The organism is Paraplanobispora takensis, from assembly GCF_016863195.1.
Taxonomy (GTDB): domain Bacteria; phylum Actinomycetota; class Actinomycetes; order Streptosporangiales; family Streptosporangiaceae; genus Planobispora; species Planobispora takensis.
Map to the genome: position 1 here is coordinate 55624 of NZ_BOOK01000008.1, position 56717 is coordinate 112340.

The window sequence follows — 56717 nt, forward strand, 5'->3', positions numbered from 1 at the left end:
CCGCCCTCTGCCGTGTGCCCGTCCCGCGAAGCCGTACGCATGGGGACGCGAGGGGTAGCACGTGACACAGACCCGGTTCGAAACAGCCGAGAGCGCGGCCGGTACGGCGGATGTGACAGCCGGTACGGCGGCCGGGGCGGCCGGCCGCAGGCTGGCGATCGAGGAGGCCGCCGCCCGGGTGATCGCCGACCCGGAGAACTCCCGGCTCGCCGCCCGGCTGCTGGCCGGGCTGATCGCCGACGAGGCGGCCGGGCACGGCGTGCGCACCTTCTCGGAGTCGGTGGCCGCCACCCACGCGGCCGGGCTGGTCGCCGACCGGCTCGCCGCGTTCGTCGCCGCCCACGCCGCGGAGCTGGACGCGCTGATCACCGAGGAGACCGCGTTCGAGTACTTCGGCCTGCGCACCGTCTACGACCGCTACCTGCTGCGCCACCCCGAGACCCGCAAGGTCCTGGAGCGCCCGCAGCACTTCTTCCTCCGGGTGGCCTGCGGCCTGTCGGAGACCGTCGCCGAGGCGGCCGAGCTGTACGGCCTCATGGCGAGCCTGTCCTATCTGCCCAGCTCGCCGACCCTGTTCAACTCCGGCGCCCGCCGCCCGCAGCTGTCGTCGTGCTTCCTGCTCGACTCGCCGCGCGACGAGCTGGAGGCGATCTACGAGCGCTATGGTCAGGTCGCGCGGCTGTCGAAGTACGCCGGGGGGATCGGCGTCTCCTGGACCCGGGTGCGCTCCCGGGGTTCGCTGATCCGGGGCACCAACGGCCACTCCAACGGCATCGTGCCGTGGCTGCGCACCCTGGACTCCAGCGTCGCCGCGGTCAACCAGGGCGGCCGCCGCAAGGGCGCGGCCTGCGTCTACCTGGAGACCTGGCACGCCGACATCGAGGAGTTCCTGGAACTGCGCGACAACACCGGCGAGGACGCCCGCCGCACCCACAACCTCAACCTGGCCAACTGGGTGCCGGACGAGTTCATGCGCCGGGTCGAGGCCGACGCGATGTGGTCGCTGTTCGACCCCAAGCAGGTCCCCTACCTCACCGACCTGTACGGCCCCGCCTTCGACGAGGCCTACCGGGCCGCCGAGGCCGACGGCGCGGCCGTCCGGCGGATCCCGGCCCGGACCCTCTACGGCCGGATGATGCGCACCCTGGCCCAGACCGGCAACGGCTGGATGACCTTCAAGGACGCGGCCAACCGGACCTCCAACCAGACGGCCCGCCCGGAGAACGTCATCCACCTGTCCAACCTCTGCACCGAGATCCTGGAGGTCACCGGCGACGCCGAGACCGCGGTGTGCAACCTCGGCTCGGTCAACCTCGCCGCCCACCTGGACGGCGGGGACGGCCTGGACTGGGAGCGGCTGCGCCGTACCGTCCGAACCGCCGTGCGCTTCCTGGACCGCACCATCGACCTGGGCTTCTATCCCACCCCCGAGGCCGAGACCGCCAACCGGCGGTGGCGGCCGATCGGGCTGGGCGTGATGGGCCTGGCGGACGTGTTCTTCGCGCTGCGGCTGCCGTTCGACTCATCCGGGGCGCTGGCGCTGTCCACCCGGATCGCCGAGGAGATCGCGCTGGCCGCCTACGACACCTCGGCCGATCTGGCCGTGGAGCGGGGCCGTCACCCCTCCTACGACGACACCCGGGCCGCCGGCGGCGTGCTCCACCCCGACCACTACGGCGCCGCGACCTCCCCGGAGTGGGCCGCGCTCCGGGCGAAGATCGCCGAGACGGGGCTGCGCAACTCGCTGATGATCGCCATCGCGCCGACCGCCACGATCGCCTCCATCGCGGGCTGCTACGAGTGCATCGAGCCCCAGGTCTCCAACATCTTCAAGCGCGAGACCCTGTCGGGGGAGTTCCTGCAGGTCAACCGCTATCTCGTCCGCGATCTCCAGGAACGCGGACTGTGGACCCCGGCGGTCCGCGACGCGATCAAGCGGGCGGACGGCTCGGTCCAGGACATCCCCGAGATCCCGGACGACCTGAAGGTCCTGTACCGGACCGCGTGGGAGCTGCCGCAGAAGGCGCTGATCGACCTGGCCGCCGCGCGCACGCCGTACATCGACCAGTCGCAGTCGCTGAACCTCTTCATGGCCACGCCGACCATCGGCAAGCTCTCCTCGATGTACGCCTACGCCTGGAAGTCCGGCCTGAAGACCACCTACTACCTGCGCTCGCGGCCCGCCACCCGGATCGCCCAGACCACCGTGGCCCAGCCCGTCACCGCCGTGCCCGCGGCCGACCCGGACGCCGTCGCGTGCTCGCTGGAGAACCCGGAGTACTGCGACGCCTGCCAGTAGGCGCCTGACGACAAGACCCGCCCGCACGACTCCCCGAGAGGCACTCCCTGATGTTGCTGGACCCCGGCATGGACCTGACCCTGCGGCCCATGCGCTATCCGGACTTCTACGAGCGCTACCGCGCCGCCATCCGCAACACCTGGACGGTGGAGGAGGTCGACCTCCACTCCGACCTGGCGGACCTGGCGCGGATGACCCCCCAGGAGCGGCACCTGATCAACCGCCTCGTGGCGTTCTTCGCGACCGGCGACTCGATCGTGGCCAACAACCTGGTGCTCAACCTCTACCAGCACGTCAACGCACCCGAGGCGCGGCTGTACCTCAGCCGGCAGCTGTTCGAGGAGGCCGTGCACGTGCAGTTCTACCTGACCCTGCTGGACACCTACCTGCCCGACCACGACGAGCGCGTCAAGGCCTTCGCCGCGGTCGAGCACATCCCCTCCATCCGGGACAAGGCCGAGTTCTGCTTCCGCTGGATCGACTCGCTCGGCGGGCTGGAGCGGCTGGAGACGAAGGAGGACCGGCGGGCCTTCCTGCTCAACCTGATCTGCTTCGCCGCCTGCATCGAGGGATTGTTCTTCTACGGCGCCTTCGCCTACGTCTACTGGTTCCGCTCGCGCGGCCTGCTCGGCGGCCTGGCCACCGGGACGAACTGGGTCTTCCGCGACGAGTCCATGCACATGGAGTTCGCCTTCAGCGTGGTGGACACCGTCCGGGCCGAGGAGCCCGAGTTGTTCGACGACAAGCTCGGCGAGCAGGTGACGCGGATGCTGGAGGAGGCCGTCGCGGCCGAGCTCGCCTTCGCCGCCGACCTGTGCGGCGAGGGGATGCCCGGGATGGGCGCGGAGCAGATGCGGCGGTACCTGGAGTACGTGGCCGACCAGCGGCTGGCCCGGCTGGGCCTGCCCGTACGGTACGGCACCGCCAACCCCTTCGCGTTCATGGAGTTCCAGGACGTGCAGGAGCTGGCCAACTTCTTCGAGCGGAGGGTTTCGGCCTATCAGGTGGCCGTTGAGGGAAATGTCACTTTCGACGAGAGTTTCTGAATAGCCGGTTTCGTACCGGGCAACCCCCTCTGGTCGACGACGAGGAGAGGAGGCCCTGCCCGGTGTCGGAATGGATCATTCTGCTGCTGTCCGTGCTCGCGGCCGTCGCGGCCGTGGAACTGGTGCGAAGGCTGCTGTGCTCGCGGCTGGTGGGAGAGCGGTCGGTCCTGGCCGGCCCGCTGGTGCAGCGCTGCACCTGGCCCAGCTTCGCCACCGCCATCGTGGCGGCCGTCTACACGGTCTACGAGCCCGGGATGACCGACGGCTCGGCCAACCAGGCGATCCAGCGGGCCATCAGCATCGCGATGATCGCCTCCGTCACATGGCTGGTGATCCAGGCCGCCTACGCGGTCACCGACGTCGTGCTCGACCGGCTGGTCACCGTCGAGGGCGAGCGCAACCGGCGGGCCCGGCGCATCCGCACCCAGATCGCGCTGGTCCGCCGGGTCGCCGCGGCGGTGATCATCGTGGTGGCGCTGGGCGCGATGCTCTTCAGCTTCCCCCAGGTGCGCGCGCTCGGCGCGGGCCTGCTGGCCTCGGCGGGCATCGCCGGCGTGGTGGCCGGCATCGCGGCGCAGTCCACCCTGGGCAACATGCTGGCCGGGCTGCAGCTGGCCTTCAGCGACGCGATCCGGCTGGACGACGTGGTCGTGGTGCAGGACGAGTGGGGCCGGATAGAGGAGCTGACCCTCACCTACGTGGTCCTGCGGCTGTGGGACGAGCGGCGGCTGGTCCTGCCCGTCTCCTACTTCACCACCAACGCCTTCGAGAACTGGACCCGGCACGGCAGCCGCGTGATCGGCACGGTGATGCTGCGGGTGGACTGGTCGGTCCCGGTGGAGGAACTGCGCACCGAGCTCTATCACGCCCTGCGCGAGAACCCGCTCTGGGACCAGAAGGACTGGGTCCTGCAGGTCACCGACACCCTCCCCAACGGCCTGCTGGAGGTCCGCGCGCTGATGAGCGCCGCCGACTCCGCCAGCGCCTTCGACCTGCGGTGCGACATGCGCGAGCACCTGGTCGGTTTCATCAGGGAGAAGTACCCGGAGTCGCTGCCCAGGCTCCGGGTGGACGTCCCCCTCTGACGGCCGCCGGCCGGGGACGTCCGGGGGTTCAGGGGGCGCTCGTGGGACGGAGCACCCGGGCGGCCCCGGCGATCAGCGCGGTGGCCAGGATCCAGCCGGAGACGACCAGCGTCCAGGCCAGCCACTGCGTCCACCCGACCGGCTCCCAGGCGCCGCGCTGCTCGAAGACGCTCACCGGGACCAGCAGGTCCAGCGTGTAGACGAAGGCGCTGAAGTGCCGGACCTCGTCGGGGTCGATCTGCGCCGGAGGGACGGCGGAGAAGACGGCCGTGCCCGCGACCAGCAGCACCGCCGCCCAGAGACCGGCCATCCAGGGGCGGTAGCCGTACCCGACGGCGGCGTCCAGCAGGCGCCCCCACAGCCGGCCGGTCGGCCGGAGCGTGGCGCGGTGCTCGCGCTGCTTGGCCAGCAGCACCCGGCGGGCGTCCGGCTCGTGACCGATCCGCCGGTACCAGGCGGCCAGCTGCTCGTACGGCTGCGGCCGGTAGCCGCCCGGGTCCCGGCAGAGCCACGAGAGCCGCCCGGCCACGGTCCAGGACCCGCGCAGCGCCTCGTAGGTCAGCCCGTTCAGGTGCACGTGGTCGGGGTAGGCCGCCAGCCCGTCCATCAGCACGCCGATCCGCGAGTAGCTGAGGTTGATCTCGCCCTCGATCGCCGCCGGTTTGAGGATCAGCTCGTCCACCTGCATGTGGCTCAGGTGCAGGGACCGGTCGGGCGCCTTCAGCACCGCCCGGTCGAAGGAGAGCACGCCGTTGATCCGCGCCCCGCGCAGCCGTACGGTGCCCGCCGCGGTGAACCCGTCGCTGAACTCGGCGGCCGAGGACTCCAGGAAGTCGGCGTAGACGGCGTACACCTTGGCGGCGGCCGGGTCGGCGGTGGACTCGACGGCCGGGTCGGCAGCAGATCCGGCGGTGGACTCGACGGCCGGGTCGGCAGTGGATCCGGTGGCCGGTTCGGCAGTGGATCCGGTGGCCGGTTCGGTGGCGGATCCCGTGACCCGTTCGACGGCGGGGAGGCCGGCGGGGCCGGTGGCGGTGATCGACGCCTCCTGCAGGTAGAGGCCGCCGTGGAACTTCGCGCCCACCATGCGCAGCCCGCCGGTGGCGCGCAGGCGCCGCAGGAACGCCCCGCCGTCCACCGTCAGCCCGCCCGCCCACAGCGCCCACTGGTACCGGTCGTGGCCCCGGCGCCGGACCTCCTCCTCGGTGAACGGATGCGTGATGTCCTGCGGAGGGCCGGCCTCCGGCGCCCGGTTCCCCCCTGCGGGAGGGGCCAGGTGCGTCCCGGCCAGCCGGAACTGGCCGGTGATGTGCGCGTTGTCCAGCCGGAGGCCGCCGACGGCGGAGCCGTCGAACTCCAGCAGCCCGTCGACGGTGCTGCGCGCCCCGCGGACCCGGCCCATCGCGCAGCCGCGGAAGCGCATGCCGCGGGTGGTCGCGTCGGTGAAGTCGACGGTGTCGGGGATGACGCAGTTCAGGAGGTGGAGCTTGACCGTGACGGTGGCGTCGGACAGGTCCAGCGGGCCGGTGACCCGCGCGCCCGCCAGCCGTACGCCCGGGGTCGTGCCCGGCTCGGCCTCCCGCGCGCCGAGCAGCAGCGCGGTCAGGACCTCCGCCCGGACCGTGCGCTCCGGGCCCCAGGCCGCCCCGTTCGCCGGGTCGTCGACCGCGGGGTCGCCGGTCCGCAGGTCCACCCACGCACCCGTCGGGTAGGCCTCCCACAGCAGCCGCTCGGCCGGGTTGAGCCGCCGGGGCCGCCGGTCGGGCCTCGTCCCGCGCGAGGCGGGGGACAGGGGGGAGGGGAAGGGGGGCACGGGGATCTCCTGACCTTTCCGGCCCTGCGCCGCGCGGGCCGGGCCGCACCGGCTCCCGGCGGGGCCCGGATCATGATCGCAGAAGCGGGCCGGGAGAATCTATGCCGTGCAGATCTCCGACGGTTTCGCGCTGTCCATCGACGACCACGTCGCCACCTTGCGGATCGACCGCCAGGAAAAGCGCAACGCGATGAGCGCGGGCATGTGGCGGGCACTGCCGGGCATCCTGGCGCCGCTGGCGCAGGACCCGGCCGTGCGGGTGCTCGTGCTCGCCGGGGCGGGCGGCACCTTCTGCGCCGGGGCCGACATCTCGGAGATCGCCGGCCTCGCCGAGAACGGCGACGGCACCGGGGCCACGGTCACCGCAGAACGGGCGCTGACCGAGTTCCCCAAGCCGGTGATCGCGATGATCGAGGGCTTCTGCGTGGGCGGCGGCTGCCAGCTCGCCCTGGCCTGCGACCTGCGCATCGCCGCGCAGGACGCCCGGTTCGCCATCACCCCGGCCAAGCTCGGCATCGTCTACCCGCTGTCGTCCACCCGCCGCCTGGTCGAACACGTCGGCCCGTCGGCCGCCAAGCTCCTGCTCTACTCCGCCGACCAGATCGACGCCGGTCACGCCCTGCGCATCGGCCTGGTGGACGAGGTCCTGCCGCCCGAGGCCCTGGCGGAGCGGGTGTACGGCCTGGCCCGCACCATGGCCTCGCGATCCCAGCTCACCCTGGCCGCCAGCAAGGAGGTCGTGGACGGCCGGGCCGATGAGGCCCGCTTCCGGGAGTGGCAGAAGGAGTCGGCCACCGAACTGGCCGAGGGCGTCGCCGCCTTCCTCGAACGCCGCCCCCCGCATTTCCGATGGACCCGATAATTCATTCAAATTCGACCGGATCGGATATCCGGTATCAATATCGGGCGGTAGCTCTAAGATCTTTCCTCTTCGCGGAAGAAACGCCATCCACGAGGAATGGAATCCTCGCCCGCTTTCCGCCCGGACGCATGTTCTGTTCAGTGTTTCCCCAGATGGTGGCCGGTCTTCCGCCAAGATTCCCCGTGCGAGGATCAACCCCCTGCCCCTCCTCGCCGGCGGGCTTCGGCTACGCTGTCGACACGTTCGGAGGAAAGCCCATGCTCACGCTCGAAGAGCGGGTAACGCACCTGGAAGAGGGATTCATGGAACTGAGCTCCCGATGCGCCCGGCGGGCAGCGGACCGCGCCGCCGAGGCGGTGGGTCCCGCCTACGAGAAGATCGGGGAGATCCACGACCGCCTCGTCCGCGTCGAGGAGACGGTCCTCGATATCAAGATCGATATCGGTGCGCTGAAGGCCCAGATGGCGGCCTTCGGAGGCCGGATGGACCAGATGGACACCCGGATGGATCAGATGGACACCCGGATGGACCAGATGAACACCCGGATGGATCAGATGGACACCCGGATGGACCAGATGAACACCCGGATGGACCAGATGAACACCCGGATGGACCGGATGGACACCCGGATGGGCCGGATGGAGAGCCAGATCGACGGGCTGAGCGGCCGGGTGGACGCGCTGGCCAAGTCCAACGCGGCGATGTTCCAGGCGATCCTGGAGCGGCTGCCCGAGAAGACGCCGGCGCCGTAGGACAACCCGCAGCGTGCGGAGACGCGCCTCCGAAGGGTGCGTGAGCCGTATCTTCCGACGGTCCTAACGCTGCCGAGGCCCGGCTCTTGGGAACATCAGGGACCGGGCCTCAGCCTTTTCGCGGGCGAGTCGCTCTCGCCGGTTTTCCGGACCCCGACGCGGGCGGTGCGTGTGAGGTGGTCGGCCGGGTATCGCCTCCCCGCCGTTCTCCCCGTTCTCCCCGTTCTCCCCGTTCCCGCTGTACGGCGAGGCGCCGTACCTGCTCCATGTGGCCTACGCGGCCCCGCGCTTCCTCGCCCCCGCCCGGGGTGACTGACTCGGTCACCGGCGGTCGTCGCCGCACAACCGATGTCGGACTGCTGTGTGTCAGGCAGATCTTTACCTTCGCCCGGTAAAAACACCCCAAATCGGCATATATCTTCTCTTGGTCTGTTCTAGTCGGGAGCTCAGAGGCTCCTGCTCACCCTCACCGTATTCGCCCGTCCGGCGCCGCATCCGGTCCCGATGCTGACCGCTACGAGGAGTGTCACCGTGCGCGCGCACCTGACCACCATCATGCTCGCCGTCGCCCTGGCGGCGGGCATGCTCATGACAGCGCCACCGGCGGTGGCGGCCACCGGCCCGGTCATCGAATCAGGGCCCGGCGTATCGACCGCGCCCGAGCCCGTACCCGGCCCCACCACCGAATCACCGGGCGTGAACGAGCCTTCCGCGGAAGCACCGCCCGCGACCTCTCCGGCGGGCACACCGGCACCGGCCGATCCCGCGTCGACTCCGCCTGCTGCGGCGCCATCCGCGGAGCCGTCCACCACCGCACCGGCTTCGACGCCTGAGACGCCGGCCGTCGTCGAGCCGACCGCGGTGCCGTCGGCCTCGCCCACACCGCAGACGTTGTCCCTGGGTACTCCTTATGCCTCCCCCAAGCAGGTGGTCTCCGGACAGAAGATCCAGATCAACGCCCAGGTGACCACCAGCGACCTCGATCAGGTTCGCGGAGTGGACGTCACCTTCGACGGCGCCACCACGGCGATGCAGGCGACGAGGATCTTCCGCGGGGATGGCCATCACAGCGCCCTGTACGTCGCGGAGGTGACGGCACCGCAGGTGCCCGCACCCGCACGGCTGAAGGCCGTCGTCAGAGCGACTCCCTCGGTCGGAGCGGTGCACTCGAGCCTCACATGGCTGCAGGTGAACCCGGCCGATGAGGCCGCGGTCCCGGAGATCAAAGTGCTGTGGGTGGAAACCCGCATCGACGGCGGCCGTTCCACCCCCGTCGTCGTGCAGGCCCTCAGCCGCAGCCGGGCGGGCATCGACCGGGTCACGTTCACCGCCGGAGACGACAGTGCCCCGGTGGTGCTGACCCGGACCGAAGGCGACGCCCACCTCGGCACCTACCGTGCCATGTCTCCGATCGCGGAGACCTCCTCCACCACGACCATTCGGGGCGACGTCACAGTGCACGACACCAACGGTCACAGCACGACGGACAGCCGCTCGATCACGGTGCTGCCGCTCGTTGCTCCAACGATCACAGCGATTTCCCATCCGCCGGTCGTCGTGCCCGGGCAGACGGTCACGATGACCGTACGCGGCTTCAGCCGCAGCGCCTGGGGGTACGGAAATCTCACCGTCTCCTTCCCGGGCCTTCCCCCGGTGGTGTCCGGGACGGAAAAACTATCCGACAGTCCACTGGGGCGTCCCTTCGGCTCCACCGTCGAGGTGACGATTCCGCCGCAGACCGCCGTCGGCGGCAAGACGGTCACCTTCACCGTCACCGACTCCAACGGTTTGACCGCCACCGTCACGAGGCGGCTCACCGTCGCCCACGCCGAGGTGGTCGCCGTGAACAAGCCCGCTGCGGTGGTCGTCTCCACAGCAGCGGTGAAGGTTCCGCTGCAGTTGGTCGTGCGCGGCCAGGTGCGCCTCGTTCTCGTGCACTGCGCACGGTCCGGGTTCGGCGTTCTGTCCTCCCTTTTCGCCCAGTCGACCGAGCATGCCTGGAAAACCACCCTGGTCGTCCCCCGATCGGCTCCGGTCGGCGTGCTGCCGTGCACCCTGTATCTGGATGGAGACGACTGGACCCAGATCGCGGCCGTGGCGTTGACGGTGAAGCGGGCCACCCGGATCACCGGCTTCAACGCCGGTCCCGAACCCGTCGGCAAGGGGCGAAGCCTCACCCTGCGGGGCGCCCTGCAAGAGCTCGCCACGGGGACGGGGCCGGCCGGGCATCGGGTGACGATCTCCTTCAGGAAGGCCGGCACCAAGGTCTATCTCCCCGTGGCTTCGGCGATCACCACGAGCAAGGGCGCCTTCGCCCGCACCGTCACCGCCGCCGCCGCCGACGGCTACTGGCAGGTGCGTTACGCCGGGAGCGCCACTCACACTGCCAGCCCCGCGTACGCCGACTACGTTGACGTACACCAGGGCCGCTGATCTGGAGCCGAGGACGTGTCCGTGACGGGCGACGATCAGCAGGCCAGGGCGCTGGATGATCAGGCCGGGGTCGTGGTCGAAGACGGCCATCAGCACGTGGCGCTCATCAAGTGTGGGCGTGGCCAGCGCCCAGGTGATGGACAGCCCGGCCGGGGTGCCCACCAGATGAAGGCGCAGCCCCCAAAACCAGCGCGAATGCGAGCGGCAGTAGCCATAACCGGCCCAGCCGGGCGGGGCGGCCCGGGGCGCGCAGCCAGTCGTCGATCGTGACGTACAGTGCGATCGCAAAGGGTGTTGAGGTCAGTTGTACAAACCGATCCTCGAGACCCTTCGTCACGTGCGCCCTGACCACGCGGACAGGCTCACCTACCGTCAGGCGCAGCCCGGGTGGGCAACACCCGGCCCACCACGGACGCGCGCCACGGGTGGGCCTATCCGGCTGGTACGCATCGCCGTACCCGCTGTCTCAGGGCCTCTAGCGGTCGATGACCTCGTTCTTGCCGATGACCACGATGCCGCCCTTGGTCACGGCGAAGCGGCTGCGGTCGTGTTCGAGGTCGAAGCCGATCCGGGCGCCGTCCGGGATGACCACGTTCTTGTCGATGATGGCCTTGCGCACGATCGCGCCGCGGCCGACCTTCACCGAGTCCATCAGCACCGAGTCCTCGACCGTGGAGTGGGAGTGCAGCACCACGCCGGGGGAGAGGATGGACCGCTCGGCGAGGCCGCCGGAGACGATCACGCCGGGGGAGACCAGTGAGTCGATCGCGCGGCCGACCCGGTCGCCGGTGTTGTGCACGAACTTGGCCGGGGGGAGCGGGGGGTGGCCGGTGTAGATCGGCCAGCGGTCGTTGTAGAGGTTGAAGACCGGGTGCGCCGAGATGAGGTCCATGTGGGCCTCGTAGTAGGCGTCCAGGGTCCCCACGTCGCGCCAGTAGCCCCGGTCGCGCTCGGTGGAGCCGGGCACGACGTTGTCGGCGAAGTCGTAGACCTCCGCGCTGCCCGCCTTGACCATCATCGGGATGATGTTCCCGCCGAGGTCGTGCTTGCTGGTGGGGTCGAGCGCGTCCTCGCGGAGCGCGTCGATCATCGCCTGGGTCTTGAAGACGTAGTTGCCCATCGAGGCGTAGACCTGGTCGGGCGCGTCCGGCAGGCCCACGGCGTCCTTGGGCTTCTCCCTGAAGGCCACGATCCGCCGGCCGGCCGGGTCGGTCTCGATCACGCCGAACTGGTCGGCCAGCGACAGCGGCTGCCGGATGGCCGCCACCGTCACCTCCGCGCCGGAGTCGATGTGCTGCTCCACCATCTGCCGGGGGTCCATCCGGTAGATGTGGTCGGCGCCGAACACGATGACGTGCTCGGGCATCTCGTCGTAGACCAGGTTCAGGTTCTGGAAAAGCGCGTCGGCCGATCCGGAGAACCAGTGCGGCCCCAGCCGCTGCTGCGCGGGCACGGGCGTGACGTAGTTGCCCAGCATCGCCGACAGCCGCCAGGTGCTGGAGATGTGCCGGTCGAGGCTGTGGTTCTTGTACTGCGTCAGCACGACGATCTTCAGGTAGTGACCGTTGGCGAGATTCGACAGCACGAAGTCGATCAGCCGGTAGATCCCCCCGAACGGTACTGCGGGTTTGGCCCGGTCCGCCGTCAGCGGCATCAGCCGCTTACCTTCACCACCGGCGAGCACGATCGCGAGGACTCTCATGCCAGGACCTTAACCCGCCGGAGAGCCCTGAAACACGCCCGAGACCCCTTAAACACTAAGCTGCGCACATGCGCGTCGATCTGCTGAGCCGTGAATATCCGCCCGAGGTCTACGGTGGAGCGGGGGTGCATGTCGAATACCTCGCCGCGGAGCTGAGACGGCTGGCCGACGCCCGCGTCCGCTGCTTCGGGGCGCCGCGATCGGAGTCCGGAGTCGAGGCCTACCGGGTGCCGGGCGGGCTGGAGACGGCCAACGCCGCGCTCCAGGTGCTCGGCGTGGATCTGGAGATGGCCGCCGGGTGCGAGGGCGCCGACCTGGTGCACAGCCACACCTGGTACGCCAATTTCGCCGGGCACGTGGCCAAGATGCTGTACGGCACGCCGCACGTGGTCACCACGCACAGCCTGGAACCGCTGCGGCCGTGGAAGGCCGAGCAGCTGGGCGGCGGATACACGCTCTCGTCGTGGGCCGAGCGGACCGCCCTGGCGAGCGCGGACGCGATCATCGCGGTGTCCGAGGGGATGCGGCGCGACGTGCTCGCCTGTTATCCGGAGATCCCCGCCGAGCGGGTCTCGGTGATCCACAACGGCATCGACACGCAGGAGTACGCCCCCGACCGGGGCACCGACGTGCTGAAGAAGCACGGCATCGACGAGCGCAGGCCGTACGTCGTCTTCGTGGGCCGGATCACCCGCCAGAAGGGGTTGGTCCACCTCCTGCACGCCGCGCGGGACTTCCTGCCCGAGGCCCAGCTCGTGCTCTGCGCCGGCGCGCCCGACACGCCCGAGATCGCCGAGGAGGTGACCTCGCTGGTACGGGGCCTGGACCGGGACGGCGTCATCTGGATCTCGGAGATGCTCCCGCGCCCCGAGGTGATCCAGATCCTCACCCACGCCACCGTGTTCGTCTGCCCCTCGGTCTACGAGCCGATGGGCATCGTGAACCTGGAGGCCATGGCCTGCGAGACCGCCGTGGTGGCCACCGCCACCGGCGGCATCCCCGAGGTTGTGGCCGACGGCGAGACCGGCCTGCTGGTCCCCATCGCCCAGAGCGCCTCCGACGGCACCCCGGACGACCCGGACCGCTTCGCCGCCGACATCGCCGAGCGGGTCAACCGGCTGCTGGCCGACCCGGAGCTGGCCGCGGGGATGGGCAGGGCCGGTCGGGTCCGGGCCGTGGAGCACTTCTCCTGGGCGCGGATCGCCGAGCGCACGATGGAGCTCTACCGGACCGTCGGGGCGGCCCGGTAGAGGGGCGGGGCCGCGCTCACTCCCCGGCTGCCCGCAGGAGGATCTGCGCCAGTTCGCGCGGCCGGGAGAACATCGGCCAGTGGCCGGTGTCCATCTCGGCCAGCCGCCAGTGCCCGCCGGTCAGCAGCTCGGCCACGTCGTGGCCGAGCTCGTCTCCGGTGAGCAGGCATCGGACGTACGTCGCCGGGAGCTCGTCGAGCGGCCGTGCCAGCACGGCGGGCTCGGTCAGCGTGGCGCCGGGGTGCGGCGTCGAGCCGGCCAGGATCCGTGCGATCTGCTCGTCGGTGAGGCCGTGGCCGTCGTAGTGGGCCGCGGACGCGAGCGGCCAGAACCCTCCGTTCTCGGCGATCGACGCCTTCACCGCCGTCCCGCCGTCCGGCCAGGCGGCGACGAACGCCTCACCGTCGGCCGGAACGCTGGAATCGACGAAGACCACGTGGGCCAGCCGGTCGCCGATCCGCTCCGCGGCCTGACCGACCGGGATGCCCGAGTAGCTGTGACCCACCAGGACGACGTCGCGCAGATCCCGCCCTTCGACCTCGTCGACGATGTCCCGGACGTGGGTCTGCTGCCCGGCCGGCACGCCCCGCTTGTCGGCGAGACCGGACAGCGTCAACGGGTGGGCGCCGTGGCCGGCCGCGCGTAGATCCGGCACCACCTCGTCCCACGCCCACGCCCCGAGCCGTGCGCCTGCGACCAGTACGAAATTCGCCATGGCCGCACCGTAACGGAGCAGCCCGACAACCGAAGAGCCGGGCAGGTGCCCGCCCGGCCGCGGGTAGGCGTCTTTCAGTCCTCGGCCAGCACGCTTCCGTAGGCGCGGGCCGCCAGGTCGGCGATGAGCCCGTGGGCGCCGAGCGGGTCGGCGAATTCGGCGCCGATCTCCGCGGCCACCGAGGCCGCCAGCGCCGGGTCGGCCTCGGGGCCGATCAGGCAGGGGGACAGGGCGATCCGCTGGGCGCCGATGCCGCGCAGCCGCTGGGCCGCGTCGGCGACGGTGGGCGTGCCGTCCAGGGAGGCGACCAGGACGGGCAGGGTCAGGCGCGAGGCCAGCAGCACGGCGGTCGGCTGGGCCTCGACCACGGCGTTCTCGCCGCCGGTCGTGGCCAGGATGACCGCGTCCACCGGGCTGGAGATGTTGAGCAGCCGCATCCGGTCGGCCCGGGCCAGGCCCCTGTCCGCCAGCCGGATGTGCAGGGCCTCCGCCAGCAGCGGGTGCGGGCCGAGCGAGGCGGTGACCGTCACGTTCACCCCGCTCTCCGCGACCGCCTTGGCGATGAGCCGGTCGGCGACGGGATGCGGGCCGGTCAGCAGCGGTACCACGATGGCGGCCACGCCGTCCGCCGGCCTGGTGCGGGCGGCGGCTTCCAGCGCGGAGGTCAGCTCCTTGGCGTCCTCACCGAGGCCGGCCAGGCAGACCTCGATCTGCGGGTTGTCCACGCGCACCATGGCGGCGAGCTCGGCGGCGACGCCCGCGGCGTCGCCGGGTACGGCCAGTACCAGGGCGGGCGCCTCGGGCGGGAGCTGGGAGGGCACGGGCCTGCGGTGCCGGCCGGAGGGCCGGACGGCGCGCCCGCGCACGGGGAGGCTGGAACTCTCACTCACACGCGCGAACTCTAGGGCCATTTCGCCCGCTTCGTTGTCAGAAATGGCAGCAATTCCGTCACAACCCGCTGACACACCGACGAACACGGTCCTCATCGATCACTTCCGCGCGGGTTCAGACGTCCCGGTCGCCCTCCCACTCGTCCTCCAGGGCGGAGTGGACGACGGAGTCGCGCCAGGAGCCGCGGGCGCGCACGTGATGGCGGATCCTGCCCTCCTCGACCATGCCGGCGACGAGCATCGCCAGCTGGGCGGCGGTGTTGGCGGGGGAGCGGGCGCCCCAGATGCGGTGCAGGCGCAGGTGCTTGAAGCCGAACACCAGCAGCAGCCGGATCAGGTCGGTGCCGATGCCCCGCCCCCAGTGGTCGGGACGCAGCCCGAGGCCGATCTCCGCGCTGTGCGGGTGGTCGGCCTCGATGTGCAGCCGGGCGACGCCGATCACCTCGCCGCTCTCCCGGTCGGTCACCGCCAGGACGTAGAGCCGCCGGGGGTCCGCTCCGGCGGCCGCGATCGCCTCGGCGACGATGTCCACGACCTCCTCGCGGGTGCGCGGGTCGAACGGCAGGTGCTCGGTGGCCGCCGGGTCTCCGTAGACGGCGTGCAACGCGTCGGCGTCGGCGATCGTCACTTCCCTCAGTCCGAGTCTCTTGCCGGAGAAAACAACATCGCGCATGCGGAGACGCTAACGCCTCGGGAGTCACAGTGCCAGGCGTCTTTCCGGTCTGTAGCTATCGGGGGATAAGGATCGGGCCGCGGGTGACGGGGAACGGCCGTCCCCGCTGCCCGCGGCCCCTTTTCCCGTGACGGGACTCAGGTCTCGCGGGGGACGGCCCCGGTCGGCGTCTCCCGTCCGCCGGTGAACTCCGCCTCCCGGATGCGGGGGGCCAGCGCCAGCCCGACCGCGGTGACCGCCAGCGCCGCCACCACGTACAGGGAGACGGCCAGGGCGGTGCCGAACGTCTCGAACAGCTGCAGGGCGATGATCGGGGCGAGCGCCCCGCCGAAGATCCCGGCCACCTGGTAGCCCATCGAGGCGCCGCTGTAGCGCAGCCGGGTGCTGAACAGCTCGGCGATGAACGCCGCCTGCGGGCCGTACATCGCGGCGTGGCAGGCCAGCGCCACGATCATGGCCAGCGCGATCACCGGGAAGGAGCCCGTCTCCAGCAGCGGGAAGAAGGCGAACACCCAGACCGCCGCGGCGATCACCCCGCCCAGGTAGACCGGTCTGCGCCCCACCCGGTCCGACAGCGCGCCGAACATCGGGATGAGGAAGAGCTGCACCGCCGAGCCGATCAGCACCGCGTTCAGGGCCACGCTCCGGTCCAGTCCGAGGGTGTCGCTGACATAGGAGAGGCTGTAGGTGACGAAGGTGTAGAAGGCGACGTCCACGCCGATGCGCGCCAGGAAGGCCGAGCCCAGCTCGCGCGGGTGGGTGCGCAGCACCTCCACCAGCGGCATCTTCGCCTTCCTGCCGCTCTGCTCGACCTCGGCGAACAGCGGGGACTCCACGATCCGCAGCCGGATCCACAGGCCGACGACCACCAGTACGCCCGACAGCAGGAAGGGCACCCGCCAGCCCCAGCTCAGGAACGCCTCCTCCGGCAGCGCCGCGGACATCACCCCGAGCACCCCGGCCGCCAGCAGGTTGCCCGCGGGCACGCCGACCTGCGGCCAGCTGGCGTTGAACCCGCGCCGCCGGGGGCTGCCGTGCTCGATGGACATCAGGACGGCCCCGCCCCACTCGCCGCCCAGGCCCAGGCCCTGCACGAAGCGCAGGAGGACCAGCAGCAGCGGCGCGGCGACGCCGATCGTGGCGTAGCCGGGCACCAGGCCGATGAGGAAGGTCGACATCCCCATCAGCAGCAGGGTCGCCACCAGCACGTTCTTACGGCCGACGCGGTCGCCGAAGTGACCGGCCACGATGCCGCCCAGCGGTCTGGCGACGAACCCGACGGCGTAGGTCAGGAACGCCAGCAGCGTCCCGGTCAGCGGTTCGAAGGTGGGGAAGAAGAGCTTGCCGAAGACCAGGGCGGCGGCCGAGCCGTACAGGAAGAAGTCGTACCACTCCAGTGAGGTGCCGATCAGGCCGGCCACGATGACCCGCCTGGTCTGGGAGCCTGCCATCGCACTCGCTCCTTACATGGGGGACTGTCCTTCAACATAAGGATCGTTGAACAATTCGACAATAGGCATGTTCGATGATTCTGTGATGCCGTGGACAACGCCGTCGCCGAACTCGAGCACGACCGTGACCGCCTCGGCCGCAGCAGCACCGCCGAGCGGGTCGCCGACATCCTGCGCGACCGGATCGCCGAGGGGCTCTTCACCCCGGGGCAGCGCCTGTCGGAGGAGGCGATCGGCGCGGCTCTCGGCGTCTCCCGCAACACTCTGCGCGAGGCCTTCCGGCTGCTCGGCCACGAGCGCCTGCTGGAGCACCGGCTCAACCGCGGGGTGTTCGTGCGCGTGCTGTCGGCCGAGGACGTGGCCGACCTCTACCGGGTGCGCCGGGTGATCGAGGGCGCCGCCGTACGGCACAGCCGCGACGCCTCACCCGCCGCGTTCGCCGCGATCCGGGACGCCGTCGCCGAGGCGGACCGGGCCGCGCGGGAGGACCGCTGGCAGGACGTGGGCACCGCCAACATCCGCTTCCACCAGAACCTGGCCGCGCTCAACGGCAGCCCCCGCCTGAACGAGACCATGCGCCAGCTCCTGGCCGAGCTGCGCCTGGTGTTCCACGTGATGGACAACCCCCGGGCCTTCCACGAGCCGTTCGTGCCGCGCAACCGCGAGCTGCTGGAGCTGCTGGAGTCCGGCCGCGCCGAGGAGGCCGGGCGGGCCCTGGAGGCCTATCTCGGCGACGCCGAGAAGCTGCTCGTGCAGGCTTACACGCCCCGCGCGTGAGGGGGCGGCCGGGCGTGCGGGGATAGGGACGGCAGGGAGCGCGCGAGGCGCACGTGTCTTATTCGTGACCACGGCGGGGTGAGTGACAATGGGCGGATGACCCCGTCCGTCCCTTCCATCCGCGTCATCGCCGGTCCCGGGCTGGTGGCCGACCTCCGGCTGCTCACCGAGGTCGCCGACCGGGAGTTCACCGCCCTGGGCGTGCACGGGACGGTCTCGTCCGTCTCAGGGGTCTCCGCGCTGCGCGAGGCGCTGGCCTCGTCCGAGACTCTGGTCGTCCTTCCCGGTCCCAGTCCCGAGGCCCGGGCCCTCATCCCCGCCCATCCCCGGGCCGTCTGGCTCGACCTCGGCAGGCTCGGCCCCGCCGCGGGACCGTATGAGCCCGGAGAGGGCGCCACGGCCCCGCGCCCCGCCCACCTGCACGGCCGGGGGGTGTGGGGACTGGCCTGGGCGATCCGCCACGCCGTGCACCGGCTGCGCCGGCCCGCCCGCAGGGTCGCCTACGGCCCGCACCCCGACCAGTGGGCCGAGGTACGGCTCCCGCCGGAGCCCGGGCGGGCGGAGGCGGAGAAGGACCCGGCGCAGACGCCGCGGGCGGACGGGGACGCGGTTCCCGGGGCGGTCCCGACGGCGGTCGTGCTGCACGGCGGCTACTGGCGGTCGGTCTGGGCCGCGGACCTGATGGACGCCCTCTGCGCCGACCTGGCCGAGCGCGGCTTCGCGTCCTGGAACCTGGAGTACCGCCGGCCCGATCTGCACGGGTGGGCCGCGACGACCGGGGACGTGGCGGCGGGGGTCGCCCTGGCCGCCGACGGCGCGCGGGGTCCCGTCATCGTGATCGGCCACTCGGCCGGCGGTCAGCTCGCCCTGCGCGCCGCGGCCGACGACCAGCGGGTCTGCCTGGCCGTCTCCCTGGCCGGGGTGCTCGACCTGGTCGAGGGCGAGCGCAGGCACCTGGGCGCGGGCGCGGTCGCGGCCGCCCTGGGGGGATCGGCCGCCGAGGTGCCGGCCCTCTACGCCCGCTCCAGCCCGATGGAGCGCCTCCCGCTGAAGGTGCGCCAGCTCATCGTCCAGGGCGGCGGGGACGACCTCGACCTGGTCGACCTGGGCCGCCGGTACGCGCGCGCCGCCCAGGCGGCCGGTGACGAGGTGACATACCTGGAGATGTCAGGCAGCCATTTCGACGTCATCGATCCCGCCTCGCCGATCTGGCGCGCGACGGCCGGGGCCATCGCCGAGTACAGACTGTGACGGCCGCCGTGCTAGTGGCCGTGACGGTCGCCGCGGGGGCCGTGCTCGGCGGCGGTGAGCGGACGCCACGGCACGGGACTGGACAGCACCATCATGCTCGACGGATGCCCGTACGGCGCCAGCCTGTCGATCAGCTCCTCGAACGCGGTCATCGACGCCGCCGCCACCCGTAGCAGGCAGCAGGTCTCCCCGGTCACCCGGTGCACCTCCAGAATCTCCGGCCAGGCCAGCGCCTGCTCGTCGCGGAGCACGCAGCGCGGGCCGTAGCACGACATCCTGATCAGCGCCGCCACGCCGCGCCCGGCCAGCGCCGGGTCCACCCGCGCGTGGTATCCGACGATCACCCCGGCCTCCTCCAGCCGCCGCACCCGCTCGGCCACCGCCGGGGCCGACAGATGCACCCGCCGGGAGAGCTCGCTGTAGGACAGGCGCGCGTCGGCCTGCAGCTCGGCGAGCAGTGCCCAGTCCATCGCGTCCATCGTCACACTCCGTCATTCCGTAACCGTCGGGGCCTGCGGGCTTAACGAACCCAAGGTCATCAGCAAAATCACCTTTGTTGCATTATTTCCGCATGGGTCAATCAGGGCCAGTATGGAAGGGGACAAAGGAGAGGCAAGTGAGCAATATCCGGCAGCGCACCGAACGGGAGCGGGCCGAACGGGAGCGGGCCGAACGGGCCAGGGCCAACCAAGGCCTGCCCACCCTCGGGTTCGACTCCGCCACGCCGTACGACGACTACGTGGGCACGGCCACCCTGCACCGGCTCCAGCACACCGTCACCGACAGCCCGGAAGAGCTCGCGTTCCTGGTCACCACCCAGGTGATGGAGCTCTACTTCGGCCTGCTGAAGTCGGAGTGGCAACTGGCCCAGCGGCAGCTCGACGATGACGACGCCACCGCCGCGATCACGACGATCAAGCGCACGGTCCGGCACTTCGAGGCCCTCAACGCCGCGTGGGCGTCGCTGAGCTGGCTGACCCCCGCGCAGTTCAACCAGTTCCGCGACGCGCTCGGCGAGGCGTCGGGCTTCCAGTCGGCCTCCTACCGCCACGTGGAGTTCCTGCTCGGCAACAAGTCCGAGGCGCTCACCCGCCCGCACCGCCGCAACGCCGAGGCCTACGCCGAGCTGGTGGAGGCGCTGTCGCGGCCGAGCCTGTACGACTCGGTGCTGGCCTTCCTGGCCCGCGCCGGCCACGCGGTGCCGCGGGAGGTCCTCGAACGGGACTTCTCGGCCGAGTACCAGCCCGACTCCCGGGTGGAGGCGGTCTGGGTGCAGGTGTACGGCGGGCCGCTCGCGCCGCTGGCCGAGGCGCTCACCGACCTGGCCGAGCAGTTCTCCGACTGGCGCTACCGGCACCTGATGGCGGTGCGCCGCTCCATGGGCGCCAAGCCGGGCTCGGGCGGGTCCAGCGGGCTGAGCTGGCTGGAGCGGAGCATGCGACGCGAGATCTTCCCCGAACTCTGGACGGCACGCACACTCATGTGAGGTGGCAGAGTGGACGCTCCCCCCGGCGCCCCCGCAGAGGCGGCCCCCGTCGAAGTGGCCGTCGTCGGAGCGGGCCTGGTCGGCTGTCTGGCCGCCTGCTTCCTGGCCCGCCGGGGGCACGCGGTGACGCTCTACGAGCGGCGGCCCGACCCGCGTGAGGCGGGGGCGGAGCGGGGGCGCTCGATCAACCTGGCGCTCTCGGCGCGGGGCCTGGACGCCCTGCGCCGGGTCGGCCTGGACGAGGCCGTGCTCAAGGCCGCGCTGCCGATGCCCGGCCGGATGATGCACGCCGCCGACGGCACGCTCAGCTTCCAGCCCTACAGCGCCGACGGCCGCCGGGCGATCAACTCCATCAGCCGGGCCGCGCTGAACCGCACGCTGCTGGAGGCGGTGAGCGCCCTGCCGGGGACGCGGCTGCGCTTCCGGCACCGGCTGACCGCCCTCGACCCCGACACCGGCGCGATGGAGTTCGCCACCCCAGACGGGAGCGTCACCGCCGTCTCCCCGGTGATCCTCGGCGCGGACGGCGCGGGCAGCGCGGTGCGGGCCCAGCTGCAGACCCGGCCGGGCTTCGACCTGCACCAGGAGTATCTGGACTACGGCTACAAGGAGCTCACCATCCCGGCCAGGGGCGGGGACTTCGCCATGGACCCCGGGGCGCTGCACATCTGGCCGCGCGGCCGGTCCATGATGATCGCCCTGCCCAACCCGGACCGCTCCTTCACCTGCACGCTGTTCTGGCCGCATCGGCAGCTCGCCGAGCTGGGCACGCCGGAGAAGGTCACGGCCCACTTCGCCGAGCACTATCCCGACGCCCGCGCGCTCATCCCGGACCTGGCGGCCGACTACGCCCTCAACCCGATCGGCCACCTGGTCACGGTCCGGTGCGCCCCCTGGACGGTCCGCGGCAGAGCCGCCATGGCCGGGCTCATCGGCGACGCGGCCCACGCGATCGTCCCGTTCTACGGCCAGGGCGCCAACTGCGGCTTCGAGGACTGCGTCGAGCTGGACCGCTGCCTGACGGAGAGCGGCGACGACTACGCCGCGGCGCTGGCGCTGTACGAGAGCCGCCGCAAGGTCAACGCCGACACGATCGCCCGCCTGGCCCTGGACAACTTCGTCGAGATGCGCGACAAGGTCGCCTCCCGCGCCTTCCTGGCCCGCAAGCGCGCCGAGCACGCCCTGGAACGCGCCCTGCCGGGGCGTTACGTCTCGCGCTACGAGCTGGTCTCCTTCAGCACGGTCCCGTACGCCGACGTCGAGCGCCGCATGGCCCGCCAGCGTCGCTGGACCGCCGCCGCGACCGTCACCGCGGCCCTCGGCGCGGCGGGCGCCGCCCTGGGCGCCGGGGCCCTGCTGCGCCGGTGGCGCAGGCCCGTCACGCCCGCGACGCGGTCACCGGGGAGCAGGACCGCAGGGCGGCGGTGAACGCGGCGATCGCGGGGTGGCCGGCGGCTCCGCGGCGGAAGGCGACGAGGGTACGGCGGCGCATGGGCAACGGGGTGAGCCGGACGCCGCCGGGCGGGTCGGCCGCGCCGAACTCCGGCACCAGCGCCACCCCTTGACCGACCGAGACCATCGCCAGGACCGTGCCGAAGTCGTCGACGTGATGCCGGGCCCTGGGGGCGAACCCGGCGGCCTGGCAGGCCCGCACGGTCATCGCGTGGCAGAGCGTGCCCGGTGTGGACAGGATCCACGGCTCGCCCCGGCAGTCCGCGAGCGTGGCCCCGCCCGCCGAGGCGGGGGTGGCGAGGTACATGGGCTCGTCGAGGAGGGGGAGGGTGTCCAGGGCGAGGTCGGGGGCGGCGGGGACGAAGTCGTACTCGTGGACCAGGGCCACGTCCAGGTCGCCGGCGCGCAGGCGGGGGGCGACCTCGGCGGGGTCGAGTTCCTCGACCATCGGTTCCAGCGCCGGATGCTCCCCGGCCAGGGCGGCCAGGGCCGGGGGAAGCAGGACCCGGGTGGCCGTGGGGAAGGCGCCGATCCTCAAGGTCCCGGTCAGGCCGGTCCGGGCGGCCGCCAGCTCCGCCGCGGCCTGCTCCAGCCGTTCGAGCACGGCCTCGGCGTGCCCGACCAGCGCGATCCCCGCCGGGGTCAGCACCACCCGGCGGCCGGTGCGCTCCAGCAGCGCCACCCCGGCCTCCCGTTCCAGGGCGGCCAGCTGCTGGGAGACCGCCGACGGGGTGAACGTCAGGGCCTCGGCCACCGCGGCGATCGTGCCCCGGCGGGAGAGTTCACGCAGGAGACGGAGGCGTCGGACGTCGAGCATCAGATCAGCTTAACGTTTCCGACAGAAACGCGAACTGGACCTGCATGGTCGGCAGCCGTCAGGCTCGGAGGCATGAATCTCTCCGGTGTCCACGTCCCCATGATCACCCCCTTCGCCGAGACCGGCGAGATCGCCGCCGAAGCGCTGGAGGCCCTGGCGCACGCCGTACTCGACGACGGGGCGGCCGGGCTGGTCGCGCTCGGCACCACCGCCGAGGTCGTCACGCTCACGGAGAAGGAACGCCGTACGGTCGTCGAGATCTGCGGCCGGGCCTGCCGGGAGCACGGGGCGAGGCTGACCGTCGGGGCCGGGTCGGCCGACACGCGCGGTTCGATCGAGGCGCTGCGCGCCCTGGAAGGCGAGGCGGACGCCGCGCTGGTCACCGTGCCGTCGTTCGTCCGCCCGTCCGAGGCCGGGGTCCTGGCCCACTTCACCGCGCTGGCCGAGCGGACCCCGGTGCCGCTGATCGTCTACAACATCCCCTACCGGACCGGCCAGTCCGTGGGCGCCGCCACGATGCGCGAGATCGGCGAGCTGCCCATGGTCGCCGGGGTCAAGCACGCGGTGGGCGGCGTCGACGCCGACACCGTCGCCCTGCTGGCCGACCCGCCCGCGGACTTCGCGGTCCTCGCCGGGGACGACCCGTTCTTCTCCGCGATGCTCGCCCTGGGCGCCCCCGGCGGCATCGTCGCCTCCGCCCACCTGCGCACCGCCCGCTTCGTGGAGCTCGCCGAGGCCTGGCGGGCCGGAGACGTCGCCCGCGCCCGCGCCCTCGGCCACCGCCTGTCGGTCATGGCGGCGGCGCTGTTCACCGAGCCCAATCCGACCGTGCTGAAGGGCGTGCTGCACGCCCGGGGCCGCATCCCCACCGCGGCGGTACGGCTGCCGCTCCTGCCCGCCCGAGCGGAGTCCGTCGAGGCGGTCCTGCGGCTGCTGTGAGCGTACGGGACGGGCGGGCCGTCAGACCCGTCCGGCCGGGACCTGGCAGCCGGGGCACCAGAAGAGGTTGCGGCCGACGAGCGCCTCGGTGCGCACCTCGCTCTCGCACACCAGGCACGGCATGCCCGAACGGCGGTAGACGTAGACCTCGCCGCCGTGGTCGTCCACCCGGGGCGGGCGGCCCATCGCCTCGGGCGTGTGCTCGGGCCGTACCGTGTCGATCCTGCCTGCCCGCACGCCGTCCCGCATGAGGACCACCAGGTCCGCCCAGATCGCCTCCCACTGCCCGCGGGTCAGCTCCCGGCCCGGCGTGGCCGGGGCGACGCCCTGCCGGAACAGCACCTCGGCCCGGTAGATGTTGCCCACCCCCGCCACCACCGACTGGTCCATCAGCAGGGCGGCGACGGAGGTGCGGCTGCGGGAGATCCGCCGCCAGGCGAGGCCGGGGTCGGCGTCGGCGCGCAGCGGGTCGGGGCCGAGGCGGGCGTGCAGGGCCTTGACCTCCTCGGGCTCCAGCAGCTCGCAGGTGTTGGGGCCGCGCAGGTCGGCGTAGTGCCCGTCGCCGGTCAGGCGCAGCCGCACCTCGCCGACGGGGGCGGGCGCCGGGGTGGGGGCGAAGGCGTACTTGCCGTAGATGCCCAGGTGCACGTGGAGCCAGCGGTCGTCGTCGAAGCCGAGCAGCAGGTGCTTGCCGTGCGCGTCGGCCTCCCGCAGCACCCGGCCGTCGATCCGCCCGGCCCCGGCGGCGAACCTGCCCTGAGGGCTCTCGGCGCGGAGGGTGCGGCCGGCGAACAGCCGCCGGTGCTCGGCGGCCAGGCGGTGGATGGTGTGTCCTTCGGGCATGGTGCAGGTTATCCGGTCTGCCGGTGCTGTCCGATCTCGGCGCTGTCCGATCCGCTAGTTTTGTCTGATCTGTCGGCGTCGCCGGGCGGGGGAGCGGCGGGCCCGCGCCGCAGCAGGGCGTGGACGGCCGCGGCCAGGGCGGCACCGGCGGCGTAGGCGGCCAGGTCGGGCGCGCCGAAGGTGCTGCCGAGCACCAGCCTGGCCAGCGTGCTCGTCTCGGACAGCGCGGCGGGCACCGGGGTGAGCTGGGCGAATTCCACCGCCCAGCTGAACGCCAGCGCTCCGGCCGCGGCCCTGACCGGCGTGACGCGGGGCCACACGAACACGATCAGCGTGTGGACCAGCACGGTGTAGAGGGCGTCCCCGCCGTACTCGCCGAACCAGCCGTCGACGGTCGCGCGCAGGGTCAGCCCGGCGGCGACGGTCAGGACGGCCGCCAGTGCGGCGGGCAGGCGGGATCGGAGGGCGGCGTGCACCGACCCACGATAGCGGCGCGCCCGGTGCGGGAGCCGCCGTCGGGGGAGCCGCCATCAGGAAAGCTGCCGTCAGGGGAGGCGAGTCAGGGGAGGCGAGTCAGGGGAGGCGAGTCAGGGGAGCCGCCACACCGCAGGGAGGGTCTTGGCTCCGCCCTCGCCGGAGTAGTCGTGCGAGACCTCCAGCAGCTCGCCCATCCGGGCCTGCCAGGCGATGTTGACCGGCAGATCGGCCAGGGAGGCCAGCAGCGCCTCGTAGTCGTCGCACTCGATGAGGTGGAACAGCTCCGGACCGCTGCGCCAGATCGTCCACTCGTGCGCGCCGGCCCGCCGGATCGCCTCCACCAGCTCGGCGGGGACCTCCCGGTGGGCCTGCTCGTACTCCCGCTCCCTGCCCGGCCTGATCCGGGTGTGCAACGCCACGCGCATGCGCTACCTCCGTTGGTCGAAGACCGTTATAGCAGTCATCCGACCAATCTTGCCTTTCGGGTTCAGGGCAGCGGAGGCAGGCGGGAGCCGTACAGCCAGGCCGCGAAGAACGACTCGGGCGAGCGCGGATCGTACTGCCGGGCGAGGTCGACGAACATCTCCGTGGTGACGGACCCGTGCCGGTTCTCCGTCGTCCACGTGCGCAGCAGTGAGAAGAACGCCAGATCGCCGAGGTAGGTGCGCAGGGCGTGCAGCGCCAGGGCGCCCCGCTTGTAGACGCGGTCGTCGAACAGGTCGCGCACGCCGGGGTCGGCGAGCACGAGGTCCTGGGGGAGGGCGGAGAGCTGGCGGTGCCAGTGGGCGGCGTGCGCGGTGGTCGACGGACCGCCGGAGACCTCCGACCACATCCACTCCGCGTAGGTGGCGAACCCCTCGTGCAGCCAGATGTCCCGCCAGTCGGCCGCCGTCAGGCTGTTGCCGAACCACTGGTGCGCCAGCTCGTGGGCGACCAGCCGTTCCTCGCCCCGCGCGCCGTCCACGTGGTTCGAGCCGAAGATCGACATGCCCTGCGCCTCGACCGGGATCTCCAGCTCGTCCTCGGTCACCACGACGGTGTAGGAGGCGAACGGGTAGGGGCCGAACCGCTCGGTGAACAGGGCCATCATCCGGTCCTGGCGCCCGAAGTCGTTGCGCGCGCGGGCGCCGAGCCTGCCGGGATGGAACAGGCGCATCCGGGGCCCGAGCTCCGTCGGCTGGTAGCGGCCGATCTGCACGCTCGCCAGGTAGGTCGCCATGGGCTCGGCCTGCTCGTACACCCACCGGACGGCCGAGGCCGCCCGCCGCCTGCCCGCCAGTTCCCCGTTGGCGACCACCGTGTACGCCGCGGGGGCGGTGATCTCGATCCGGTAGGAGGCCTTGTCGTCCGGCCGGTCGTTGCAGGGGAACCACGAGGGGGCCCCGATCGGCTGGCTGGCCACGATCACGCCGTCGTCGAGCTGCTCCCAGCCGAGCTCCCCCCAGTGGCTGGAGACCGGCCGGGGCGCGCCCGAGTAGTGGACCTCGACGGTGAACGGCCCCGGCCCGGGGCCCGGCCGCTTGGGCGTGAGGTGGAGCTTGCCGGCGCGATGGGTGAAACGCACCGCGCGGCCGTCGACCAGCACCGCGCTCACCCGGAAGGCGCCGAGGTCCAGGGAGAGACGCTCCAGCGGCCGGGAGGCGGTCGCCGACAACCGGGCGATGCCGCTCAGCCGGTTGGAGGTGATGCGGTAGTCCAGGAAGAGGTCGTAGTGCCCGACCCGGTAGCCGTCGTCGCCGTGCGCCGGAAAGTAGGGGCGTCGGGTGGTGGTGCTCTGAACCTGACTCACGTCCTTTGGGTACGCGCCGTCCATGCTGCGATCGGGTTGCCGAACCAGCGCGTCCCCCGGGGCACGGACTCGCCGCGCATCACCAGGGACGCCGGGCCGACCGTGGTGTTCTCGCCGATCGCCGCCGCGGGCAGGATCACCCCGTGCGGGCCGAGCGTCGCGCCGTTCCGCAGGAGGACAGTATCGATGCTCATGACCCGGTCGTGGAACAGGTGGGTCTGCAGAACGCATCCCCGGTTGACCGACACGCCGTCGCCCAGGGAGACCAGGTCGATCTCCGGCAGCCAGTAGGTCTCGCACCACACGCCCCGGCCGATCCGCGCGCCCATCGAGCGCAGCCAGGCGTTGAACGGGGCCGTCCCCAGCCACGGCCGGGCGAACCACGGGGCGGCCAGCACCTCCACGAAGTTGTCGGCGAGCTCGTTGCGCCACACGAAAGGGCTCCACAGCGGCCGGTCACCGGCCGAGATCCGCCCGACGAGCACCCACTTGGCGGCCGTGGTGACCGCCGCGGCGAGCACGCCCGCGCCCGCCGCCACGATCCCGGCCGACAGGGCCGCGGCCGCGAAGCCGTACATCGAGGTGATCCACGCCAGCGCCGCGGCCACGAGCACGGCCAGCGCGAGCGTGCCCATCGCCGGCAGGAGCCTGCACAGCTCCACCGCGGCGCGGGCGGCCTTCAGGTGCGCCGGCGGGTCGTAGGTGCGGCTGCGGTCGGTCTCCCCGGCGGTGCGGCGCAGCTCGACCGGGGGCATGCCGAGGTAGGACGATCCGGCCCTGGCCTTCTTCGGGGCGGCCGACAGCACCGCGACCAGCCCGTCCTTGGGGACCTTGCGGCCGGGCGCGGTCATCCCGGAGTTGCCGAGGAAGGCGCGCTTGCCGATCCGCACCCGGCCCACCCGGAAGAACCCGCCCTCCAGCTCGTACGGCGCGACCATCGTGTCGTCGGCCAGGAAGGCCCCCTCGCCGACCGAGGTCATCGACGGCAGCGCCAGCACCGTGGACAGCTCGGCGTCCCGGCCGACCTTCATGCCCAGGGCGCGCAGCCACACGGGGGTGGCCATGCTCGCGTACAGCGGGAAGAGCCAGCTGCGCGCCATGGACATCAGGCGGCCGGTGGCCCACGCCTGCCAGGCCTGGCGGCCGTGCACCGGGTGCAGCCCGGCGCTCAGCCCGATCGACAGCAGCCGCACCGTCACCAGGACGGTCAGCGCGAAGGCCGCCATGGAGGCGACGGTGGCCAGCGGTACGGCGTACAGAACCTCGGTGAGGGTGGTGCCGCGCGCCAGCAGCAGCAGGCCGGGTACGGCGGCGGCCAGCGGCAGGAGCCCGAGCGCCAGCGCGGAGACCCCGTAGACCGCCTCCCAGCGCCGGGAGCGCGGGGGACGGTCCGCGAACTGACGCGCCTTGCCGGTCCGCACGGCCGGCACCCCCGCCCAGCGCTGCCCGGACGGCACCGCGCCGGCCACCGCGGAACCCGGCAGGATCTGGGCGTTCTTGCCGACGCGCGCGCCGGGCAGGAGCGTGGAGCGGGCGCCGACCGTGGCGCCCGCGCCGATCCTGATCTCGCCGACGTGCACCAGGTCGCCGTCGACCCAGTAGCCGCTCAGGTCCACCTCGGGCTCGACCGCGGCGTTCCTGCCCAGCCTGAGCATGCCGGTGATCGGCGGCGCGGAGTGCAGGTCCGCGTCGGCCCCGACCTGGGCGCCCAGCGCGCGGGCGTAGTGGGTGAGCCAGGGGGCGCTGGAGATCTCGGCCACGCCCAGCCGTTCGGCCAGCCGCTCGGCGAACCACAGCCTCAGGTGGACCGCCCCGCCCCGGGGATGGGTGCCCGGACGCAGGCCGCGCAGCAGCGACCGCGCCCCGGCCGCGGCCAGGGCGATCCGCCCGGCGGGGGTGACGAACAGCAGGGCGCCCAGCGCGATCTGCCACCACGGCGCGGTCGGCGCCCACGAAACGCCGGAGAGGTTGCCGAACACGGCCAGGCCGACCACCCAGCGCAGCGCGCCCACGGTCAGCAGCGGCACGGTGAGCGCGGCCTGCGCGATCGCGGCCCGGCGCGGCATCGGCGCGACGGCCCGCTCCTCGCCCGCGGCCTGCGGGGCCTGCGGCGCGCCCAGGTGCGCGGCGAGCTCGCCGAGCGTCGGGTTGTCGTAGACGTCGCCGACGGTCACCGCCGGATAGCGCTCGCGCAGCGCCGCCACCAGCCGGGCCGCGGCCAGGCTGGTCCCGCCCTCGGCGAAGAAGTCGCCCGCGGTGACGCCGAGGACGTCGCGCCAGCGCTCCACCACCCACGGGTCGGCGTCCGCGGCGGCGTCCGGGCCGCTCTCCTGTACGGCGGAGCCGGGCAGCGGCCACGGCAGGGCGTCCCGGTCGATCTTGCCGGAGGTGCGGGTCGGCAGGGCGTCCACCAGCGCGATCCGCGGCACCAGCGCGGCGGGCAGCGCCTCGCGCAGCCGGTCCCCGGCCTCCCGCTGGTCGAAGTCCTCGCCCGCCACGACGTACCCGACGAGCAGCTGGTGCCCGCCGCCGGTCGTGCGGACCGCGGCGGCCGCGCCGGAGACCCCGGGCAGCGCCTGCAGGGCGGCGTCCACCTCGCCCAGCTCGATCCGGCGCCCGCCGAGCTTGACCTGCTCGTCGGCCCGCCCGCAGAAGAGCAGCCCCTCGGGCTCGGCCCGGACGAGGTCGCCGCTGCGGTAGGCCCGTTCCCAGCCGAGGGACTCCAGCGGGGCGTACTTCTCGGCGTCCTTGACGGGGTCGAGATAGCGGGCCAGGCCCACTCCGCCGATGACCAGCTCACCGGTCCCGCCCATGGCGACCGGTTCGCCGTCCTGGCCCACGACGGCCAGGTCCCACCCGTCCAGCGGCAGCCCGATCCTGACCGGTCCCTGCCCGGTCAGCGGCGCCGCGCAGGCCACCACCGTCGCCTCGGTGGGGCCGTAGGTGTTCCACACCTCGCGTCCCGGTACGGCCAGCCGCTCGGCCAGCTCGGGCGGGCAGGCCTCGCCGCCGAAGATCAGCAGCCGGACGTCGTCGAGGGTCTCGGCCGGCCACAGGGCCGCCAGCGTCGGCACCGTCGACACGACCGTGATGCCCATCTCGACCAGCCACGGCCCGAGGTCCATGCCGGTGCGCACCAGCGCGCGGGGCGCGGCGACCAGGCAGGCCCCGTACCGCCAGGCCAGCCACATCTCCTCGCAGGAGGCGTCGAAGGCCACCGAGAGACCGGCCAGCACCCGGTCGCCGGGGCCGATGGGCTCGTGCTGCAGGAACAGCCCCGCCTCGGCGTCCACGAACGCCGCCGCGCTGCGGTGACTGACCGCCACGCCCTTGGGCTTGCCGGTCGAGCCGGAGGTGAAGATGATCCACGCGTCGTCGTCCGGGCCCGGCCGCTCGGCCGCGGCGGCCTGCCGGCTCCACGGGTCGTGGACGACGATCTTCTCGCCCTCGGTGATGACCGCGGCGACCCGCGCCTCGGAGAAGACCAGCTCCGCCCGCTCGTCGGGGTCGTCGGCGTCCACCGGCACGTAGGCCGCTCCCGCGGTGAGCACGGCCAGGATGGCGACGTAGAGACCGGTCGTGCCCGACGGCACCCGCACCCCGACCCGGTCGCCGCGGCCGATGCCCGCCTGCCGCAGCTCACCGGCGAGCCGCTCGGCCTCGGCGCGCAGGCCGAGATAGTCCAGGCGGATCCGCCCGTCGTCCAGGGCGGTGGCGCCGGGACAGCGCCGGACGGTCTCGTCGAGGACATCGAGCAGCGTCCGCGTGGCGGGGGCCGGCCCTCCGGGGAAGAGCGCCCGCGCAGGCGTGGGCTTCACGGGCGCATGCTCGATGAGGGCGGGGGCTGAGTGCAAAACGGTTCTCCAGGTCGCATGATCGTGACTCCCGTCAGATTGCGCGCGGTCTCATGCCGGCCTGGGACGCCACTCGCTGCCTCATACCTCAACGGCGACCGGCGGCGTGGCTATTCCTGTGCCTGAAGTGAGATTCCTCATCTTGCGATTATGCTGCGCTGTAATGGCGTAGCTACTCAAAGTGATATAGCATCATTCCCGGGTAAATAGCCAGAAACCTCCCATCTGTGTGGTTAGCACGCATTTACCGTTCTTCCGAGGAAGTTGGTCGCTATGGGAAGTCTTGCCTTTTCCGAGGCTGGTCCTGCCGCTGCGGTCCCGCCGGTGCTCATGCCGCCTGCCGCGCTCCCGCCGGAGATAGAACCCGTGCGGCCACTCCCTCCCGCGTCCCTGCCCCCGGCCGTCCTCCCCTCACGCGCCGTCGACCTGAAGCTCGTGGTCGGCTCCGGTACGGAGCAGACGATCGTCACACTCGTCGGAGACCTGACGATGTCGACGGCCTGCATCCTCGGCGGCGTGCTGACCGAGCTGGTGGACGAGGGCCACCGCTTCCTCATCCTCGACGCCAGCGCGCTCGACTCCTGCGACGGCGCCGGATGGAACCTGCTGCTGGGCATCCGCTGGCGGCTCGCCACGGTCTCCGGCCACCTGAGAATCATCGGACTGCCTCCACGGCTGGCGCGTCTGTGCACCCAGATGGAGCTGGCCGAGGTGTTCGGAGTCGGCGCGGCCTAGAGTGCGTTTTTCCGGATCCTCGCCGTAGCGGGGATCCGGAGAACACACCCCGGACGGGTGAATCCCGGACCCGTCTGTCGTTCCGAGGCTCACTCCTGGTCGAAGTAGACCATCGCGTGGTCGCCGACGGGCCGGTAACCCAGGGCCTGGTAGATCGAGTTCGAGGTGGGGTTGGCCAGGTCGGTGAAGAGCAGCACGTACCCGGCTCCCCGCTCCAGGGCGATCCGCGTGGCGGCGTGGGTCACGGCGGCGCCGTACCCGCGCCGCCGGAAACCCGGCGGGGTGTAGACGGGACCGATACGCGACATCCCGGCGATCGGCGTGGAGAACCCGGCCAGCGCCACCGGCGACCGGGCGGCCTCCCACAGCACCAGCTCCCGGTCGAGGATCCGGGTCTCCACCCGGGCGGCGATGTCGTCGTCGAGACCGCCGGGCTCGGCCTCGGCGAAGAACGCGTGGTGCCATCCGGCGACCAGGTCGAGATCGTCGCGATCGGCCAGGCGGGCGGTCCCGGCGGTCCCGGCGGCCGCGGCGTCCCGGAGCGTGCCCAGGCGGTACAGCCGCATGGACATCCGCTCCCGCGCGGGCCTGCCCCACGCCGCGGCGAACGACTCGACCTGGGGCACGGGCCCGTCCACACCCGACAGATCACGACCACGCAGCGCCTCGGCGAGCGGGGCCACCGCCTCATCGGGCAGATCGGACAGCAGGAGCGGATAGGGAGGAGTGTGCAGCGCGACGCCGCACACCTCCCGGCCGGATCCGCCGGAGACCAGCCAGCCCAGGAGCACCCCGTCACTCCACACCCCGCGGCGCATCCGCGCCAGCACGGTCAGCGGCACCGTGGCGCGCACCGGGTCACCGCGGAGCCATTCCTCGGCCGCCGCGGGGAAGTCGGTGACGTCCGTGGCGAAGAGCCACCTCATGCCCGAAGTGTGCCACCGCCCACCCGACGAGGCGAGCCCCCTTCGCAAGAGCCGTCACGGAGCGAGCAGGGGACCCGTCGCGGAGGTCATCCCGCCAGGGCGCCCCTGTCCGGGATCATCACAGAATCCTGTTGATCACCTGCCGGTGAGAGCGGTGATGCCGGTGGCGAGGGCGTCTACAGCGGCGGCGGTCTGTTCGGTCGGCAGGGCGCCGAAGCCGACGAGGAATCCCGTGACCGGCCCGGGGTTCTGGTAGGAGCGGCGCAGCGAGGCGACGAGAATCCCGTGCCGAAGGAGGGCGTGGGCCGGGTCGTCCTGCGACGCCGTGTCCGGGCCGACCACGGCCAGGTGCAGACCGGCGTGGGTTTGCAACGGCCGGTAATCCGCCGGGAGCCGGTCGAGCAGTTCGCGGTAGACGCGGTGGAAGCGCGGAGTGTAGGCCGCCCGCACCCGCCGCAGGTGGCGGCCCAGATGGCCTCCGTCGACGAAGCCGGTCAGCGCCTCCTGGGTGGCCGGCGGGGGGCACCAGTCGATCGCCTGGCGTACGGCGACGATGGCCGGGACCAGCGTCACGGGGGCGGCCAGGAACCCCATCCGCAACGCGGGACTCAGGATCTTGCTGAAGGTGCCGACGTAGATCACACGTCCGTCCCGGTCGAGGCGGTGCAGGGGTTCGAGCGGGCGCGTAGTGTGCCGGAACTCGCTGTCGTAGTCGTCTTCCACTATGGCCGCGCCGTGCCGGCCCGCCCAGTGCAGCAGCTCCAGCCGGCGACGGCGGGACAGAACCACGCCGAGCGGGTACTGGTGCGACGGCGTGACATACACCAGACGCGCGGCCGGGGGGATCGCGTCGACCACGATGCCGTGTTCGTCGACCGGCACGCCTACCGCGTCGACGCCGTGGGAGCGCAGCAGTTCCCGCACCGGCGGATACCCGGGCTCTTCCACGCCGGCCACGTCGCCGGGGGAGAGCAGGACCCTGGCCACGAGGTCGATCGCGTGCCCGGTGCCAGCGGTCACCACCATCTGCTCCGGCGTCAGGGTGATGCCCCGCGAACTGGCCAGCCAGCGCGACAACGCTGCGCGCAGGTCGAAGGTCCCGGCGGGGTCGCCGTACTGGGCCGAGACTCGGCGCAGGCCGGACAGCACGCACCGGCGCCACACGACGGCGGGGAACAGGCGCGGGTCGACCCGGCCGGGCCGCAGGTCGAAGGCGGCCTCGGCCTGCGGGTCGTCGTCGTAGCGCCGAAGCGCCGCGCTGCGCGGCGTCGGGGCGAGCGCACCGGGCGGCGGGCTCCGCGGGTATGACCCGTGCCCGCCGGCGACGACGGTACCGCCGCCGGCCCGGCCTTCGATGTACCCCTCCGCCGCCAGAGACTCGTAGGCGTCCGTGACCGTCGAGCGGGCGATGCCGAGTTCGGCGGACACAGCCCGCGACGGCGTCAGGCGCTCGCCCGGGCCCAGCCGGCCGCTCAGGATCGCGTCACGGATCTGTTCGTACAACTGCCGGGTCACGCTGCGGTCAGCGTCGGGATCGATGAACAGCTCCATCGCCCACTCCAACTTGGTCTGGCCGGGAGTGCTGTGCTTGGACCTGTTGAGGAGGCCATGTTCACCGTAGCGTCGAAGACGGTGCAGCCCGCGACGAACGGTGAAGCTGATCCGAAACAGCTCCGAAGCAGCCGAACGCTTGGCTCGCACCTCATCGGGAGTGCACCCGCTCCGCTCACGGTCCGGTGCGGATCACCGGCGTGACCGGCGAGGGAGCGACCCCGATGACATGGGAAAACATCCACGACGGCCCCTGACGCGGCCGCGGCGACGCTCTCGACGGGCGTCCCCGCGATCCAGGCTCCCATGCCCGGGCGAACGGCGGCGGGGAGTGCCGCGCCGAGGCGGCAGAAGGGAACTGACATGCGTACCTGGCGAAAACTGTCCAAGCTCGCGGCCGTGACCACGCTGGCCGGAGGCCTCGCGTTCACCGGAGCCTCGGCGGCGGTCGCCGACGGCGGTCCGGCCCACGAGAAGAGCGCCGCGCTCGCCTGCGGCGGCAACGTGTTCCTCGACGGCATCCGGGCCCTTGCGACCAGCGAGAACGGCCGCGACGAGGTCTATCTCGAGGCCGATGGCGCCAAGATCTGGCCGGCGGGCGGGAGCTACGTGTCGATGACCGCAGGCCAGCGGGTCGAGGTGGACAAGTGCGTCCGCCCCCAGGCCGCGCTGCGCCTCATCGAGGTGGACGACCTCGATCCCAACGACGTCATCGGCAGGGTCATCCTGCAAGGGGATGTGACCAGGGACTACGAGTTCTGCTGCGGCGACGGGGGCCGATACCGGATCGGGGCCGTCCGGTAGTCCTCCCCTCCGCCCCATAGATCGCGGGCGGGCCGGTTCCCACCGGCCCGCCCGCCGAGATCTTCAGGACACTCCTGGCGGCCGTTCGGCGGGGAGGTGCCTCCACCGCTCGCCGTCGCCGTGAGGTCCGGGCCGGCCATCGGATATTCGCGGGCGGGAGTGGTGCGGCCGGTGGTAGACACGGCGGCATGCGACCAGAACCCGGACAGGTGCTGCACTTCTCCGAGGACCCCACGATCACCCGGTTCGTCCCGCATGTGGCGGCCACGGCGCGCAGGTCCGGGGCCTATGTCTGGGCCGTGGACTCCGACCGCTGTCCCGACTACTGGTTTCCCCGCCAGTGCCCGCGTGCCATGGCCTGGACGGTGCCCGGTACGACGGACGCCGACCGTGAGCGGATCGTCGGTCCCGGCTGCGGGCGGCGGGTCCACGTGATCGAGTACGGCTGGCTGGAGGCGTTCCTGAGCGTGCGGCTGTACGGCTACCGCCTGCCCGCGGAGAAGTTCGTCCCGGTGGGCGAGCCGGTGCCGAACGCGGTGGTCGCCACCGAGCCCGTCGAACCCCTGGGCCCGCCCGAGCCGGTCGGCGACCTGCTGCGCCTGCACCGGGAGGCGGGCATCCAGCTCAGGCTGCTGGACAACCTGTGGGAGTTCTGGGAGGCGGTGACCGTCAGCTCGCTGGGCTGGAGCGGCATCAGGCTCCGCAACGCCCGTCCCCGGACGGACGGGCGGGCCTGACTCAGCCGGTGGCCGCCCGGTCCGTCCCGGGCGCGCCGTACGGTCCGGATCCGGTGTCCGCCGGTGTGGCGCCGACGGCCGGGACGAGCTCCGGCGGCAGGGGATAGGGACGTTCGGCGGGCAGCAGCTCCGTGGCCCGGTCACGGTCGCCTCCGCGCAGGGCCGCGTGGATCTCGTGGACCCGGGGGGTGATGTCGGTGATGGAGAGCGTCCACCCGTCGATATAGCGGTCGACGGCCTCGCGGGAGAGCCCGATCTGGACGGACCGGTACGGCAGGGCGTTCAGATGCAGGTCGCGCTCGGGGTCCCACTGGACGCGCACCGGGCTCCGCCGGAGTCGCCGGGCCCAGGCGGCCTGGTCGGCGCCGGGTCCGGCGTGGCTCGGGCAGGAGTTCGCCAGCGCCCACTCGAAGCCCTCGCGGGTGATCTCGACCGCCAGCACGCGCTCCTGGCCGGGCTTGGTGGCCCAGCCGCAGCGGTACATCATCCACAGGAACGACGGCTTGATCCACGTCATCCGCTCCCGCTTGAACGGCGGGACGAACCGCTGCGCGGCCACGGCCGGCCCGGCGACGGCGGGGGAGTAGGCCTGGTAGACGGTGATCGAATCGTCGGTGTGGACGGCGCGGACCTGCCGGTAGGGGGCGTTCATGCGACCCAGGGTGGCCAACCGGCTCCCGGCCGGGCAACGGATTATCCGGTCCTGCCCAGCGGCCGGCTCGGTGACCGGTCCCCGGCCGGGTCAGCCGGACTGACGGGGCAGGGGCGGCAGGGCGGCCGCGGCGGTCTCGTGGTCGAGGCCGGTGGCCAGCAGCAGGTCGACGACGACGGAGCGCAGCTGGGCGGTCATGGTGCCGGTGGACAGGCCCGCGCCTTCGGTGGGGACGTCGCGCAGCCGGGCGGCCGCTCCCGTGACCGCCTCCCTGGTGCCGGAGGGCCGCCCACCGGCCGCGAGCTCGTCGCGGAACAGCAGCGCGGCGTCGGCGAGCTCGCGCAGGGCCAGGGAGATCGCGGCGGGCGGCCGCTCCCCCTCGGACAGGGCGACGACGGCCCGCCGGGTGAGGACGCGGGTGTTGCGCAGCGCGTGGTCGATGGGCTCGGCGGCCGTCTCGTAGCGCAGGAGCTGCCGGCGCAGGCGGCGGCGCATCGGAGAGATGGAGGTGATCTCCCTCTCCGTCTTCACGGCCGTGCCCAGGTCGTCCACCGCCTTCTGCGTCCCCCTGACCTCCTCCAGCGTGTCGGTCGCCAGCTCCGCGTCGGAGGCGTCCAGGGCCTCGGCGGTGCCGCGCAGGGCGGAGGACAGGGACTCCAGGACGGTGGCCACGTGCCGCTGGACGATGGCCGCGGGGCTGGCGGGCAGCAGGGCGGTGGCGGCGACGCCCAGCGCGCCGCCGAGCAGGGCGTCGACCATCCGGTCCAGCCCGCCGGTACCGGTGGGGGGCAGCAGAGTGGCGACCAGGACGGCCGACGAGGCCGCCTGCCCCACGATCAGCGACCCGCTGTCCAGCAGGACCGCGGCGCCCATGGCCAGGGCGACGACGAGGGCGATCTGCCACGGGCCGGAGCCGATCTGGAGGATCAGCAGGTCCCCGACGCCCACGCCCAGGCTCACCCCGACGACCAGCTCCGCCAGCCGGCGCAGCCGCTGGCCGCCGGCGACGCCGATGCAGATCACCACGGCGATCGGCGCGAAGAAGGGACGGGGGTGGTGGAGCACGTCCTTGGCCACGACCCAGGCCAGCGCGGAGGCCACGGCGCACTGGGCGATGGACGGCCCCATCACCGACAGCCGTCGCATCCGGCCCTGCACATCGACGTTCACGCTTCTCCCCCCGTACGCCTCCTGCCGCTCATCCTTCCCCGCGGACCCGGGAGCGCTCACCCCGGCCCGCCGGCTCCGGGCGCACGGGTCCGGATCACTGAGCCCCGGGCTCGCGGGTCTCGGGCTCGCGGGCCTCGGGGTCGCGGGTCTCGGGGTCGCGGGCGAGGACCGACCGCCCGCCGTCGACGGGCACGGTCGCGCCGTTGATGAAGCTCGCCTCGTCGGAGAGCAGGTGGAAGATCGCGGCGGCGACCTCCTCGGGCCGTCCGACCCGGCCCAGCGGGTGCAGCAGCGCCATCTCGTGCTCGATCCGCGCGGCGCCGTCGGCTCCCTGCCGGTCGAGGAAGTCGTCGTAGCGTTCGGTGCGGATCGATCCCAGCGCGACGGCGTTGACCCGGATGCCGCGCGGGCCGTACTCGACGGCGAGCGCGCGGGTCAGCCCCTCGACCGCGGCCTTGGCGGTCACGTACGGCGTGCAGCCCGGCACCGCCCGGCCCGCCTGGTGCGAGGAGACGTTGACGATCGCCCCCGGCGTCCCCGCCGCGAGGAAACGGCGCACGGCCGTGGTGCAACCGGCGAGGGCGGGGGCGAGGTTGGCCGTGACGAGGTCCAGCACCGTCCGGGCGGAGGCCGAGTGGACCGAGGCGTCGCGGAACACCGCGGCGTTGTTGACCCAGCCCGCCAGCGTGCCCCCCTCCTGCGCGGCGTCGGCGGCCCGCTCGGCGACGGCCTCGTCACCGGCGTCGCCGATCACGGCCCTGACCCGCGATCCGCCGGGGTGACCCTCCACCCAGGCCAGCGCGGCCGCGTCGAACTCGATGGCGACCACGCGGCCGGTATGGTCGGCGTCGCCGAGCAGCCGCTCGACCACGGCCCTGCCGACGCCGCGACCCGCGCCCGTCACCACGTAGGAACGGCCCACATCCGCCTCCGATCTCGATGATCGTCCTCAGCTTCGATCCAACCTACGGCGCGCGGCGGCGGGCGGGACTGCAAGCCGCGGTCAATCCGCGTGCAAGCCCGGCCGCCTAACGTCGGAGTGTGTCCAGACGACTGATTCTCGGCGGCGCCGCGATCACCGCGAGCGCGGCGCTGATGTTCCCCTTCACCCAGGCCTCCGCGCAGGCGGCCGTCCCGGACCGGGCGCCGGCCTCCACGGCCACCGCCGCGGCCCCCGCCACGCCGGCCAAGAAGCTGTTCGGCGCCTGGCTGCGCGGGGACCGCGCCGCCGCCGCCCGGGTGGCCACGCCCTCGGCGGTGAAGACCGTGTTCTCCTACGTCTACCGCGCCCCGGACGAGTTCGCCGGGTGCACCGGTAACGTCTGCCGGTTCGTGCACACCAGCGTGAACGTGCCGGGCGGTCTCGACGGCATTCTGATGGTCGTCTCCGGGTCGAAGGTGACGAAGGTCTACCAGTCGCGTCATTTCACCACTCCCTCCTCCGCCGCCAAGCACCTGTTCGCGTCCTGGAAGCGCCATGACCGCTACAGCGGCCTGGAGGCCGCCCGTACGGGTGCCGTGAACAAGCTGTTCCGGGTGAAGTACGACCCGAAGGGCGTGGCCCACACCTTCCAGGGCTGCTCGAAGGAGCCCAAGGGCTACGCGTGCGCCTACTCCTACGAGGGCGGCGCCATGTTCATGCACGTCCGCGGCTCGAAGACCACCGGCTACGACGTCCGTTCGATCAGCTACATCGCGGACTGAACGGATCGAGCGGGCCGTACCGCCGATAGAGCCACCGTCCGGGCGAGCGGGTCCAACGGCGCACCCGCCCGCCCGGTACGGTTCCCCGGCCGGACCGTCCGGGTCCTTCTCACGACCGGGGATGCTCCATCCACCACTCGGTGAACTCACGGCAGCGCCCGGCGCGGTCGAGCCGGATCACCCACAGATTGCTGTAGACGCGCTCGGGGTAGGCGGTGGTCCCCTGGATGACGGCCACCTCGCCGGTGACGCTCAGCGGCGCCCAGGTGAAGGTGGTCTCGCCGGGTTCGTCCCTGCGGTCCAGCCAGCCTGAGACGATCTCCTCGCGGCCGCGCCACGGCGGGTCGAACGGGGTGGTGTAGTAGGCGGCGTCCTCGGTGAAAAGTGCGCTGATGTGCGCGCGGTCGTTGGAGTTCCAGGCGCGGACGTAGGCGTCGATCCACGCGTTGACGCGGCTGAGATCCGTCATGGCATCCGGTCTATCCCGCGACGCCGCCCGGCGGAAGACCGAAGTGCCCGCAGTGGTGATCGTGACCGCAGGTGCGGGCGTTAAACTCTCCCGCATGGTCGGCCGCATCCTTTTCCTCACCTTCGGCTGCATAGCGCTGTTCTTCGGCGCGGGCCTCTCCTTCTCGGACGAGCCGAAGGAGGCCCAGCAGGCGCTGATCATCACCTGGGTGGGAGTGGGACTGATGATCGGCGGTGCCGCGTGCGGAGCCGCCGAGCGCCGCAACGTCCCCGTCCAGACGCCTCCGCAGCCCCCCGCCCCGCAGCACTATCCCCCGCAGGGGCAGCCCCATCCGCAGGGCTACGCCGCTCCCCTGCACACCGCTCCCACGCAGGGCTATCCCCCCGCGCAGGGCTACACCGCCCCCTACCCGCACGCGTAGGGGAGTCCTGTCCCACGCGCGTCCTCTGTCCACGCGCGGGCACCCCGGCGGGACGCGTACGGCCGGACGGCGGGTGGGACGTCCCGGAGCCGCGGTCCGGGACGCCGCAGGACCGTGTCAGGGGCGGCGGCCGGTGAAGTACGGGAACGCCGTCTGCGGGTCGGCCCCCGGCGGGGGAGCGGTCCGCGGCCCGGACGCCTCGGTCGCCTGGAGGGCGGCGTAGTGAGGGCGCAGTCTCTCGTGGATTCTGACGACGGCCTCGCGGGCCAGGAAGTCACCCGTGAGGCGGTCGGACCGGTCGGCGATCTCAGACATGTGATGATCCGATCTTCGGTGAGGGAAGGAGAGGAGGAAGGACCGCCGCCCGTGGGCGCGCGATCCGGCTCTAGAGGCGGGCCAGGGAGGCCTCCAGGTTGCGCAGCACGGCCGAGCGCCAGCCGCCGCCCATGATCGCGCGGGCCCGCTGTCGCAGCGGGTCGTCCGGGTCGAAGCCCTCGTGCAGGAGGAACAGCCGGGTACCGGTGCCCTCCGGTTCCAGGGTCCAGGTGATCGTCCAGTCGGCGTCGTTGCCGGGACCGGCGTCGCGCCAGCCGATCTTGAGCATCCTGCCGGTCTCGTAGGCGAGCACCTCGGCCAGGATGGTGCCGGAGAACCCGGTGCCGGACATGGGGACGGTCCGCATGGTGTACCGGTGCCCGATTCCGAGGCGGAAGTCCCCGGGCATCAGCCACAGGGCGAGCAGGTCCGGCTCGGTCGGCGCCCGCCACACCTTGGCGGGCGGGTGCGCGAGGAACCGGTCGAGGTGGAGGGTGGTCGGGTCGTCGTCGCTCATGACTCCCCGTCCAGCCGGTCTGACTCCTCGTCCATCCGATCGAGCAGGTCACGCAGCCCGGAGAGCCTGTCGCGCCAGAACCGCTCGAACGGGCTCAACCACTGCTGCACCTCGTTCAGCGGCACCGCCTCCAGCCGGTACAGCCGCAGGACCTCCCGGCGCACCGGGGATCCGCAACGATCGGGAGAAGCGAAAAGCCCCGGTCGTGGACCGGGGCTCTCGGCGGGCCGGGGGACCGGCCGGGTGGTGGACGATACTGGGATTGAACCAGTGACCTCTTCCGTGTCAGGGAAGCGCTCTCCCGCTGAGCTAATCGTCCTCGGGTGAGACCAGAGCGGAAGACGGGATTCGAACCCGCGACCCTCACCTTGGCAAGGTGATGCTCTACCACTGAGCCACTTCCGCACGTCCGCCGGGTGTTTCCCCCTGCGGCGTCGAGAGAACTCTAGCGGGTTTTCCGGGCGGGTGCGTAACCGCGCGCCCGTACGGCCCCGCGTCGCCCCCGGCGGCCGCCCCGGCGCCGTTCCCGGGAGCCGATCCGTCCCGCCGCCGGGAAGCGGTTCGTCCCACCCCGCCGGGTACGGTAGAAACGCCAGGTGGAGTCGTTGAAGCTGGGTTCGCTGGAGATCTGGCCGCCGGTGGTCCTCGCGCCCATGGCCGGGATCACCAACGCGCCGTTCCGCACGCTCTGCCGCGAGCAGGGCGGCGGGCTGTTCGTCTGCGAGATGATCACGACGCGGGCGCTGGTCGAGCGCAACGCCAAGACGCTCAAGATGATCCGCTTCGCACCCCAGGAGAGGCTCCGGAGCATCCAGCTCTACGGGGTGGACCCGGTCACCGTCGGCCGGGCCGTGCGGATGGTCGCCGGGGAGGGCCTGGCCGACCACATCGACCTCAACTTCGGCTGCCCGGTGCCCAAGGTGACCCGGCGCGGCGGGGGCTCCGCGCTGCCGTACAAGCGCAACCTGCTGCGCGCCATCCTGCGTGAGGCCGTGCGCAACGCCGGGACGCTCCCGGTGACCATGAAGATGCGCAAGGGCATCGACGACGACCACCTGACCTACCTGGACGCCGGGCGCATCGCCGTGGAGGAGGGGATCTCGGCGGTCGCGCTGCACGGCCGTACCGCGATCCAGCACTACGGCGGGACGGCCGACTGGGAGGCGATCGCGCGGCTGAAGGAGGCCGTCACCGAGATCCCGGTGCTCGGCAACGGCGACATCTGGAGCGCCGGTGACGCGCTGCGGATGATGGAGTCGACCGGATGCGACGGGGTGGTGGTGGGCCGGGGCTGCCTGGGCCGCCCGTGGCTCTTCCGCGACCTGGCCGCCGCCTGCGAGGGCAGCGGCGAGCGGGCCCGCCCGGCGCTCGGCGAGGTCGCCGCGACCATGGACCGGCACGCCACGCTGCTGACCGAGGCCTTCGGCAGTGAGCAGCACGCCGTGGCCGACTTCCGCAAGCACGTCGGCTGGTATCTCAAGGGCTTCACCGTCGGCGCCGACCTGCGCCGCCGCCTGGCGACCTCGAACTCCCTCGCCGAGCTGCGCGCGGGCCTGGCCGAGCTCGATGCGGCCCAGCCCTGGCCCGAGGGCGTGGACGCACCGCGCGGCAAGACCCACGCCCGCGACCGGGTCCACCTGCCCGCGGGCTGGCTGGACGACCCCTACGACCTGGCCGTGCCCTGCGCCGACGCCGAGCTCGACACCTCCGGCGGCTGACGGCGGCCGGCGGCGGCCGGCGGCGGCGGCTGAGGTCCGCGTCCGGCCGCGCCCCGCGCCCGATGATCATAGTGATCATAATGTGACCTCATTCTGACGGCCGCGCGTCAGCGATCTCGATAACGTGCGGTCAAAGGCCGGGGCTCACACGTGGGAGCGGCGTTTGACGGGCACGACAGCACCACCACCGTCCTCGCCCGAGGCGTTGATCGCGGAGTTCGACGCCGAGCGGCCCGCCCGTCACCTGTCCGGACGGGTGTCGCGGGCCGTCACGCTGGTCGCGCTGGGCCTGTCGCTGTACGTGCTGTGGCAGACGTTCCTGCCCGGCTCCGTCCTGCCCTACCGGATGGCCTTCCTCGCGGTCGTGCTGCCGCTCGTCTTCGTCTGCTACAAGCCCCGGCGCGGCGGCGGCGAGAGTCCCGGCGGCGCCGACTGGGCGCTGGCCGCGCTCGCGCTGGCCGCCTGCGTCTACCCGCTGGTCGTCTTCGAGGACTTCATCCGGCGCACGTTCGACCCCACCGCCCTGGACGTGGCCGTGGGGGCGGTCATCTGCGTGCTGGTCCTGGAGGCCTGCCGGCGGACCGTCGGCTGGATCCTGCCGGCCGTCTGCCTGCTCTTCCTCGCCTACGCCTACTACGGCGGCTACCTGCCCTTCGACTGGGTGCTCGGGCACCGCGGCTACGACATCGACCGGATCATCGTCGCCTTCGTCATGGGCACCGACGGGGTGTACGGCGTGCCGCTGGACGTGGCGGCCACCTACATCATCCTGTTCACCATCTACGGGGCCGTGCTCGACCACTCCGGCGCGGGCCGGTTCTTCGTGGACGTCTCCCTGGCCGCCTTCCGCCGCTCACGGGCCGCGCCGGGCCGTACGGTGACCCTGGCGGGCTTCCTGCTGGGCACCGTCAGCGGCTCCGGCGTCGCGACGACCGTGAGCGTCGGCAGCGTCGCCTGGCCGATCCTGCGCCGCGCGGGATATCCGCGTGAGCAGGGCGGGGGAGTGCTGGCCGCGGCGGGCATCGGGGCGATCCTGTCGCCGCCCACGCTGGGCGCGGCGGCGTTCATCATCGCCGAGTACATGCAGGTGAGCTATCTGACGGTGCTGGCCTACGCGCTGATCCCCACCCTGCTGTACTACCTGGGCATCTTCCTGGCGATCGAGCTCGACGCCCGCCGGTACGGCACGCACGCCGTCGCCGCCGACGCGCCGCGCCTGGGGCCGCTGCTGCGGCGCTTCGGCTACCACTTCAGCTCGCTGTTCGTCATCGTCGTGCTGATGGCGCTGGGCCAGTCGCCGTTCCGCGCGGTGGTGTACGCCACGCTCCTGGCCGCCGCGCTGTCCTTCCTGGACCGCGAGCACCGGCTCACGCCCCGCCGGGCGGCGCACGCCCTGGCCGCCGGCACGCTGGGGGTGCTGCCGGTGGCGGTCACCTGCGCCGCCGCCGGGATGATCGTGGCCGTCGTCACCCTCACCGGCCTGGGACTCAAGGCCGGCTCGGTGATCGTGGGCCTGTCCGGCGGCGTGCTCGTGGTCACCGCGCTGCTGTGCGCGCTGGCGGTGCTCCTGCTCGGCCTGGCCGTACCCGTGACCGCGTCGTTCGTCATTGCCGCGGCCATCATCGCGCCCGCGCTCAAGGGCCTGGGCGTGACCCCCGCCGAGACCTACATGTTCATCTTCTACTACGCCGTGCTGTCGGAGGTCAGCCCGCCCACGGCGCTGTCGGCCTTCGCCGCCTCGGCCATCACCGGCGGCAACGCCTACCGGACCATGCTGGCCACCTGGAAGTACACCCTGCCGGCCTTCCTGGTGCCCTTCGCCTTCGTCCTGACGCCGGGCGGGGCCGCGCTGCTCGGCCAGGGGTCGGCGGGGGAGATCCTGCTCGCCACCGCGGTCTCGGCGCCGGCCGTGGCCGCGCTGGCCATGGCCACCGGCGGGCGGGCGGCCGGTCCGGCCGGGATCGCCGTGCGGGCGCTGTACGGCGCGGCCGCCGTCCTGCTGCTGTTCCTGTCGCCCGTCCCCATCCTGATCGGGACGGGCGTGCTGATCCTCGCAACCGCACTCCACCTCGTCCTGCGAAAACGAGAGGCCCGATCATGAGACGTCTGACTGTCCTGCTGGCCGCCGGGATCCTCGCCCTCAGCGCCTGCGGAGGCGACAGGTCCGCCGAGCAGGCCGCCGAGCAGACGGCCGCCGGCGGCGGAGGCAAGCGCCTGTCGATCGCCACCGGCAACACCACCGGCGTCTACTACGTCCTCGGCGGCGGCCTGGCCGACCAGATCGGCAAGACCATCCCCGGCTACCAGGCGACGGCCGAGGCGACCGGCGCCTCGGTGGAGAACATCCAGCGCGTGGTCAAAGGCGACTCCGACATCGCCTTCACCCTGGCCGACTCCGCAGCCGACGCGATCGCGGGCAAGGGGTCGTTCACCTCTCCCCAGCCGATCCGCGCCATCGCCCGGCTCTACGACAACTCCACCCAGGTCGTCGCCACCACCGAGGCGGACGTGAAGTCGATCGCCGACCTGAAGGGCAAACGCGTCTCCACCGGCTCGCCGAACTCCGGCACCGAGGTGATCGCGCTGCGCCTGCTGGAGACGGCCGGGCTCGACCCCGACAAGGACGTCACCCGCCAGTCGCTGGGCCTGCCCGAGAGCGTGCAGGGCATGAAGGACGGCACCATCGACGCCCTGATCTGGTCGGGCGGGCTGCCCACCCCGGGCATCACCGACCTGTTCACCAGCATGAAGGACGAGGTCGCGTTCGTCCCGCTCGACGCCGCGCTGCCGAAGATGCAGGCCGAGCACGGGCAGGTCTACGCGCAGGGCACCATCGGCAAGGACGTCTACGGCACCCCGGCCGACGTGCCCACGATCGTGGTCCCCAACCTGCTGGTGGTCAACCAGAGCATGGACGCCGCGCTCGCGGAGAGCCTGGCCAGGCTGCTCTTCGACCGCAAGACGGAGCTGGAGCAGGTCCACCCCTCGGCCAAGAGCATCACCCGCGAGAAGGCGCCCCTGACCGCGCCCGTCCCGCTGCACGAGGGCGCCGAGAAGTACTACGGCTGAGCCGCCGGGGGCGGGCCGCCTCGCCGGGGCCCGCCCGGACCCGGCCGGTGCCGCAGGGTCAGGACCCGGTCGCGCCGACGGAGGTGGACCCGCCGCTGCGCCAGTAGACGTTGTCCTCCCGGGTCAGCATGCCCTCGTCCACCAGATAGCGGCGCAGCGCCGCGTAGTCGTCGTGGAAGGCGCGCAGCGCCACGTTGACGGCCTTCTCCGGATAGCGCACACCCGGCTCGAAGACCTGGGCGACGTAGTCCAGGACGATCAGCTGCTTGTCGCGCTTGCTGGGGATGGCGCGCAGCCGCCCGTCCACCAGGAAGGAGCGCAGCACCTTCTCCTCGGGCGAGACCGGCTCGGGCGGCGGGGCCATGGCGTGCAGCAGCTCGCGGAAGCGCTCACGCCGCACCCGCCACCGTCCCTCACCGTCGGAGACGACCAGCCCGCCGCGCTCCAGCCGGTTCAGCGCCAGCAGCATCGCGTCGCGGTCGAGCCCGGACTCCTGCGGCCCGCGTTCCAGGGCCAGCGCCGACAGCACCCGCAACGTGTCGTCCTGGTACAGCAGGCCGAGGACCTGCCTGATCGCCTCATCGCTCATGGGGTCATCCTTACGGTTCCCGCTTCCGCGCCGCCATCGGAAATCCCGCGGGGCCTCACAGGCGGTTCAGGCCCTGGACGTGGAGTACGGCGCGGCCCTCCTCGTCGGAGGCGGCGAGGTCGACCTGGGCGTCGATGCCCCAGTCGCCGTCACCGGCGGGGTCGGCGATGACCTGGCGGACCTTCCACAGCTCCTTCTCCTCCTCGATGCGGAGCAGGGCGGGGCCGCGGGCGTCGGGACCGGTGCCGACCTCGTCGTGGTCGTCGTAGTAGGCGTCCAGCGCGGCGGGCCAGTCGACGTCGGGGGCCAGCTCGGCCAGCTCCTCCTCCTTCTCCAGGGCGACCAGCTCCACCAGGCGGAACATCGCGTTGCGGACCAGCACCCGGAAGGCGCGCGGGTTGCCGGTGACCGGGCGCGGCTTGGTCTCGATCTCCTGCTCGGCCTCGGGCAGCAGGGCGGGGTTGGCCAGCTTCTCCCACTCGTCGATCAGGCTGGAGTCGACCTGGCGGACCAGCTCGCCGAGCCACTCGATGAGGTCGACCAGGTCCTCGGTCTTCAGGTGCTCGGGGATGGTGCGCGAGAGCGTGCGGTAGGCGTCGGCCAGGTAGCGCAGCACGGTGCCCTCGGAGCGGGCCAGCTCGTAGTGGGCGACGTACTCGGTGAAGGTCATCGCCTGCTCGTACATGTCCCGGATGACGCTCTTGGGGCTCACCGTGTAGTCGGCCACCCACGGGTGACCGCGCCGGTAGGTCTCGTAGGCGCCCAGCAGCAGGTCGGCCAGGGGCATCGGGTGGGTGATCTCGGCCAGGAGCTCCATCCGCTCCTCGTACTCGATCCCGTCGGCCTTCATCTGCGCCACCGCCTCGCCCCTGGCCCGCTTCAGCTGGGCGGACAGGATCTGGCGCGGGTCGTCGAGGATGGACTCCACGATCGAGACCATGTCCAGGGCGTAGGTGGGCGACTCCCGGTCGAGCAGCTCGAAGGCGGCCAGCGCGAACGTCGACAGCGCCTGGTTGAGCGCGAAGTCCTCTTGCAGGTCGATGGTGAGGCGGGCCCTGCGCCCCTGCTCGTCGGGCTCGCGCAGCTGCTCCACCACGCCGCCCGCCAGCAGCGAGCGGTAGATCGCGATGGCCTGGCTGATGTGCCGCCGCTGCCACTTGCGGTCCTCGTGGTTGTCGGTGAGCAGGTGCTTCATCGCCGCGAAGCAGTCGCCCGGCCGGTTGATGACCGCCAGCAGCATGGCGTTGCTGACCTTGAAGCGCGAGGCCAGCGGCTCGGGCTCGGCCTGCTGCAGGTTGGTGAAGGTCTCCTCGCTCCAGCCCACGAAGCCCTCCGGCGGCTTCTTCCGGGCGTAGCCGCGCCGCCGCTTGGGGTCGTCGCCGATCTTCGCCAGCGCCCGCTCGTTCTCGATGACGTACTCGGGGGCCTGGCAGGCGACGTAGCCGATGGTGTCGAAGCCGGCCCGGCCCGCCCGCCCGGCGATCTGGTGGAACTCCCGGGCCCGCAGCCGCCGGACCTTGTTGCCGTCGTACTTGCTCAGCGCGGTGAACAGCACGGTGCGGATCGGCACGTTGACGCCGACGCCCAGGGTGTCGGTGCCGCAGATGACCTTCAGCAGCCCGGCCTGGGCCAGGCGCTCGACCAGCCGGCGGTACTTCGGCAGCATGCCGGCGTGGTGCACGCCGATGCCGTGCCGTACCAGCCGGGACAGGGCCCGGCCGAAGTTCGTGGTGAACCGGAAGCGGCCGATGAGCGCGGCGATGGCCTCCTTCTCGGCCTTGGAGCACATGTTGATGCTCATCAGCGCCTGCGCCCGCTCCATGGCCGCGGCCTGGGTGAAGTGGACCACGTAGACCGGGTACTGGTTGGTGGAGAGCATCTCCTCCAGCGTCTCGTGCAGCGCGGTCATCCGGTAGGAGTAGACCAGCGGGACCGGGCGCTCGGCGTGCTTGACCACCGCGGTGGGACGGCCGGTGCGCCGGGTGAGGTCCTCCTCGAACATGCTCACGTCGCCGAGGGTCGCCGACATCAGGACGAACTGCACCTGCGGCAGCTCCAGCAGCGGCACCTGCCAGGCCCAGCCGCGGTCGGGCTCGGCGTAGAAGTGGAACTCGTCCATCACGACCTGGCCGATGTCGGCCTGGGCCCCGTCGCGCAGCGCCACGTTGGCGAGGATCTCCGCGGTGCAGCAGATGATCGGCGCCCCGGGGTTCACGCTCGCGTCGCCGGTCATCATGCCGACGTTCTCGGTGCCGAAGATCTCGCACAGGTCGAAGAACTTCTCCGACACCAGCGCCTTGATCGGAGCGCTGTAGAAGGTGCGCACGTCACGGGTCAGCGCGGTGAAGTGCGCGCCGGCCGCCACCAGGCTCTTGCCCGACCCCGTCGGGGTGGCCAGGATCAGGTTGTTGCCGGAGACCACCTCGATGAGGGCCTCCTCCTGGGCGGGATAGAGGGTGAGCCCCCGTTCGGTGTTCCACTCGACGAAGGCGTCGAAGATGGCGTCGGCGTCGGCGTCGATCTCTTCCGGCAGGCGGTCTACAAGGCTCACGGTTCCCATCCTGCCGAACTTCAGGCGGTGGTCGCACCGTCGGGTCGGCGAACACGGGCCGAGCGGGCCAGCAAAAGGGCCGCCAGGAGGGCGGCGGCGCCCAGCGCGGGCGCCCAGCCCGGAACGAAACCGAACACGGTCAGGGTGAGCAGCCCCGTGCCCGCCAGCACCGCCGCGACCGCGATCCTGACCGTCCCGCCCCGGTACGGCGCGGCGGAGTCCTTCTCCTCGAAGCGGGTGAAGGCCCGCAGCAGCGGCCACAGCGCCAGCGCCAGCATGACCAGCCAGTGCGGCCACCCCGACAGCCACGCCGAGGTGCCCGGCTCCGGGGTGGAGACGCCCAGCCCCACCACGACCACCGCGGTCACCGTGAACAGCGCGCTCATGTGCCACAGGTAGACCGTCATCATGCGGGGCCCGGCCCAGGTCAGCACCCGCGCCGCCATCGGCAGCGCGGCGAGCCCGGTGATCCCCCGGCGCAGCGCCACGGCCAGCCCGATCTGGCCGACGCCCACCGCCAGCAGGGCGAGCGTGGGAGGCGCCATGTTGGACATCTCGGCGCCCGGCATGCCGATCATGCTGCCCGGGTACGGGCCGAACGCCACCAGCAGGGCGGCCAGGCCGTACCCCGCGGCCGCCATGACCCACGGCCTGCTCAGCCGGCCGTCGGCGTACAGGAAGCCGAGCTGGTGCACCGCGAGCCAGACCAGGACGATGTTGGGGAAGCCGGCGATCTCCAGGCCGCTGGAGAAGCGCAGCACGTCGACCGCGACGGCCCCGGCCATCAGCGCGGCGGGCACGCGCAGGCCGTACAGCGTGTTGAGCCTGAGCATCAGCGGCGTCGCGGCCACCGCCACGAGATAGATCGCCAGGAACCACAGCAGCTGCCCGGCCAGGCGCGAGGCCGTGACCACCGGCTGCTCGGGCAGGCCGAGGGCCAGCAGCAGGTGGGGCAGGGGGATCCAGACCGCCGCCAGCGGCAGCACCGGCAGCACCAGGCGGCGCAGCCGCGCGGCCAGCCACGCCGGGGCCGCCGTGCCGCGCCGCACCGCTCCGCGCCGGCTGATGGCGTTGGCGGCGCCCCCGGCGAAGAACACCAGCGGCATCACCTGGCTGATCCACGTGATCATCCAGGCGTTCCCGGACGCCAGCGCGTTCCCGGTGGTGATCTCCGTACCGGAGAAGGACAGCACCGGCATGCTCCAGTGCTGCAGCACCACCAGCGCCATGCCGAACAACCGCAGCACGTCGATGAAGGGGTCACGGCCGGGCGGCGCGGAGGGCGGGGCGGGTGTCCGCGGGAGCGGGACGCGGGGTGCGGGGCGGGTCAGAACGGCGGTCACCGGGAGTCTCGATTCGTCAGGGGGCGATGAGTCGAGACTCCCGCGCGGCCCCGAGGCGGCGCAGTGACGGAGACGGGTCTCTTCGAAGCGTGATCACCCCACCGGGGAGGGTAGGGCCAGCCCTACCCCGGCAAGCCTGCCGGCAGGATCGATCCGGCGCCCGGCAGCTCGTAGCGTTGCCCTCATGAGATCCCTCCTGCGCCGCATCGGCATCGACACCCGCTACCTGCTCCTCAGCTTCCCCCTGGCGGTGATCGCCTTCTGCCTGATGGTCGCCGGCTTCTCGGCCGGCGCCTCGACGGTGGTCGTCTGGATCGGGGTGCCGATCCTGGGCGCGACCTTGATGCTGGCCCGGGGCTTCGCCGATCTGGAGCGCCGGATGCTGCCCGAGGTGCTGGGCCGTGCGGTGGCCCGGCCGCGCTATCGGCCGGCCCCGCAGAGCGCCGGGTTCTTGCGCCGGGTGGTCAACCCGCTGACCAGCGGGCAGTCCTGGCTGGACATGCTGTACGGGATCGTGAACTTCCCGGTGGCCGTCGTGACGTTCTGCCTGACGGTGACCTGGTGGGCCGGGACGGTCTTCGGGCTGACCTATCCGGTCTACGGGTGGATCCTGGAGGCGATCCCGGACAACAACGGCCTGCCGGAGCTGCTCGGGCTGGGCGACAGCGCCCTGACGGGTGTGGTGTTCAACACCGCGATCGGCGTGCTGTTCGCGATCACGCTGCCGATGGTGGTCCGCGGTGCGGCGCTGGTGCAGTCGGGGCTCAGCCGGGCCATGCTGACCGGCGTGGCCGAGCTGCACGAGCGCATCGACGATCTGGCCGAGGGACGGGCCGCGGCGGTCTCGGCCGAGGCCAACGCGCTGCGCAAGCTGGAGCGCGACATCCACGACGGGCCGCAGCAGCGCCTGGTCTCCCTGGCCATGGACCTCTCGCGTGCCCAGCGCCAGCTCAAGCGCGACCCGCAGGCCGTCGAGCGGATGCTCTCGGAGGCCATCACCTCCACCAGGGAGACCCTGGACGAGCTGCGCGCCCTGTCGCGCGGCATCGCCCCGCCGATCCTGACCGACCGCGGCCTGACCCCGGCGCTGGCCGCGCTGGCCGGCCGCTGCACCGTCCCGGTCGAGCTGGACGTCCAGGTGGAGGGGCGCTTCGCCGCCGCGGTGGAGAACACCGTCTACTTCGTGGTCGCCGAGACCCTGACCAACATCGCCAAGCACAGCCACGCCACCGTCTGCACGGTCACCCTGAGCAAGACCGGTGGCGTCCTGATGCTCACGATCGGGGATGATGGGGTCGGCGGCGCACACGTCGCCAAGGGACACGGCCTGTCCGGCCTCGCCGACCGCCTGCGGGCGGTGGACGGCGAGCTGTCGGTGAACTCCCCGGTGGGCGGGCCGACGGTGATCGTGGCGGAGGTTCCGTGCGGATAGTCGTGGCCGACGACGCTGTGCTGATCAGGGAGGGCCTGATCAGGCTGCTGGAGGAGTTCGGTTGCGAGGTGGTGGCGGCGGTCGGCGACGGTGACGCTCTCGTGGCGGCCGTCGCCGAGCACCGCCCGGACGTGTCGGTGGTGGACGTGCGGATGCCGCCCGGCTTCACCGACGAGGGGCTGCGGGCCGCGGTCGAGGCGCGGCGGCGGGTGCCGGGGGCCCCGGTGCTGATCCTGTCCCAGTACGTGGAGGTGTCCTATGCGGACGACCTGCTCGCCGACGCCCGCGGGGCGGTGGGCTATCTGCTCAAGGACCGCGTCGTCGACGTCGACGACTTCATGGGGGGCCTGCGCGCGGTCGCGGCCGGCGGCACGGTCTTCGACCCGCAGGTGGTGGCCCAGCTGATGGTACGGCGCCGCCGCGACGACCCGCTGGCCTCCCTCACCCCCCGGGAGCGCGAGGTCCTCGGCCTGATGGCGGAGGGCAGGTCGAACCCGGCCATCGGCCGTCAGCTGGTGATCAGCGACGGCGCGGTGGAGAAGCACATCCGCAGCATCTTCGCCAAGCTCGGCCTGCACGCCGAGGACGGCGACCAGCACCGCCGGGTCCTGGCGGTGCTGGCCTACCTGCGCTCCTGAGAGGACGCCATGCAGGCCCACGACCTGTCGGCCGGTGGCGAGGTGCTGGCCCGCGTGCACGACACGGCCCGTACGGCGGCGCGGCTGCACGGCCTGGCCGGCGCCGAGGTCACGCTGATCAACGTCTCGGAGAACGCCACCTTCCGGGTGGAGGACCCGGCGACCGGGACCCGCGCGATCCTGCGGGTGCACCGGCTCGGCTACCACTCCGTCCCGGCGATCGCCTCCGAGCTGGCCTGGCTGGAGGCGCTGCGCGAGCAGGCCGGGGTCAGGACCCCCGGGGTGATCCCCGCCCCGGACGGCTCCCGGGTGCTGACCGTCCCCGGCGAGCGGCCCCGCGAGTGCGTCATGTTCGAGTTCCTGCCCGGGACGGAGCCGCCGCAGGAGCGCCTGGTCGAGGACTTCGAGCTGCTCGGCGAGGTCACCGCGCGGATGCACCGGCACGCGCGGACCTGGCGCCGACCGGCCGGGTTCACCCGTTTCCACTGGGACTACGACGCGGCCCTGGGGAGCGAGTCCCGCTGGGGGCGCTGGCAGGACGGCCTGGGCATGGACACCGAGGCGCCGGCCGTACTGGACCGGCTGGACAAGGAGCTGCGCGAGCGGCTGCACCGCTTCGGCCGCGGCCCCGGCCGCTACGGCCTGATCCACGCGGACCTGCGCCTGGCCAACCTGCTGACCACCGGGGACGGGCCGCCCAGCGTCATCGACTTCGACGACTGCGGCTTCGGCTGGTATCTCTACGATCTGGCCGCGGCGCTCAGCTTCATCGAGCACCACCCGCTGGTCCCGGAGATGATCGAGGCGTGGCTGCGGGGCTATCGGACCGTGCTCGCCCTCCCCGCCGAGGAGGAGGCCGAGATCTGGACGTTCGTCATGTTCCGCCGCCTGCTGCTGGTCGCCTGGATCGGCACCCACACCGGGGTGGACATCGCCGCCGAGCTCGGCGCGGGTTACACCGCCGGCACCTGCGAGCTGGCCGAACGCTATCTGACGGGCGCCCTCTGACAGAGCCGTCTGACGGATGTCACCCGCCGGAACCGGGCGAATAGATTAACGCGGCTCATCATGACAGGCGGTTCCCCCCTTGTTAGCTTGACACGATGCTGAGCCGAGGAAGGCTGTCGTGCCAGGCCTGCGGGGCCGTAGACGACACCCGGCCGGACGTCCCCGGGCGGGACTGCGCGCCGCGTGCGATCCCGCCGCGGACGTTCGCCGCGGCGCTGCCCCTGACCCGCGCCCTCACGCTGCGCGAACGTGCCATCTTCGAACTGCTCGGGCACGGCTACGACAACCGGTCCATCTCCCGCGCGCTGGAGATCAGCGAACGCACGGTCAAGCGCCATGTCACGGCGATCCTCGGCAAGCTGAACCTGCAGTCCCGCCTGCAGGCCGGGCTCGTCGCGCTGATCGTCTCCACCTGGCCGGCGGAGAGCGCGGCCTGGCCCGAAGGTCTTATGGACCCGCAGTTCGATTTCCAGTGACATTTAACCTTCAATCTTCTATTTCGGAGCGAAGCATGACTTTCGATGCGCTCGCCGAACTACGCCGTGCCGGCAACCCGGTGGACCTGCTCTCCGACGGGCAGCGCGCGGTTCTCGCCCGGCTCACCGAGCCCGAGGTACGGGTCCTGATATCCGTCAAGGAACGACTGGACGCGGCCTCCGACAGCGAGGTGGAGGGGCACGTGTCGGTCAAGGTCGTGTGAGGTGGGCCCGGCTCGCGCGCTCCCCGGCGAGGCGGGGCCCGCCGTGCCGAGGCTCGGGATCCTCGGTCCCCTGCGGGTGCTGGGAGAGGGCCTCCCGCTGGATCTCGGGCCGCGCAAGCAGCGGCTCGTACTGGCGGCCCTGCTCTGCAACGCCAACGCGCCGGTGCCGGTCGAGGCGCTCATCGACGCGCTGTGGGAGGACGGTCCGCCCCGGACGGCCAGGAAGAACCTGCAGGTCTACGTGTCCGCGCTGCGCGGCCTGCTCGGCGCCACGCCGGCCGGGCCCCGCATCGTCCACGACATGGGCGGCTACGTGCTGACGGCCGATGAGACGGAGCTGGACTGGCTGCGGTTCGAGAGGAAGGCACGCGAGGGCCGGCGGCTCCGCCGCGGCGATCCGGCCGGCGGGCCGTACGGCGCGGTCGAGACGTACGGCGCGGTCGAGACGTACGGCGCGGTCGAGACGTACGGCGCGGTCGAGGCGCACGGCGCGGTCGAGACGTACGTCGCGGGCGGCGAGCCGGACGGCGGCGCGGCGCGGGCCCTGCGCGAGGCGCTCGCCCTGTGGCGCGGGCCCGCACTGGAGGGCATGCGCGACGTCGGGCTCATCGACCGGGCCGCGCAGCGGCTGGACAACGGCTTTCTCGCCGTCTTCGAGGACTGGGCGGAGCTGGAGCTGGCCCGGGGCGCCTCGCCGGACGTGGCCGAGCGGATCGCCGCGGTGGCGCAGCGGCACCCCGTCCGCGAGCGGCTGCGCATGACCCAGATGATCGCGCTGAGCCAGCTCGGCCGGCGCACCGAGGCGCTGGCCGTCTTCGACGAGCTGCGCCGCTCGCTGGCCGACGAGTTCGGCCTGACCCCCGGCCCGGCACTGGCCGGGCTGCACCGGTCGCTGCTCGACGACCACGAGTCACGGGCGCGCCTGACGGCGCCGCGCCCGGCCGTGGCCCATCTGCTGCCCCGGGAGGCGCACGCCTTCTCCGGACGCGAGGACCAGCGGCGCACGCTGGTGGACGCGCTGGCCCACGCGGGCGAGCGGCTCATCGTGGTCGCGGGACCGGTCGGGGTCGGGAAGACGGCCCTGGCGGTCTCCGCCGCCCACCGGCTGCGCGAGCATTTCCCGCACGGGTGCCATTTCGTGCGGCTCCGCCGGGAGGACGGCACGCCCCGGCCACCGGCCCAGATCGTGTCCCAGCTCCTGTGGTCGGCGGGCATCCCGGGCGCGGTCGATCCGGCGGATCCGGCGGAGACGCACGCGGCCTGGCAGCGCTGGCTCGCCGGGCACCGGGCGCTGGTCGTGCTCGACGACGCGCGCCGCGAGCCGGAGATCCGGCCGCTGCTGCCGGACGCCGGGGACAGCGCCGTGATCGTCACCGCCCGGACGAGGCTGGCGGGGCTCGGCTGCTGCCACCGGGCGACCCTGCCGGCGTTCAGCAGCGCCGAGGCGCTCGGCCTGCTCCGGCGGATCGTCGGCCGGCACCGGGTCGACGGCGACGAGCTGTCCGCCCGGCGCATCGTGACCGCGGTGGGCCTGCTGCCGCTGGCCGTGCGGGTGGCCGGTGAGAGGCTGGCCCTGTTCGACCACGTGCCGCTGCGGGACTTCCTGCGGCGCCTCGAAGGCGCCCGGAGCCCGCTCGACGAGCTGGCGGTCGGCGATGTGTCCGTCCGGGCCCGGCTGGCCGAGGCGGTGGCCGACCTCCCGCCGCCGGACGGCTGCGCCCTGCGGCGCCTGGGCGCCCTCCCACAGGGCCGCTTCACCGTGCACGAGGCCGCCGAGGCGCTGGAGGCCGGGGAGGAGGCGGCCCTGCGCGCGCTGGAGTCCCTGCTGGAGGCCGGCGTCGTCGCGGTGCCGTACGCCGATCCGCAGGCCGGGACGGCCCTCTACGAGATGCCGGTCCTCATCCACGCCTACGCGCGGGAGCTCGCGGAAGGGGAGGGACCGTCACCTCATCCGGGGGAGACCGGGGTTTCGCAGGGGACCGGGGCCTCGCCGGCACCCGGGAGCGGGACCGGCCTCCCCGCGGCCACGGCCTGAACGATGTCGGCCGCCCGCCCGCCGCCGTCGGCCGCCGCGAGCCGGCGGCCGATCTCCGCGGCCCGGGCCCTCCTGCCGCGGTCCCGCCACACGGACACCAGGACCTCGACGGGATCGCGGTCCAGGTCGTCCGGCACGCCGGCGGCGACGCCCGCGCGCACGCACGCCCCGGCCAGCAGCGGCTGCTCGGAGCCGGCCGGTGACACGCCCAGCGGACGGCCGCGCAGCAGTGCGTTCAGCACGGGCGCCGAGGTCCCGCTGGTGAGCACCAGCCCGGCCCGCTCGATCAGCGGCCCCATCCACGGCTCGCGCACGACCACGAGATCGGCGCCCGGGGCGGGCTGCGGATCCCGCGAGCGACCCAGCTCCACGACGGCCTGGAAGGGCCCGCCGGTGAAGGCGGCGTTCAGCCGCGGCCACGGGCTCGTGCCGCCGAAGATCCGGCCGAGGTGGACGTAGACGACGGGCTTGCCCACCCGCGCCAGGCGGTCCAGGATCCGGGCGAGCCCGTCCGGATCGGGAGCGGGCTCCCACGAGCACGGCCCCACGTGGTGCGCCCGCTCGGGCAGCACCGCGCCGGGGAACTCCAGGACGGGGTCGCCCCGCAGCAGCAGCGCGGCCCCGAGCAGCGGGTGTCCGCCGTCGCGCGGCGCCAGCCCCAGCCGCTCCCGGGAGCGGCGATAGGCGGCGAGCATCTCCCGCGATCTCCACAGCCGCGCGGCCGGCAGCGCGGGCTCCGCGCCGCCGCCCGACCGGTACTCCCACAGGTGCGCCGCGAGCCCGGCCACCACCACGGGCAGGTCGAGCCGCTCGCCCGCCAGCAGCGCCCCGTGGCACAGCACCGACGTCAGCAGCAGGCCGGCGCCCACTTCGCGGGCCGCCCGCAGGATCGCGTGATGCTGGCCCGTCTCCTCCCGCATCCAGCGCGCGACGCTGAACGCGGCGGGCCGCGCGCCGTAGTCCCGCGCGGCCAGGAA

Annotated in this window: 52 protein-coding genes, 2 tRNA genes and 1 pseudogene (1 of these 55 running past the window's edge); 26 read left to right on the forward strand and 29 right to left on the reverse strand. The window is 72.6% G+C overall.

The window, feature by feature from the left end; genetic code table 11:
• Window positions 1–61: 61 nt before the first annotated feature.
• The 3 genes from Pta02_RS07005 to Pta02_RS07015 all read left to right on the forward strand — a co-directional run bounded on the left by Pta02_RS07005 (window position 62) and on the right by Pta02_RS07015 (window position 4430).
• Window positions 62–2299, forward strand: coding sequence for a ribonucleoside-diphosphate reductase subunit alpha (locus Pta02_RS07005; RefSeq protein ID WP_239129777.1), 2238 nt, complete (start codon window positions 62–64; stop codon window positions 2297–2299).
• A gap of 50 nt (window positions 2300–2349) precedes the next feature.
• Window positions 2350–3345, forward strand: a complete 996-nt coding sequence (locus Pta02_RS07010; RefSeq protein WP_203873867.1) for a ribonucleotide-diphosphate reductase subunit beta — start codon at window positions 2350–2352, stop codon at window positions 3343–3345.
• 62 nt (window positions 3346–3407) lie between these two features.
• On the forward strand, window positions 3408–4430 hold the full coding sequence (locus tag Pta02_RS07015; RefSeq protein WP_203873868.1) for a mechanosensitive ion channel family protein: 1023 nt from the start codon (window positions 3408–3410) through the stop codon (window positions 4428–4430).
• A gap of 28 nt (window positions 4431–4458) precedes the next feature.
• Here Pta02_RS07015 and Pta02_RS07020 read toward each other — a convergent pair whose 3' ends face one another.
• Window positions 4459–6243 carry a pentapeptide repeat-containing protein gene (locus Pta02_RS07020; protein ID WP_203873869.1) on the reverse strand — a complete coding sequence of 595 codons (1785 nt, stop codon included), beginning with the start codon at window positions 6241–6243 and terminating at the stop codon, window positions 4459–4461.
• Between the two features lie 106 nt (window positions 6244–6349).
• Here Pta02_RS07020 and Pta02_RS07025 point away from each other — a divergent pair, with 106 nt between their 5' ends.
• The 3 genes from Pta02_RS07025 (at window position 6350) to Pta02_RS07035 (ending at window position 10290) form a co-directional block, all read left to right on the forward strand.
• Window positions 6350–7105: an enoyl-CoA hydratase/isomerase family protein gene (locus Pta02_RS07025; protein ID WP_307837452.1), complete on the forward strand. Its 756-nt coding sequence runs from the start codon at window positions 6350–6352 to the stop codon at window positions 7103–7105.
• Between the two features lie 257 nt (window positions 7106–7362).
• Window positions 7363–7857 carry a hypothetical protein gene (locus Pta02_RS07030; RefSeq protein WP_203873870.1) on the forward strand — a complete coding sequence of 165 codons (495 nt, stop codon included), beginning with the start codon at window positions 7363–7365 and terminating at the stop codon, window positions 7855–7857.
• Window positions 7858–8388: 531 nt separating this feature from the next.
• A complete protein-coding gene (locus Pta02_RS07035; RefSeq protein ID WP_203873871.1) occupies window positions 8389–10290 on the forward strand; it encodes a hypothetical protein in 1902 nt (633 codons plus the stop codon).
• Window positions 10291–10302: 12 nt separating this feature from the next.
• Here the strand turns inward: Pta02_RS07035 and Pta02_RS42450 are convergent.
• Together Pta02_RS42450 and glgC are read right to left on the reverse strand one after the other, a co-directional pair.
• A pseudogene (locus tag Pta02_RS42450) lies at window positions 10303–10533 on the reverse strand (IS982 family transposase); the annotation flags it as partial.
• Between the two features lie 232 nt (window positions 10534–10765).
• Window positions 10766–11992: a glucose-1-phosphate adenylyltransferase gene (gene glgC, locus Pta02_RS07040; RefSeq protein WP_203873872.1), complete on the reverse strand. Its 1227-nt coding sequence runs from the start codon at window positions 11990–11992 to the stop codon at window positions 10766–10768.
• A gap of 68 nt (window positions 11993–12060) precedes the next feature.
• On the opposite strand from glgC, the gene glgA reads away from it, so the two are divergent.
• Entirely contained in the window at window positions 12061–13242 is a 1182-nt protein-coding gene (gene glgA / locus Pta02_RS07045) for a glycogen synthase (protein ID WP_203873873.1), read from the forward strand.
• A gap of 16 nt (window positions 13243–13258) precedes the next feature.
• Here glgA and Pta02_RS07050 read toward each other — a convergent pair whose 3' ends face one another.
• The 4 genes from Pta02_RS07050 to Pta02_RS07065 form a co-directional block, all read right to left on the reverse strand.
• On the reverse strand, window positions 13259–13957 hold the full coding sequence (locus Pta02_RS07050) for an alpha/beta fold hydrolase (RefSeq protein ID WP_239129779.1): 699 nt from the start codon (window positions 13955–13957) through the stop codon (window positions 13259–13261).
• A 74-nt stretch (window positions 13958–14031) separates the two neighbouring features.
• Window positions 14032–14847 (reverse strand): sirohydrochlorin chelatase, encoded by an 816-nt coding sequence (locus Pta02_RS07055; protein ID WP_239129782.1) that lies wholly within the window; start codon window positions 14845–14847, stop codon window positions 14032–14034.
• 115 nt (window positions 14848–14962) lie between these two features.
• Window positions 14963–15520, reverse strand: a complete 558-nt coding sequence (locus tag Pta02_RS07060; protein WP_203873875.1) for a GNAT family N-acetyltransferase — start codon at window positions 15518–15520, stop codon at window positions 14963–14965.
• Between the two features lie 137 nt (window positions 15521–15657).
• Window positions 15658–16971 (reverse strand): MFS transporter, encoded by a 1314-nt coding sequence (locus Pta02_RS07065; protein ID WP_203873876.1) that lies wholly within the window; start codon window positions 16969–16971, stop codon window positions 15658–15660.
• 90 nt (window positions 16972–17061) lie between these two features.
• Between Pta02_RS07065 and Pta02_RS07070 the strand changes: the two genes are divergently transcribed.
• Window positions 17062–17748, forward strand: a complete 687-nt coding sequence (locus tag Pta02_RS07070; RefSeq protein ID WP_203873877.1) for a GntR family transcriptional regulator — start codon at window positions 17062–17064, stop codon at window positions 17746–17748.
• 96 nt (window positions 17749–17844) lie between these two features.
• On the forward strand, window positions 17845–18999 hold the full coding sequence (locus Pta02_RS07075) for an alpha/beta hydrolase (RefSeq protein WP_203873878.1): 1155 nt from the start codon (window positions 17845–17847) through the stop codon (window positions 18997–18999).
• 11 nt (window positions 19000–19010) lie between these two features.
• Here Pta02_RS07075 and Pta02_RS07080 read toward each other — a convergent pair whose 3' ends face one another.
• Window positions 19011–19478 (reverse strand): Lrp/AsnC family transcriptional regulator, encoded by a 468-nt coding sequence (locus Pta02_RS07080; protein WP_203873879.1) that lies wholly within the window; start codon window positions 19476–19478, stop codon window positions 19011–19013.
• 137 nt (window positions 19479–19615) lie between these two features.
• On the opposite strand from Pta02_RS07080, the gene Pta02_RS07085 reads away from it, so the two are divergent.
• Both Pta02_RS07085 and Pta02_RS07090 read left to right on the forward strand, forming a co-directional pair.
• Window positions 19616–20485 (forward strand): tryptophan 2,3-dioxygenase, encoded by an 870-nt coding sequence (locus Pta02_RS07085; RefSeq protein ID WP_239129785.1) that lies wholly within the window; start codon window positions 19616–19618, stop codon window positions 20483–20485.
• A gap of 9 nt (window positions 20486–20494) precedes the next feature.
• Complete coding sequence (locus Pta02_RS07090) at window positions 20495–21913, forward strand: FAD-dependent oxidoreductase (protein WP_203873881.1); 1419 nt, start codon at window positions 20495–20497, stop codon at window positions 21911–21913.
• Here Pta02_RS07090 and Pta02_RS07095 read toward each other — a convergent pair.
• Window positions 21864–22754: a LysR family transcriptional regulator gene (locus Pta02_RS07095; protein ID WP_203873882.1), complete on the reverse strand. Its 891-nt coding sequence runs from the start codon at window positions 22752–22754 to the stop codon at window positions 21864–21866. The two genes, Pta02_RS07090 and Pta02_RS07095, sit on opposite strands and share 50 nt — an antisense overlap.
• Window positions 22755–22826: 72 nt before the next feature.
• Between Pta02_RS07095 and Pta02_RS07100 the strand changes: the two genes are divergently transcribed.
• Window positions 22827–23693, forward strand: coding sequence for a dihydrodipicolinate synthase family protein (locus Pta02_RS07100; protein ID WP_203873883.1), 867 nt, complete (start codon window positions 22827–22829; stop codon window positions 23691–23693).
• A gap of 21 nt (window positions 23694–23714) precedes the next feature.
• On the opposite strand, the gene Pta02_RS07105 is transcribed toward Pta02_RS07100, so the two are convergent.
• The 5 genes from Pta02_RS07105 to Pta02_RS07125 all read right to left on the reverse strand — a co-directional run bounded on the left by Pta02_RS07105 (window position 23715) and on the right by Pta02_RS07125 (window position 30620).
• On the reverse strand, window positions 23715–24536 hold the full coding sequence (locus Pta02_RS07105) for an Fpg/Nei family DNA glycosylase (protein WP_203873884.1): 822 nt from the start codon (window positions 24534–24536) through the stop codon (window positions 23715–23717).
• Window positions 24537–24544: 8 nt separating this feature from the next.
• Window positions 24545–25012 (reverse strand): ribosomal maturation YjgA family protein, encoded by a 468-nt coding sequence (locus tag Pta02_RS07110; RefSeq protein ID WP_203873885.1) that lies wholly within the window; start codon window positions 25010–25012, stop codon window positions 24545–24547.
• Window positions 25013–25123: 111 nt separating this feature from the next.
• Window positions 25124–25438, reverse strand: a complete 315-nt coding sequence (locus Pta02_RS07115; RefSeq protein ID WP_203873886.1) for an L-rhamnose mutarotase — start codon at window positions 25436–25438, stop codon at window positions 25124–25126.
• Between the two features lie 62 nt (window positions 25439–25500).
• Window positions 25501–26802 (reverse strand): M1 family metallopeptidase, encoded by a 1302-nt coding sequence (locus tag Pta02_RS07120; RefSeq protein ID WP_239129788.1) that lies wholly within the window; start codon window positions 26800–26802, stop codon window positions 25501–25503.
• Window positions 26799–30620, reverse strand: coding sequence for a Pls/PosA family non-ribosomal peptide synthetase (locus tag Pta02_RS07125; RefSeq protein ID WP_239129791.1), 3822 nt, complete (start codon window positions 30618–30620; stop codon window positions 26799–26801). Before Pta02_RS07125 ends, Pta02_RS07120 begins: the two co-directional genes overlap by 4 nt.
• Before the next feature lie 402 nt (window positions 30621–31022).
• On the opposite strand from Pta02_RS07125, the gene Pta02_RS07130 reads away from it, so the two are divergent.
• The gene (locus Pta02_RS07130; RefSeq protein ID WP_203873888.1) at window positions 31023–31391 is read left to right on the forward strand and encodes an STAS domain-containing protein; all 369 of its coding nucleotides are present in this window, start codon (window positions 31023–31025) and stop codon (window positions 31389–31391) included.
• Between the two features lie 89 nt (window positions 31392–31480).
• Here Pta02_RS07130 and Pta02_RS07135 read toward each other — a convergent pair whose 3' ends face one another.
• Window positions 31481–32317 (reverse strand): GNAT family N-acetyltransferase, encoded by an 837-nt coding sequence (locus tag Pta02_RS07135; protein WP_203873889.1) that lies wholly within the window; start codon window positions 32315–32317, stop codon window positions 31481–31483.
• A gap of 135 nt (window positions 32318–32452) precedes the next feature.
• Window positions 32453–33868: a MocR-like pyridoxine biosynthesis transcription factor PdxR gene (pdxR, locus tag Pta02_RS07140; protein ID WP_203873890.1), complete on the reverse strand. Its 1416-nt coding sequence runs from the start codon at window positions 33866–33868 to the stop codon at window positions 32453–32455.
• A gap of 363 nt (window positions 33869–34231) precedes the next feature.
• Between pdxR and Pta02_RS07145 the strand changes: the two genes are divergently transcribed.
• The gene (locus tag Pta02_RS07145; RefSeq protein ID WP_203873891.1) at window positions 34232–34672 is read left to right on the forward strand and encodes a hypothetical protein; all 441 of its coding nucleotides are present in this window, start codon (window positions 34232–34234) and stop codon (window positions 34670–34672) included.
• Window positions 34673–34860: 188 nt separating this feature from the next.
• A complete protein-coding gene (locus Pta02_RS07150; protein ID WP_203873892.1) occupies window positions 34861–35409 on the forward strand; it encodes a DUF6886 family protein in 549 nt (182 codons plus the stop codon).
• A gap of 1 nt (window position 35410) precedes the next feature.
• On the opposite strand, the gene Pta02_RS07155 is transcribed toward Pta02_RS07150, so the two are convergent.
• The 3 genes from Pta02_RS07155 to Pta02_RS07165 form a co-directional block, all read right to left on the reverse strand.
• A complete protein-coding gene (locus tag Pta02_RS07155) occupies window positions 35411–36061 on the reverse strand; it encodes a DUF4291 domain-containing protein (protein WP_203873893.1) in 651 nt (216 codons plus the stop codon).
• A gap of 90 nt (window positions 36062–36151) precedes the next feature.
• On the reverse strand, window positions 36152–37231 hold the full coding sequence (locus Pta02_RS07160) for an FUSC family protein (protein WP_239129794.1): 1080 nt from the start codon (window positions 37229–37231) through the stop codon (window positions 36152–36154).
• 94 nt (window positions 37232–37325) lie between these two features.
• A complete protein-coding gene (locus Pta02_RS07165) occupies window positions 37326–38153 on the reverse strand; it encodes an SDR family NAD(P)-dependent oxidoreductase (protein ID WP_239129797.1) in 828 nt (275 codons plus the stop codon).
• 119 nt (window positions 38154–38272) lie between these two features.
• Here Pta02_RS07165 and Pta02_RS07170 point away from each other — a divergent pair, with 119 nt between their 5' ends.
• Complete coding sequence (locus tag Pta02_RS07170) at window positions 38273–38935, forward strand: hypothetical protein (RefSeq protein ID WP_203873894.1); 663 nt, start codon at window positions 38273–38275, stop codon at window positions 38933–38935.
• Between the two features lie 109 nt (window positions 38936–39044).
• Here the strand turns inward: Pta02_RS07170 and Pta02_RS07175 are convergent, their stop codons facing one another.
• The gene (locus Pta02_RS07175) at window positions 39045–39404 is read right to left on the reverse strand and encodes a nuclear transport factor 2 family protein (protein ID WP_203873895.1); all 360 of its coding nucleotides are present in this window, start codon (window positions 39402–39404) and stop codon (window positions 39045–39047) included.
• 94 nt (window positions 39405–39498) lie between these two features.
• Here Pta02_RS07175 and Pta02_RS07180 point away from each other — a divergent pair, with 94 nt between their 5' ends.
• A complete protein-coding gene (locus Pta02_RS07180) occupies window positions 39499–39825 on the forward strand; it encodes a hypothetical protein (RefSeq protein WP_203873896.1) in 327 nt (108 codons plus the stop codon).
• Between the two features lie 117 nt (window positions 39826–39942).
• On the opposite strand, the gene Pta02_RS07185 is transcribed toward Pta02_RS07180, so the two are convergent.
• From Pta02_RS07185 to Pta02_RS07205, 5 genes are all read right to left on the reverse strand, one after another.
• On the reverse strand, window positions 39943–40140 hold the full coding sequence (locus Pta02_RS07185) for a hypothetical protein (protein WP_203873897.1): 198 nt from the start codon (window positions 40138–40140) through the stop codon (window positions 39943–39945).
• A 70-nt stretch (window positions 40141–40210) separates the two neighbouring features.
• Window positions 40211–40657: an SRPBCC family protein gene (locus tag Pta02_RS07190; RefSeq protein ID WP_203873898.1), complete on the reverse strand. Its 447-nt coding sequence runs from the start codon at window positions 40655–40657 to the stop codon at window positions 40211–40213.
• Window positions 40654–40821 (reverse strand): hypothetical protein, encoded by a 168-nt coding sequence (locus tag Pta02_RS07195; protein ID WP_203873899.1) that lies wholly within the window; start codon window positions 40819–40821, stop codon window positions 40654–40656. Before Pta02_RS07195 ends, Pta02_RS07190 begins: the two co-directional genes overlap by 4 nt.
• 80 nt (window positions 40822–40901) lie before the next feature.
• Window positions 40902–40976 (reverse strand) — tRNA-Val (locus Pta02_RS07200).
• 14 nt (window positions 40977–40990) lie between these two features.
• Window positions 40991–41062: transfer RNA gene (locus Pta02_RS07205), tRNA-Gly, on the reverse strand.
• A 191-nt stretch (window positions 41063–41253) separates the two neighbouring features.
• Between Pta02_RS07205 and dusB the strand changes: the two genes are divergently transcribed.
• From dusB to Pta02_RS07220, 3 genes are all read left to right on the forward strand, one after another.
• On the forward strand, window positions 41254–42375 hold the full coding sequence (dusB, locus tag Pta02_RS07210; protein ID WP_203873900.1) for a tRNA dihydrouridine synthase DusB: 1122 nt from the start codon (window positions 41254–41256) through the stop codon (window positions 42373–42375).
• 163 nt (window positions 42376–42538) lie between these two features.
• On the forward strand, window positions 42539–44476 hold the full coding sequence (locus tag Pta02_RS07215) for a TRAP transporter permease (protein ID WP_203873901.1): 1938 nt from the start codon (window positions 42539–42541) through the stop codon (window positions 44474–44476).
• Complete coding sequence (locus Pta02_RS07220; protein WP_203873902.1) at window positions 44473–45444, forward strand: TAXI family TRAP transporter solute-binding subunit; 972 nt, start codon at window positions 44473–44475, stop codon at window positions 45442–45444. The genes Pta02_RS07215 and Pta02_RS07220 overlap by 4 nt, the downstream gene beginning before the upstream one ends.
• A gap of 58 nt (window positions 45445–45502) precedes the next feature.
• On the opposite strand, the gene Pta02_RS07225 is transcribed toward Pta02_RS07220, so the two are convergent.
• From Pta02_RS07225 to Pta02_RS07235, 3 genes are read right to left on the reverse strand one after another with little or no spacing between them, the layout of a single operon-like run.
• Complete coding sequence (locus Pta02_RS07225; protein ID WP_203873903.1) at window positions 45503–46033, reverse strand: DUF2087 domain-containing protein; 531 nt, start codon at window positions 46031–46033, stop codon at window positions 45503–45505.
• A 55-nt stretch (window positions 46034–46088) separates the two neighbouring features.
• Entirely contained in the window at window positions 46089–48593 is a 2505-nt protein-coding gene (locus tag Pta02_RS07230) for a DEAD/DEAH box helicase (protein ID WP_203873904.1), read from the reverse strand.
• An 11-nt stretch (window positions 48594–48604) separates the two neighbouring features.
• Window positions 48605–49927, reverse strand: coding sequence for an acyltransferase family protein (locus tag Pta02_RS07235; protein WP_203873905.1), 1323 nt, complete (start codon window positions 49925–49927; stop codon window positions 48605–48607).
• A 184-nt stretch (window positions 49928–50111) separates the two neighbouring features.
• Between Pta02_RS07235 and Pta02_RS07240 the strand changes: the two genes are divergently transcribed.
• The 6 genes from Pta02_RS07240 (at window position 50112) to Pta02_RS07265 (ending at window position 55740) form a co-directional block, all read left to right on the forward strand.
• A complete protein-coding gene (locus Pta02_RS07240; RefSeq protein ID WP_203873906.1) occupies window positions 50112–51359 on the forward strand; it encodes a sensor histidine kinase in 1248 nt (415 codons plus the stop codon).
• Window positions 51350–51997 (forward strand): response regulator, encoded by a 648-nt coding sequence (locus Pta02_RS07245; RefSeq protein WP_203873907.1) that lies wholly within the window; start codon window positions 51350–51352, stop codon window positions 51995–51997. Before Pta02_RS07240 ends, Pta02_RS07245 begins: the two co-directional genes overlap by 10 nt.
• A gap of 9 nt (window positions 51998–52006) precedes the next feature.
• Window positions 52007–53005, forward strand: coding sequence for a phosphotransferase enzyme family protein (locus Pta02_RS07250; protein WP_203873908.1), 999 nt, complete (start codon window positions 52007–52009; stop codon window positions 53003–53005).
• Window positions 53006–53100: 95 nt separating this feature from the next.
• On the forward strand, window positions 53101–53481 hold the full coding sequence (locus tag Pta02_RS07255; RefSeq protein WP_203873909.1) for a response regulator transcription factor: 381 nt from the start codon (window positions 53101–53103) through the stop codon (window positions 53479–53481).
• Window positions 53482–53516: 35 nt separating this feature from the next.
• Window positions 53517–53705: an aroma-sacti cluster domain-containing protein gene (locus Pta02_RS07260; RefSeq protein ID WP_203873910.1), complete on the forward strand. Its 189-nt coding sequence runs from the start codon at window positions 53517–53519 to the stop codon at window positions 53703–53705.
• Between the two features lies 1 nt (window position 53706).
• Window positions 53707–55740 (forward strand): AfsR/SARP family transcriptional regulator, encoded by a 2034-nt coding sequence (locus tag Pta02_RS07265; RefSeq protein ID WP_203873911.1) that lies wholly within the window; start codon window positions 53707–53709, stop codon window positions 55738–55740.
• Here the strand turns inward: Pta02_RS07265 and Pta02_RS07270 are convergent.
• Window positions 55653–56717, reverse strand: partial view of a glycosyltransferase gene (locus tag Pta02_RS07270; protein WP_203873912.1) — the 3' portion only. The gene runs 147 nt beyond the window's last position; 1065 of the gene's 1212 nt are visible here — the last part of the coding sequence; its start codon lies beyond the right edge, outside the window — the gene reads right to left on this strand; it ends in the stop codon at window positions 55653–55655. The genes Pta02_RS07265 and Pta02_RS07270 overlap by 88 nt on opposite strands.

Excerpts from the sequence above, each read along its gene's own strand:
- Pta02_RS07010 (WP_203873867.1), top strand. The coding sequence starts at position 2,350 with ATGTTGCTGGACCCCGGCATGGACCTGACCCTGCGGCCCATGCGCTAT.
- Pta02_RS07030 (WP_203873870.1), top strand. The coding sequence starts at position 7,363 with ATGCTCACGCTCGAAGAGCGGGTAACGCACCTGGAAGAGGGATTCATG.
- glgC (WP_203873872.1), bottom strand. The coding sequence starts at position 11,992 with ATGAGAGTCCTCGCGATCGTGCTCGCCGGTGGTGAAGGTAAGCGGCTG.
- glgA (WP_203873873.1), top strand. The coding sequence starts at position 12,061 with ATGCGCGTCGATCTGCTGAGCCGTGAATATCCGCCCGAGGTCTACGGT.
- Pta02_RS07050 (WP_239129779.1), bottom strand. The coding sequence starts at position 13,957 with ATGGCGAATTTCGTACTGGTCGCAGGCGCACGGCTCGGGGCGTGGGCG.
- Pta02_RS07060 (WP_203873875.1), bottom strand. The coding sequence starts at position 15,520 with ATGCGCGATGTTGTTTTCTCCGGCAAGAGACTCGGACTGAGGGAAGTG.
- Pta02_RS07065 (WP_203873876.1), bottom strand. The coding sequence starts at position 16,971 with ATGGCAGGCTCCCAGACCAGGCGGGTCATCGTGGCCGGCCTGATCGGC.
- Pta02_RS07075 (WP_203873878.1), top strand. The coding sequence starts at position 17,845 with ATGACCCCGTCCGTCCCTTCCATCCGCGTCATCGCCGGTCCCGGGCTG.
- Pta02_RS07080 (WP_203873879.1), bottom strand. The coding sequence starts at position 19,478 with ATGGACGCGATGGACTGGGCACTGCTCGCCGAGCTGCAGGCCGACGCG.
- Pta02_RS07095 (WP_203873882.1), bottom strand. The coding sequence starts at position 22,754 with ATGCTCGACGTCCGACGCCTCCGTCTCCTGCGTGAACTCTCCCGCCGG.
- Pta02_RS07100 (WP_203873883.1), top strand. The coding sequence starts at position 22,827 with ATGAATCTCTCCGGTGTCCACGTCCCCATGATCACCCCCTTCGCCGAG.
- Pta02_RS07105 (WP_203873884.1), bottom strand. The coding sequence starts at position 24,536 with ATGCCCGAAGGACACACCATCCACCGCCTGGCCGCCGAGCACCGGCGG.
- Pta02_RS07115 (WP_203873886.1), bottom strand. The coding sequence starts at position 25,438 with ATGCGCGTGGCGTTGCACACCCGGATCAGGCCGGGCAGGGAGCGGGAG.
- Pta02_RS07135 (WP_203873889.1), bottom strand. The coding sequence starts at position 32,317 with ATGAGGTGGCTCTTCGCCACGGACGTCACCGACTTCCCCGCGGCGGCC.
- pdxR (WP_203873890.1), bottom strand. The coding sequence starts at position 33,868 with ATGGAGCTGTTCATCGATCCCGACGCTGACCGCAGCGTGACCCGGCAG.
- Pta02_RS07145 (WP_203873891.1), top strand. The coding sequence starts at position 34,232 with ATGCGTACCTGGCGAAAACTGTCCAAGCTCGCGGCCGTGACCACGCTG.
- Pta02_RS07150 (WP_203873892.1), top strand. The coding sequence starts at position 34,861 with ATGCGACCAGAACCCGGACAGGTGCTGCACTTCTCCGAGGACCCCACG.
- Pta02_RS07155 (WP_203873893.1), bottom strand. The coding sequence starts at position 36,061 with ATGAACGCCCCCTACCGGCAGGTCCGCGCCGTCCACACCGACGATTCG.
- Pta02_RS07175 (WP_203873895.1), bottom strand. The coding sequence starts at position 39,404 with ATGACGGATCTCAGCCGCGTCAACGCGTGGATCGACGCCTACGTCCGC.
- Pta02_RS07180 (WP_203873896.1), top strand. The coding sequence starts at position 39,499 with ATGGTCGGCCGCATCCTTTTCCTCACCTTCGGCTGCATAGCGCTGTTC.
- Pta02_RS07185 (WP_203873897.1), bottom strand. The coding sequence starts at position 40,140 with ATGTCTGAGATCGCCGACCGGTCCGACCGCCTCACGGGTGACTTCCTG.
- Pta02_RS07190 (WP_203873898.1), bottom strand. The coding sequence starts at position 40,657 with ATGAGCGACGACGACCCGACCACCCTCCACCTCGACCGGTTCCTCGCG.
- Pta02_RS07220 (WP_203873902.1), top strand. The coding sequence starts at position 44,473 with ATGAGACGTCTGACTGTCCTGCTGGCCGCCGGGATCCTCGCCCTCAGC.
- Pta02_RS07225 (WP_203873903.1), bottom strand. The coding sequence starts at position 46,033 with ATGAGCGATGAGGCGATCAGGCAGGTCCTCGGCCTGCTGTACCAGGAC.
- Pta02_RS07230 (WP_203873904.1), bottom strand. The coding sequence starts at position 48,593 with ATGGGAACCGTGAGCCTTGTAGACCGCCTGCCGGAAGAGATCGACGCC.
- Pta02_RS07240 (WP_203873906.1), top strand. The coding sequence starts at position 50,112 with ATGAGATCCCTCCTGCGCCGCATCGGCATCGACACCCGCTACCTGCTC.
- Pta02_RS07250 (WP_203873908.1), top strand. The coding sequence starts at position 52,007 with ATGCAGGCCCACGACCTGTCGGCCGGTGGCGAGGTGCTGGCCCGCGTG.
- Pta02_RS07255 (WP_203873909.1), top strand. The coding sequence starts at position 53,101 with ATGCTGAGCCGAGGAAGGCTGTCGTGCCAGGCCTGCGGGGCCGTAGAC.
- Pta02_RS07260 (WP_203873910.1), top strand. The coding sequence starts at position 53,517 with ATGACTTTCGATGCGCTCGCCGAACTACGCCGTGCCGGCAACCCGGTG.